53 protein-coding genes and 1 tRNA gene (1 of these 54 running past the window's edge) are annotated in these 54,947 nt (G+C 65.2%); 15 read left to right on the top strand and 39 right to left on the bottom strand.

Annotated features, from left to right (window positions below; translation table 11 throughout):
- Positions 1-417: 417 nt before the first annotated feature.
- From H5T73_02815 to H5T73_02805, 3 genes are all read right to left on the bottom strand, one after another.
- Positions 418-783, bottom strand: coding sequence for a hypothetical protein (locus H5T73_02815; protein MBC7246700.1), 366 nt, complete (start codon positions 781-783; stop codon positions 418-420).
- A 39-nt stretch (positions 784-822) separates the two neighbouring features.
- Positions 823-1,614 (bottom strand): ATPase, encoded by a 792-nt coding sequence (locus H5T73_02810; GenBank protein MBC7246699.1) that lies wholly within the window; start codon positions 1,612-1,614, stop codon positions 823-825.
- A gap of 317 nt (positions 1,615-1,931) precedes the next feature.
- Positions 1,932-2,105 (bottom strand): hypothetical protein, encoded by a 174-nt coding sequence (locus tag H5T73_02805; GenBank protein MBC7246698.1) that lies wholly within the window; start codon positions 2,103-2,105, stop codon positions 1,932-1,934.
- A gap of 396 nt (positions 2,106-2,501) precedes the next feature.
- Here H5T73_02805 and H5T73_02800 point away from each other — a divergent pair, with 396 nt between their 5' ends.
- Entirely contained in the window at positions 2,502-3,971 is a 1,470-nt protein-coding gene (locus H5T73_02800; GenBank protein ID MBC7246697.1) for a CoA-binding protein, read from the top strand.
- A gap of 51 nt (positions 3,972-4,022) precedes the next feature.
- On the opposite strand, the gene H5T73_02795 is transcribed toward H5T73_02800, so the two are convergent.
- From H5T73_02795 to H5T73_02780, 4 genes are all read right to left on the bottom strand, one after another.
- A complete protein-coding gene (locus H5T73_02795; protein ID MBC7246696.1) occupies positions 4,023-4,220 on the bottom strand; it encodes a hypothetical protein in 198 nt (65 codons plus the stop codon).
- A gap of 78 nt (positions 4,221-4,298) precedes the next feature.
- On the bottom strand, positions 4,299-4,673 hold the full coding sequence (locus tag H5T73_02790; protein MBC7246695.1) for a response regulator: 375 nt from the start codon (positions 4,671-4,673) through the stop codon (positions 4,299-4,301).
- A 115-nt stretch (positions 4,674-4,788) separates the two neighbouring features.
- A complete protein-coding gene (locus H5T73_02785; GenBank protein MBC7246694.1) occupies positions 4,789-5,658 on the bottom strand; it encodes a radical SAM protein in 870 nt (289 codons plus the stop codon).
- 78 nt (positions 5,659-5,736) lie between these two features.
- Positions 5,737-6,474 (bottom strand): GNAT family N-acetyltransferase, encoded by a 738-nt coding sequence (locus H5T73_02780; protein MBC7246693.1) that lies wholly within the window; start codon positions 6,472-6,474, stop codon positions 5,737-5,739.
- Between the two features lie 200 nt (positions 6,475-6,674).
- Between H5T73_02780 and H5T73_02775 the strand changes: the two genes are divergently transcribed.
- The 3 genes from H5T73_02775 (at position 6,675) to aroF (ending at position 9,089) form a co-directional block, all read left to right on the top strand.
- Entirely contained in the window at positions 6,675-7,496 is an 822-nt protein-coding gene (locus H5T73_02775) for a hypothetical protein (GenBank protein MBC7246692.1), read from the top strand.
- Positions 7,497-7,562: 66 nt separating this feature from the next.
- Positions 7,563-7,976: a CBS domain-containing protein gene (locus H5T73_02770; GenBank protein MBC7246691.1), complete on the top strand. Its 414-nt coding sequence runs from the start codon at positions 7,563-7,565 to the stop codon at positions 7,974-7,976.
- Between the two features lie 99 nt (positions 7,977-8,075).
- Positions 8,076-9,089: a 3-deoxy-7-phosphoheptulonate synthase gene (aroF, locus tag H5T73_02765; protein ID MBC7246690.1), complete on the top strand. Its 1,014-nt coding sequence runs from the start codon at positions 8,076-8,078 to the stop codon at positions 9,087-9,089.
- 33 nt (positions 9,090-9,122) lie between these two features.
- Here the strand turns inward: aroF and H5T73_02760 are convergent, their stop codons facing one another.
- Complete coding sequence (locus H5T73_02760) at positions 9,123-9,800, bottom strand: hypothetical protein (protein MBC7246689.1); 678 nt, start codon at positions 9,798-9,800, stop codon at positions 9,123-9,125.
- 225 nt (positions 9,801-10,025) lie between these two features.
- Between H5T73_02760 and H5T73_02755 the strand changes: the two genes are divergently transcribed.
- Entirely contained in the window at positions 10,026-10,643 is a 618-nt protein-coding gene (locus tag H5T73_02755) for a 1-acyl-sn-glycerol-3-phosphate acyltransferase (GenBank protein ID MBC7246688.1), read from the top strand.
- A 48-nt stretch (positions 10,644-10,691) separates the two neighbouring features.
- Here the strand turns inward: H5T73_02755 and H5T73_02750 are convergent, their stop codons facing one another.
- The 4 genes from H5T73_02750 to H5T73_02735 form a co-directional block, all read right to left on the bottom strand.
- Entirely contained in the window at positions 10,692-12,428 is a 1,737-nt protein-coding gene (locus H5T73_02750) for a thiamine pyrophosphate-binding protein (protein ID MBC7246687.1), read from the bottom strand.
- A gap of 102 nt (positions 12,429-12,530) precedes the next feature.
- Positions 12,531-13,139, bottom strand: coding sequence for a flavodoxin family protein (locus H5T73_02745; GenBank protein ID MBC7246686.1), 609 nt, complete (start codon positions 13,137-13,139; stop codon positions 12,531-12,533).
- Between the two features lie 180 nt (positions 13,140-13,319).
- Positions 13,320-14,018, bottom strand: a complete 699-nt coding sequence (locus tag H5T73_02740; protein ID MBC7246685.1) for a GAF domain-containing protein — start codon at positions 14,016-14,018, stop codon at positions 13,320-13,322.
- 4 nt (positions 14,019-14,022) lie between these two features.
- Positions 14,023-14,820: a CoA activase gene (locus tag H5T73_02735; GenBank protein MBC7246684.1), complete on the bottom strand. Its 798-nt coding sequence runs from the start codon at positions 14,818-14,820 to the stop codon at positions 14,023-14,025.
- A 449-nt stretch (positions 14,821-15,269) separates the two neighbouring features.
- Here H5T73_02735 and H5T73_02730 point away from each other — a divergent pair, with 449 nt between their 5' ends.
- The 4 genes from H5T73_02730 to H5T73_02715 all read left to right on the top strand — a co-directional run bounded on the left by H5T73_02730 (position 15,270) and on the right by H5T73_02715 (position 19,323).
- Positions 15,270-15,932, top strand: a complete 663-nt coding sequence (locus H5T73_02730) for a thymidylate synthase (protein MBC7246683.1) — start codon at positions 15,270-15,272, stop codon at positions 15,930-15,932.
- A gap of 337 nt (positions 15,933-16,269) precedes the next feature.
- Positions 16,270-17,619 (top strand): aminotransferase class I/II-fold pyridoxal phosphate-dependent enzyme, encoded by a 1,350-nt coding sequence (locus tag H5T73_02725; GenBank protein ID MBC7246682.1) that lies wholly within the window; start codon positions 16,270-16,272, stop codon positions 17,617-17,619.
- Positions 17,600-18,910: a homocitrate synthase gene (locus H5T73_02720; GenBank protein ID MBC7246681.1), complete on the top strand. Its 1,311-nt coding sequence runs from the start codon at positions 17,600-17,602 to the stop codon at positions 18,908-18,910. The genes H5T73_02725 and H5T73_02720 overlap by 20 nt, the downstream gene beginning before the upstream one ends.
- 8 nt (positions 18,911-18,918) lie before the next feature.
- On the top strand, positions 18,919-19,323 hold the full coding sequence (locus tag H5T73_02715) for a hypothetical protein (GenBank protein MBC7246680.1): 405 nt from the start codon (positions 18,919-18,921) through the stop codon (positions 19,321-19,323).
- A gap of 195 nt (positions 19,324-19,518) precedes the next feature.
- On the opposite strand, the gene H5T73_02710 is transcribed toward H5T73_02715, so the two are convergent.
- Positions 19,519-21,972: a penicillin acylase family protein gene (locus H5T73_02710; GenBank protein MBC7246679.1), complete on the bottom strand. Its 2,454-nt coding sequence runs from the start codon at positions 21,970-21,972 to the stop codon at positions 19,519-19,521.
- A gap of 126 nt (positions 21,973-22,098) precedes the next feature.
- Between H5T73_02710 and H5T73_02705 the strand changes: the two genes are divergently transcribed.
- Complete coding sequence (locus H5T73_02705; protein ID MBC7246678.1) at positions 22,099-22,488, top strand: hypothetical protein; 390 nt, start codon at positions 22,099-22,101, stop codon at positions 22,486-22,488.
- 144 nt (positions 22,489-22,632) lie between these two features.
- Here H5T73_02705 and H5T73_02700 read toward each other — a convergent pair whose 3' ends face one another.
- The 10 genes from H5T73_02700 to H5T73_02655 all read right to left on the bottom strand — a co-directional run bounded on the left by H5T73_02700 (position 22,633) and on the right by H5T73_02655 (position 33,263).
- The gene (locus tag H5T73_02700; protein ID MBC7246677.1) at positions 22,633-23,886 is read right to left on the bottom strand and encodes an acyl-CoA dehydrogenase family protein; all 1,254 of its coding nucleotides are present in this window, start codon (positions 23,884-23,886) and stop codon (positions 22,633-22,635) included.
- 12 nt (positions 23,887-23,898) lie between these two features.
- A complete protein-coding gene (locus H5T73_02695; GenBank protein ID MBC7246676.1) occupies positions 23,899-25,008 on the bottom strand; it encodes an acyl-CoA dehydrogenase family protein in 1,110 nt (369 codons plus the stop codon).
- A 177-nt stretch (positions 25,009-25,185) separates the two neighbouring features.
- A complete protein-coding gene (locus H5T73_02690; protein MBC7246675.1) occupies positions 25,186-25,848 on the bottom strand; it encodes a TetR/AcrR family transcriptional regulator in 663 nt (220 codons plus the stop codon).
- A 362-nt stretch (positions 25,849-26,210) separates the two neighbouring features.
- A complete protein-coding gene (locus tag H5T73_02685) occupies positions 26,211-26,957 on the bottom strand; it encodes an HAD-IB family hydrolase (protein MBC7246674.1) in 747 nt (248 codons plus the stop codon).
- Positions 26,958-27,040: 83 nt separating this feature from the next.
- Positions 27,041-27,826, bottom strand: coding sequence for an enoyl-CoA hydratase/isomerase family protein (locus tag H5T73_02680; protein MBC7246673.1), 786 nt, complete (start codon positions 27,824-27,826; stop codon positions 27,041-27,043).
- Positions 27,827-27,987: 161 nt separating this feature from the next.
- Positions 27,988-28,632, bottom strand: a complete 645-nt coding sequence (locus H5T73_02675) for a hypothetical protein (protein MBC7246672.1) — start codon at positions 28,630-28,632, stop codon at positions 27,988-27,990.
- 129 nt (positions 28,633-28,761) lie between these two features.
- On the bottom strand, positions 28,762-29,286 hold the full coding sequence (locus tag H5T73_02670; protein MBC7246671.1) for an O-acetyl-ADP-ribose deacetylase: 525 nt from the start codon (positions 29,284-29,286) through the stop codon (positions 28,762-28,764).
- A 224-nt stretch (positions 29,287-29,510) separates the two neighbouring features.
- The gene (locus H5T73_02665) at positions 29,511-31,463 is read right to left on the bottom strand and encodes an FAD-dependent oxidoreductase (protein MBC7246670.1); all 1,953 of its coding nucleotides are present in this window, start codon (positions 31,461-31,463) and stop codon (positions 29,511-29,513) included.
- Between the two features lie 52 nt (positions 31,464-31,515).
- Entirely contained in the window at positions 31,516-32,292 is a 777-nt protein-coding gene (locus H5T73_02660) for a glucose 1-dehydrogenase (GenBank protein ID MBC7246669.1), read from the bottom strand.
- Between the two features lie 122 nt (positions 32,293-32,414).
- Positions 32,415-33,263 carry an MBL fold metallo-hydrolase gene (locus H5T73_02655; GenBank protein MBC7246668.1) on the bottom strand — a complete coding sequence of 283 codons (849 nt, stop codon included), beginning with the start codon at positions 33,261-33,263 and terminating at the stop codon, positions 32,415-32,417.
- Between the two features lie 628 nt (positions 33,264-33,891).
- On the opposite strand from H5T73_02655, the gene H5T73_02650 reads away from it, so the two are divergent.
- Complete coding sequence (locus tag H5T73_02650; protein ID MBC7246667.1) at positions 33,892-36,276, top strand: DUF2207 domain-containing protein; 2,385 nt, start codon at positions 33,892-33,894, stop codon at positions 36,274-36,276.
- A gap of 225 nt (positions 36,277-36,501) precedes the next feature.
- Here H5T73_02650 and H5T73_02645 read toward each other — a convergent pair whose 3' ends face one another.
- On the bottom strand, positions 36,502-36,870 hold the full coding sequence (locus H5T73_02645; GenBank protein MBC7246666.1) for a hypothetical protein: 369 nt from the start codon (positions 36,868-36,870) through the stop codon (positions 36,502-36,504).
- Between the two features lie 170 nt (positions 36,871-37,040).
- Here H5T73_02645 and H5T73_02640 point away from each other — a divergent pair, with 170 nt between their 5' ends.
- From H5T73_02640 to H5T73_02630, 3 genes are all read left to right on the top strand, one after another.
- Positions 37,041-37,463 (top strand): arsenate reductase ArsC, encoded by a 423-nt coding sequence (locus H5T73_02640; GenBank protein MBC7246665.1) that lies wholly within the window; start codon positions 37,041-37,043, stop codon positions 37,461-37,463.
- Positions 37,464-37,754: 291 nt separating this feature from the next.
- Positions 37,755-39,308 (top strand): long-chain fatty acid--CoA ligase, encoded by a 1,554-nt coding sequence (locus H5T73_02635; protein MBC7246664.1) that lies wholly within the window; start codon positions 37,755-37,757, stop codon positions 39,306-39,308.
- Positions 39,309-39,513: 205 nt separating this feature from the next.
- Positions 39,514-40,347 carry a DegV family protein gene (locus H5T73_02630; GenBank protein MBC7246663.1) on the top strand — a complete coding sequence of 278 codons (834 nt, stop codon included), beginning with the start codon at positions 39,514-39,516 and terminating at the stop codon, positions 40,345-40,347.
- A 25-nt stretch (positions 40,348-40,372) separates the two neighbouring features.
- On the opposite strand, the gene H5T73_02625 is transcribed toward H5T73_02630, so the two are convergent.
- The 3 genes from H5T73_02625 to H5T73_02615 all read right to left on the bottom strand — a co-directional run bounded on the left by H5T73_02625 (position 40,373) and on the right by H5T73_02615 (position 43,915).
- Positions 40,373-41,788, bottom strand: a complete 1,416-nt coding sequence (locus tag H5T73_02625; protein MBC7246662.1) for an MFS transporter — start codon at positions 41,786-41,788, stop codon at positions 40,373-40,375.
- A gap of 67 nt (positions 41,789-41,855) precedes the next feature.
- On the bottom strand, positions 41,856-42,491 hold the full coding sequence (locus H5T73_02620; GenBank protein MBC7246661.1) for a glycerol-3-phosphate acyltransferase: 636 nt from the start codon (positions 42,489-42,491) through the stop codon (positions 41,856-41,858).
- Positions 42,492-42,640: 149 nt separating this feature from the next.
- Positions 42,641-43,915, bottom strand: coding sequence for an MFS transporter (locus H5T73_02615; protein ID MBC7246660.1), 1,275 nt, complete (start codon positions 43,913-43,915; stop codon positions 42,641-42,643).
- 113 nt (positions 43,916-44,028) lie between these two features.
- Between H5T73_02615 and H5T73_02610 the strand changes: the two genes are divergently transcribed.
- The gene (locus H5T73_02610; protein MBC7246659.1) at positions 44,029-44,916 is read left to right on the top strand and encodes an alpha/beta hydrolase; all 888 of its coding nucleotides are present in this window, start codon (positions 44,029-44,031) and stop codon (positions 44,914-44,916) included.
- A 42-nt stretch (positions 44,917-44,958) separates the two neighbouring features.
- Here the strand turns inward: H5T73_02610 and H5T73_02605 are convergent.
- The 12 genes from H5T73_02605 to H5T73_02550 form a co-directional block, all read right to left on the bottom strand.
- Positions 44,959-45,046 (bottom strand) — tRNA-Leu (locus H5T73_02605).
- Positions 45,047-45,073: 27 nt separating this feature from the next.
- Positions 45,074-45,418 (bottom strand): hypothetical protein, encoded by a 345-nt coding sequence (locus H5T73_02600; GenBank protein MBC7246658.1) that lies wholly within the window; start codon positions 45,416-45,418, stop codon positions 45,074-45,076.
- A gap of 82 nt (positions 45,419-45,500) precedes the next feature.
- Positions 45,501-46,700: a bifunctional phosphopantothenoylcysteine decarboxylase/phosphopantothenate--cysteine ligase CoaBC gene (gene coaBC / locus H5T73_02595; GenBank protein ID MBC7246657.1), complete on the bottom strand. Its 1,200-nt coding sequence runs from the start codon at positions 46,698-46,700 to the stop codon at positions 45,501-45,503.
- Positions 46,701-46,713: 13 nt separating this feature from the next.
- Positions 46,714-46,953 (bottom strand): DNA-directed RNA polymerase subunit omega, encoded by a 240-nt coding sequence (gene rpoZ, locus H5T73_02590; protein MBC7246656.1) that lies wholly within the window; start codon positions 46,951-46,953, stop codon positions 46,714-46,716.
- 43 nt (positions 46,954-46,996) lie between these two features.
- A complete protein-coding gene (gmk, locus tag H5T73_02585) occupies positions 46,997-47,563 on the bottom strand; it encodes a guanylate kinase (GenBank protein ID MBC7246655.1) in 567 nt (188 codons plus the stop codon).
- A 75-nt stretch (positions 47,564-47,638) separates the two neighbouring features.
- Positions 47,639-47,956 (bottom strand): hypothetical protein, encoded by a 318-nt coding sequence (locus tag H5T73_02580; protein MBC7246654.1) that lies wholly within the window; start codon positions 47,954-47,956, stop codon positions 47,639-47,641.
- A gap of 110 nt (positions 47,957-48,066) precedes the next feature.
- Entirely contained in the window at positions 48,067-48,639 is a 573-nt protein-coding gene (locus H5T73_02575) for an orotate phosphoribosyltransferase (GenBank protein MBC7246653.1), read from the bottom strand.
- A 115-nt stretch (positions 48,640-48,754) separates the two neighbouring features.
- Positions 48,755-49,471, bottom strand: a complete 717-nt coding sequence (pyrF, locus tag H5T73_02570) for an orotidine-5'-phosphate decarboxylase (GenBank protein MBC7246652.1) — start codon at positions 49,469-49,471, stop codon at positions 48,755-48,757.
- A 121-nt stretch (positions 49,472-49,592) separates the two neighbouring features.
- Positions 49,593-50,534, bottom strand: coding sequence for a dihydroorotate dehydrogenase (locus H5T73_02565; protein ID MBC7246651.1), 942 nt, complete (start codon positions 50,532-50,534; stop codon positions 49,593-49,595).
- Positions 50,507-51,307, bottom strand: coding sequence for a dihydroorotate dehydrogenase electron transfer subunit (locus tag H5T73_02560; GenBank protein ID MBC7246650.1), 801 nt, complete (start codon positions 51,305-51,307; stop codon positions 50,507-50,509). The genes H5T73_02565 and H5T73_02560 overlap by 28 nt, the downstream gene beginning before the upstream one ends.
- Entirely contained in the window at positions 51,304-54,363 is a 3,060-nt protein-coding gene (locus H5T73_02555) for an ATP-grasp domain-containing protein (GenBank protein MBC7246649.1), read from the bottom strand. Before H5T73_02555 ends, H5T73_02560 begins: the two co-directional genes overlap by 4 nt.
- Positions 54,356-54,947 carry the end of a dihydroorotase gene (locus tag H5T73_02550; GenBank protein ID MBC7246648.1) on the bottom strand. The gene runs 698 nt beyond the window's last position, so only the last 592 of its 1,290 coding nucleotides appear in the window; its start codon lies off the right edge, out of view; its stop codon occupies positions 54,356-54,358. The genes H5T73_02555 and H5T73_02550 overlap by 8 nt, the downstream gene beginning before the upstream one ends.

Below are 54,947 nucleotides of genomic sequence, written 5' to 3'. Positions count from 1 at the left end.
AGACGGTGGTTTCCGGATCCATTGATCCCGACGAAGAAGCAGAGCAAGACAGTACCTATTTCGAGTAGATTTTTTTATGAGTCAACGAATGGTCTTTCGTGTAGATTTTAATTTGACGCAACGGGGATTTTCCTTTGGTGGGGAAGTCTCGTATGATAGACAGCGGCAGACGTTCCAATTGAGCCTTTCATTTGGACACCTCCTTGCTCTGCTTCTTTTTTACACAAAGCAAGTATAGGGGGTGTCCACCATGTTTATGAACCTGGGCAGGCAGATTTCCGGGTCCAGGTTCGTGTTCCTCACGCCGTGACGGCGGGGCTCCGCAAACAGGAGCCCGGGATGCCTTGCGTGTGGCGGTATTCCCTCCCGTCCCTCGAAAAGCGCGTGCCTCCCCGTCGTGGCCGGATGACGCATCCTTCAGCGCCGCGCTTCCTTCTGCAGCACCTTGCTCACGATGATCAGCCGGCTGGCGCGGTCCCGCAAAGCCCGCTTGAACTCGACGACCATCCTCTCGAACTCGGGCTCGGGCCTGTAGGCGTAGATGGTTTCCGAACCCTCCCCCGTCCGCAACTCGCGCACCAGCACCCCCTTATCCGCCAGCCTCTCCAGGTAGGGCTCTATATCGGAACCCAGGCGGCCTATGCTCATGGCTATGCTGGTGGGAGAGCCGACGGTATAGGGGTTCTCGTGGAAGAAGAGTATGAGGTCCCAGCTTATGAAGGAATCTATGTATTCCTCCACGAAACTCCCGATCTGGGGATCGAGATTCTCGAAATCAAGCATGTGCCGTCACACCTCTCCCCGGGTACCGGTATATACCCCTCACTTGAAGAACTCCTCGGCCTTCCTCACGCGGCGCGTGACGTATGGATTGCCGCTGAGGATGCCCTCGCGCCCCTCGAAAGCGGACTCCACCCTGACGCCCGTGGGGGTTATGAGCATGCGCCTTATCCTCTTGTCGTGGTCGGAGGCCCGGTGCTTGAGAACGAAGAGGGCCCTGTCTATGCTCGAGCTTATCTCCACGTAGCGCAGTTGTATGATGGTGTCCACGATGTAGGAGAGGCCGGCCTCGGCCACGGACATGTTGCCGGTGATGTAGGCGTCCTCCTGGGTGACCATGGCCGTTATGTCGTAGCGCAGCAGCCCGTTGAGGAAGGTGTACATTATCTCCCTCAGCTCCACCGCGTCCTGCGTGATGCGCTCCAGTTGCGTCATGGAGTCCACGAACACGCGACGTGCCGAGATCTCCTCGATGGTGCGGTCGAAAATGCCGCCAGGTTGCTGTATCTCCCGCAGGAAAACCGCGGGCGTGGTGAAGATGGTGCGCAGCTTGCCTTGCCGCTCGAACTCGCGCAGGTCGAAACCGAGGGAGATGGCATCCCGGTACAGCTGGCGGGGGAATTCCTCGAAGGTGATGATCAGCCCCGGTTCATCGTACTCGCTTATACCCCTGGAGATGAACTCCATCCCCAGGCAGCTCTTCCCAGTCCCGGGAGCCCCCTTGACGACCGCAACGGAGTTGAAGAGCAAGCCCCCGCCGAGCATCTCGTCCAGCCCGGCTATGCCCGTGGGAACTCTCTGGGCATCCTTTCCGGGAATATCTTCCACGACCATGTCCCGCTCCCGCCCCCTTTCCGAACCCGTTCCGGTAGGAACATTTTACAACAGAAGCGACCGCGCCGTCCCCCTTTCCCGCCCTACAGCCGGCGGTCGCCTTTCCCTAGAACCCTCTCTTCCTCACCCCTTGACTTCGCCGCATTACCTATTCGCACTACCTTTTTTTGACGGGACACCTCCCGCTACCTTCAGGCGGTATGAAGGCCGCCCGAGAGAAAGCCCCCCGCAACGCCCTTGCTTTCCACGTGCACATAGGTGTCGGGGCGGCCCGATACCGCCCCGACCGGTTGAAGGACGAGATGCGATGAGGCAGCCTACTTCATGAAGCAATGATGGCAGAAGGAATCGTCGATGTCCTTCCCCATCTTGCTGCAATAAGCCTTGAAACCCCTCAGTTCGAAGGTCTCGCCGTCCCTCAGCTCGCGCAACACGTGCAGGTTGTCGCAGAAATAGAAATCGTCCAGGCTCAGCCCAGCATTTCTGCCCATACTCACCACCTCGTTACTATTGTTGAACAAAACTATATAATTTTCACATTGTCAACTTTAATATAAATGAAAAACAGAATTTGTCAAGACCTTTTTGTGTTTCCGGGAGATCGACAAAAATGCCGCCCTTTGCCCTCTACGGTCCCGGTTGCGGTGCCCGTGCGCTCATGCACGACCCCCCTTACCGCCCGTGGATCCTGCGACGCGGAGGCCATAAGTCGCGACGCCCTAAGGTGGCAAACATGATCGCCCCGCAATGGCCCGCAAGTCATGCGACGTGCAATGAAGCGACGGGCACGTCCCGTAGGTGGAACGTCATAGGACCGATGCGGCTTGTGGAGGTCCCGCCGCTCCCATATAATCTTTGCGATGCACGCAAGGAGGGAGGAGACGTACATGAACCTCGACAAGATCTTCAAGCCGCAATCGGTGGCCATGGTGGGGGCCTCCAACGTTCCCGCCAAGTGGGGATCCTTCCTGCTGGTGAACCTGCTCGCCGGCGGCTACCCCAGGGAAAGGATATTCCCCGTGAACCCGCGGGAGGAGACCATACACGGCCTGCCCGCCTACCGTTCCGTCCAGGACCTCCCCGTGACCCCCGACCTCGCCGTCGTCACCACACCCTCCCACACGGTGGGGGGTGTCCTGGAAGAATGCGCGCGCAAAGGGATAACCCACGTGGTGGTAATCTCCTCCAACTTTTCCGAGGTCGGCGAGGAAGGCGCCCGCCTGGAGCGAGAGCTGGTGGAGATCGGGAGGCGGCACGGACTGGCCGTCGTCGGGCCGAACACCATGGGCGTGGTGAACGCCGTCCATCGCCTTTACGCCGTCGGCGCCCCGCTCCAGCTGCGCCCCGGGAGCATCTCCTTCGTTTCCCAGAGCGGAAACGTGGGCGCCAACATGCTCGGCTGGGCCATGAACCAGGGCATCGGCTTCGCGAAATTCGTCGGCAGCGGCAACGAAGCCCTCCTCGGCGCCGGCGATTTCATCGCGTATTTCGGCGAGGACAGCGAGACCTCACTCATCCTCGCCTACCTGGAGGGCGTGGAGGACGGGCGCGGCCTCATGGAGGTGATCTCCCGAACCACCCGCAAGAAACCGGTCATCGTGCTCAAGTCCGGCCGCAGCGAGGAGGGCGGCAGGGCCGCCATGTCTCACACCGGCTCACTGGCGGGTTCCGACGAGATATACGACGCCGCCTTCAAGCAGGCGGGCGCCCTGCGCGTCGACACCTCCCAGGAGATGCTCGACCTCGCGAAGTCCTTCACCAGGCTGCCCCTCCCCAGGGGCGACCGGGTAGGCATAATCACCCTGGGAGGCGGCTGGGGAGTGCTCGCAACCGACGCCACGGCCATGGAGGGCCTGAGGCTGGCCGCACTCGACGACGACGTAATGGAGGTCTGTGACCGCCTCCTTCCCCCTTTCTGGAGCCACGGCAACCCGGTCGACCTGGTGGGCAACATCTACATGGAAACCCACCTTGCCATCATGGAGGCCATGGCCGCCTCCCCCGAGGTCGATGCGCTGGTGGTTCTGGGCTCGCTGGGCACGGGAACCATCATCGGCCTCAACGTCCTCGTCTCACAGAACCTGATAATGGAGATGAGCATGGACGCCATGAAGAGTTTCTTCATGGAGTTGAAGGAGCGCAACCTGCGCCTGCTCTCCCGCGCCAAAGAACTCATGGCGGCTTACCGCAAGCCCATCCTCTTCGTGGAGATGCAGTTCATAGGCGAGGAGAACCTGCGTGACCTCGAGGCGGGAGAGACGGTCATCTTCACCGCCCCCGAGAAGGCCGCCGCCATACTCGCCAGGATGCTGCGCTACCGTCGCCACCTGGAGAGGTTGGGGACCCTAAAAGAATAAGCCCCTTGCGGGGCTTGCATGCGGTCAAGAGGTCGCCGGTCTGCCGGGTTCTCAGATGCTCTCCACGAAGCGCGGCTTCAACCTCTCCAGGTTCCACACCGTGTATATACCCTCGGCCGGGCAGTTGGGAAGCGGCTCGTTCTCATCCTTGTGCTCGTACTCGAACCCGCACTTATCGCAATAGTACTTCCCCGCCGGGGCCTTTACTCCCGTCGTTAGTATCTCGCCGTGCTCCGTCATCTGGTTCACCTCCGTACCTTTTCCAGCGGTTAAAAAGCCCGCCGCTCCTCGCCTCGGGCCATCATCATTTTGTTCCCTTCCCCCGCTTTAGTCAACCCCGCCCATCACCCTGTTCACCGTCTCCAGCAGCTCGCCAATGGTGAAGGGCTTCACCAGGCAGGCCTCGACCTTTACCTCGCCCTCCTTCTCGATCTCCTCCACCGCCCTCTTCATGGCGGATATGATGATCACCGGCACGTCCGCCATCCCCTCGCGGCTCTTGATCTCCCTGTACACCTCGATTCCGTCCACGTGCGGCATCATGAGGTCCAAAAGGATGAGCTCAGGTTTCAGCGACTCCAGCTTGGGGACGATCTCGCGGCTCTCGGTAAAACCGGCCACGCGATAGCCGTGCTTCTGGAGGATGATGGACACGAGGTCGATCATGTCCGGGTCGTCCTCTATGTAGGCTATCGTCTTCATCTTTGTAAGCTCCGTTTGTCAGCGACGGCCTCACTTAATATATCGTGCGCGCCCGCGCCCCCCTTGAGAAAAAACGGTAAATACTTACAGCGTCCCATGCCCCCGTTTCCCCCGCTCAGAGGCCCCTCATGTACTCGGGTCGCAGCACCTGCGGCCTTCGCAGCCCTTCGTCGATCGCCTGCAGAAGCTTCTCGGTGTCCCTGGAAAGAATACCCTTTAATGGTAAGTAGTTGGAAGCGTGGTTGGTGCGGAAAACGCAGCCTTCCAGCCGGCAGCAACTTATGAACTCGCGCAGCTCGCGCAGGAGCCCCTCCTGGTCCGGGAGGACGAAATCGCCCCTTTCCTGCTCATCGTAGAGGGGCGTGCCCGGCACCACCATCAGGGTGAGGGCGCTCAGGTAATGCGGGTTCATCCTGCTCACGGCCTCGGCGCTGAGACGGGCATGGCGCAGGGAGCCCTCGCGTCCCGCGAGACCGAGCAGGACTATGACCGAGGTGAGCAGGCCGCATTCCCTGGCCTTCACCACCGCCTGCACCATCTCCTCGCAGCTGTCCTTCTTGCGAACCCGCCTCAAGACCTCGTCGTCTCCGCTTTCCAGGCCCAGGTAAACGATCCCCAGGCCCAGTCGCGCCAGGTGTGCCAGTTCCTCGCGCGTCTTCTCGTTAATGTCACTGCCGTTGGCGTAGATACCAACCCTTTCCAGTCCAGGAAACGCCTCCCTCAGACAGGAGAGTACGGCAGCGAGACGTTCCGTGGGAAGGCAGAGGGCGTTCCCGTCGGCCAGGAATACACGCCGCGTGTAAGGCATGAGGCGCCCGGCGACGGCGATGTCTTCCCTCACCTCCTCCAGCGGCCTCTGACGGAAGCGGGTTCCCTTGTAGGTAGGGCAGAAGGTGCAGGCATTGTGGGAACACCCGTAAGCCACCTGCAGAATATAGCTGTCCGCCTCGCTGGGCGGCCTGATGACCAGGCCCTTGTATCGCATCCCTCACCTTCAACCGACGACGGGAAATCCCCGCTTTCCAAAGAGTATACCACTTCTTGACCCGCAGTTTACCACGGGTCATATCTTCTCGCCCTTATCCGCGCCCGCACCCCCCTCGCCGAGCACCTCGCTGATGGTGCGTGGCCTGCCGTGGAACTCGGCCCAGCTCCCGTCACGGAAGAGCAGGCCCTCGAAGCGGCGGTAGAGTTCTTCGTCTACGCGGGGACCGACGCGCGCGGTGAAAAAGTTCGCCGCGTCGAGGCAGACGTTGGGCTCGTCCGTCTCGTAGTACATGAAACCCGCCTTTTCCAGGTAGCGCAGGAGCATGCGCCGGTAATCCTCCTTGCTCAGGCCGCTTCCCTCCAGGTCCCAGTGCCAGGTGTAACCGGTGCATATGACTATCTTGTCGTCGATGGCTGGGTCGCGCAGGCCGCACTCCATCATCTTGTCCGCGATCCCCATGCCCCTCCAGTCGCGGCTTACCTCGATTGCCATCGCCTCCACCAGCCCCAGGCCGGAGAGCTCACCCCATCTCTCAGCCTGGCTGGGCGGCGCGATGACCACGAAGCCCACGATAACGCCGTCGTCCGTGTAGGCGAGGATGATATTGCTGCCTTCCCTGGCGGCTATGCGTTCAAGGGCCTTCTTCTCCCGCGAGGATGGGTAATGGGGCGCGGCGAAGATGCCCATTCCTTCATCCAAGCGCAGCGAGGCTATGAACGAGGGCTGTGCCCTCGTCCTCACCCAGACCCTGCCGCGCGGCGTGTCCAGGTAGTCGTCCTCCCCGTTATGCGGCCCCACTCCATTACCTTTCACGGCACTCACGGCAACTGCACGACGCGTTCCCGCCCGCCCTCGTTATGCGCTTACCTCCCGCGTACTAGACGCATACCGCGGTGTTATTTTTCCTCCGATCGCGGGTATACGCTCCCGCTTACCCTATAATATACAGGGAACGAGGCTTGCAAACCCGCGCAAGGGAGCCGGAGGGTATGCAGAAGAGCGGCACGCGCGCAGTGGAGGAGGAGCTGGCGGCGCTGGCCGGAGACGCGCCCCGCAACAGCATCCACGCCATAAACCAGCTGGCATCCGAGACGAAGGAGCGGATCTACTCCCTGCTCATCCCGGAGCGGGTTTTCGGCATGTTCTCTATCGACCCCCTCACCTTCCGCAACCCCTCGGGGGAACGGGTGGTGAACGTCATCGCGCCGCGACAGGCGGGCTTCGCCATAATCGAGGTGCGCGAGCACCCAGATGACCGGGACTGCATCTTCTTCCTGGAGATCGCGGACACCGCCTTCTTCAAGGTGGAGATCACCTTCCTCATCGTGAACGACCCCCGTTCCCCGCGCTTCAACACGGACATAGACGACGCCGGAAGGCGGACCAAGTTCGGCACCGCCCGCCGCAACATCCCCGAGGAGATAAGGGCCATGCAGGCGGGCCTAGCCCCCGGCCAGGTGAGGCGGGGCCTCCACATGCTCAAGGATTTCCTCCCCCTCGTCCTGCGCTTCGTCTCCGCCATGGGCCACGATATGCTGGTGGCGGAGCCTCTCGCCTACCACGACGCCATCATCTTCGAGAAGTACGGCTTCAATTACATGCGCGGCAGGAAAAAGATGGAAGATATCGACCGGGGTTTCCGACCCGGGGGCGACCTGCTGCCGAGGCTGGACGGCAGCACCCCCTTCCGCATGCCGGGCATGGAGAAGACGGTGCGCGGCAGGAGCTGGGCCATCCACGACGGCATACTCGGCGAACCGTGGAAGGACGTGGAGATGTACCGCCACGTGAGGCAGGCGGCGTCCGTCTGCACCTTTCCCGGCTGGGTGTATTGAGGATGGGGGTTTATAATGGCGGTGAAGTCACCGTCCGCGTGATCTCACGCCCGGAAGGAGGAAGCGATGCTGGTAAGGGAGCGTATGAGCGTAGACCCCATCGTCCTCTCCCCCGATGACACCCTGCGCGAGACGAAGCGCCTCATGGAGGAGCACGGCCTGCGGCGCTTCCCCGTCGTGGAGGGAGGCAGGCTGGTGGGCATCGTGACCGACCGCGATGTGCGCCGCGCGGACATCAGCTCCGCGGTGGTGCACGAGAGGAGATACGTCGACTACATACTGGATCGCATACAGGTCAGGGGCATCATGACGCCCGACCCCGTCACCGTCTCCCCGCAGACCCCCCTGGAGGAAGCCGCCCGCCTCATACTCGAGAACAAGATCGGCGGGCTGCCGGTGGTTGACGGTGGGAAGCTGGTGGGCATCATCACCGAGACCGACCTCATCAAGACCCTCATGGAGTTGCTGCAGGCCGGCTGAGGAGGCCTACCCCGCCGCCGCAAAGGCGCGAAACCCGCGTTGACACTGCAGGAACGCGGTGGTAATTTTTTCTCCATACACCGGTGAGAGGGTGGTAGCATGATCGTCGTCATGTCCCAGGACGCGACCCGCGAGCAGATCGATGCGGTGTTGCGCAAGATCGAGGAGTTCGGCCTCAAGACCCATCCCATATACGGCGTGATGAAGACGGTCATCGGCGTCATCGGCGACGACAAGACCAAGGTCGTCGAGACCATGGCCGGATATCCAGGCGTGGAGCGCATCATCCCCATCCTCAAGCCGTACAAGTTCGCCTCGCGCGAGACGCATCCCCAGGACACGGTGATCGACGTCGCCGGCGTGCGCATAGGCGGGGACAGGGTGGTGGTGATGGCCGGACCCTGCGCGGTGGAGAGCAGGGAGCAGATCCTCAACACGGCGCGGCTGGTGAAGATGGCGGGGGGGTCGATACTGCGTGGCGGAGCCTTCAAGCCGCGCACCTCGCCCTACAGCTTCCAGGGCCTCGGCGAGGAAGGGCTGCGCTACCTGGCGGAGGCGCGCGAGGAAACGGGGCTGCCGGTGGTCACCGAGCTCACCGACCCGCGCATGATAGACGTCTTCTGCCAGTACACCGACATCATCCAGGTGGGCGCACGCAACATGCAGAACTTCGTCCTCCTCACCGAGATAGGTAGGAGCGGCCACCCCGTGCTGCTCAAGCGCGGCCCCAGCGCCAAGATCGAGGACCTGCTGCTGGCCGCCGAGTACATCATCAAGGAGGGCAACAGGAACATCATCCTCTGCGAGCGCGGTATCAGCACCTTCGAGACCTACACCCGCAACACCCTCGACCTCTCGGCGGTCGCGGCGCTGAAGAAGCTCTCCCACCTGCCGGTGGTGGTGGATCCCAGCCATTCCGTGGGGATCGCCTCCCTCATCCCCGCCATGTCCCTGGCCGCGGTGGCCGCGGGGGCAGACGGCCTGCTCGTCGAGATACACCCCAACCCCAACGCCGCCCTCTGCGACGGACCACAGTCCCTCGACTTCGAGTCCTTCAGTACGATGATGAACAGGATCCGCAAGGTGGCGAAGGCCATCGGGCGCGAGGCCTGACGGCGGGGCGCGTGAGCGGGGGCTAACCGCCCCTCAGGCGACGTAGAAGGCGAGGCCCGGAACCCCCGAGATGGACTGCACGAACTCCGCCTGCAGCTCCTCCTTGAGCGGAAGGCGCAACATGAACATGTTGACCTCCACCCGCTGGTCCCTCTCCTCCGTGCGCAGCGGATTGGGCACGGTCATGAAGGCATGCAGGCCGCCCGCCGCGGCGTAGAGCTCGTCGAGCAGGTTGCGGTCCTGGTCGCGGTAGATGCCGGCAAGAGAGAACTGCGTGGCGTACTCGAAGAACACCACGCGTGCTATGCCTATGACCTTCCCCTGGTAGGAAAACCCGTACACCTCGAGGGGCGATATGGACTGCGGGTGCCGGAAGGCGCCGCTCTCGACGACCTTGAAGCCGGGAACCGCCTCTTCCAGCCCCGTTATCACCTCTTTTCCGTCCCGCCCCTCTCCCGCCAGGCAGGTGAGCCCCTTGAAGACGACGCCTCCCGCAATGAGCACCCGGGATTGCGCGGGCATGGAGGCCAGGACGCCGCTCGTGATGAGCGCCGTCCCCGCCTCCCCCTCAAGGACGCGCTGCAGGGTGTCCATGTCCACCCCGAAGGCGTAGAGATTCGCCCTGCGCCAGCCCTCGCGCTCGTTGTCCGCCAGTATCCCCACTCCTGGCGTGTGGTTGAAGTAGTAGAAAAACGCCCTGTGTTTTACCAAGCGCCTGCCACCACCTTTATGTCGACGCCGCTATCTCCTCCGCTCTACCGCCACTCTTATCACACACTCCTTTCACACACTATATTCTTCTCGCTGCCCCCTGTGATACCTTTTACATGATAATACTTTTCGCGCTGCGGAGGCGACGGCTGCGAACCGCCAGCAGGGGCGTCAGGCGCACGCGTGGCGGAACACAGCGTCACGGGTCACGTCCCGGGGGAGGCGATGGCTATGATAAGGTTCCTGATCGGGTGGCCCATCTTCAGGGTGGTTGCGGCCTTCTACCATTACCGCTACTCCGGTTACGAGAACGTGCCGCGCAGGGGTCCCCTGCTGGTGGTGGCCAACCATAACAGCCGCAAGGACCCCGTGGCCATCAACCTGGCGCTGAAACGGCCCGTGCGCTTCATGGCCAAGAAGGAGGCTTTCGACCCGCGCAATGGCCTCTTCGAGTGCCTCATGGTGCGCATCTTCTTCGCCTACCCGGTGGACCGCGAGAGGCCCGGGCCGGAGGCCATACGACGCACCATGCACTACCTGGATAAGGGCGACTGCGTGGGCATCTTCCCGGAGGGCACGCGCCACGACGATGACAAGCTGCATCCCTTCACCCACGGCGCCGCCTACTTCGCCTGGAAGACCGGGGTCCCCGTCCTGCCCGTGGGCATCGAGGAGAAAAAGGGCGAGTACTATCACATAAACATCGGCAAGCCCTTCCGCGTCCCGCAGCTGCAGGGAAGGCCCCACAAGGTCCTTCCAGAGATCACCCGCCTCATACGGGAAAAGGTGCGGGAGTTGCTGCCCCCTGACTGGGAAGACCTGGAAGAGGAACCGGAGACCTGAGGGGCCGCCCCCGCAGGCGTCTCCCGCAAGCCTTTCCGCTTCCCGCCGTCATTCCCCGCAGTAGGGCTCAGGACAGCCCTGCAGCCAGAGGTTGATTATCGTCTCGAAGAGGACGGGGACGTCCAGGTTGGCCTCGCGGTCCACCACGGCGTCGATGACCGTGGGGCGGTCGGAAACGTCCGCCTCCTCCAGGGCGGGGCGTATGTCCTCGGGGTCCTCAACCCGTATCCCCCTCGCCCCCATGGCCTCCGCCAGGAGGTCGTAGCGCGTCTCGCCGAAATCGACGCCGCAGTAACGGCGGCCGAAGGCGGCGTGCTGCGCCCCCTTGATCATGCCCCAGGCCCCGTCGTTGGAGATGATGTCGACGATGGGCAGCCTGCAGCGCACCGCCGTTTCCAGGTCCTGGCAATGCATCATGAATGACCCGTCGCCGTGGATGATGTACACCGGGCGGTCGGGGTTGGCGAGCTTGGCCCCCATGGCGAACCCTATCCCCGTGCCCAGCTGTCCCGTCCCCTCCGCCCAGAGGTAGGAGCGGGGGCGGTAGACGCGGCCGGCGATATTCGTCCACAGGGCGGTGTTCCCTCCGTCCATGACCAGGATACCGTCCCTCCCCAGGAGCTCCACCGCCTCGGTGATAAGCCGCAGGGGATGTATGGGCTTGGACTCGGAGCGCGCCAGCTCCTCGTAACTCTGCAGGGCCTGCTCCTCCAGCTCGCGGTAGCCGGCGAGGAAATCCCTCTCCTCCACGGGCCCCGTTTCCTGCTTCACGCGCTCGATGATCTGGCGCAGCACCTTCTTGGCATCGCCTATGATGCCCAGGTCGAACTCGCGGTTGAGCCCTATGTTCGAGGGGTCTATGTCCACGTAGATGAACTTCTGCGACGCCGGGTCGCCCCACATGTTGGGCTGCCCCCAGAAATCGAGCTCCGACATGGTGCACCCCACGCTGAGCACCACGTCCGACGTGGACTCCGCCATGATGGCCCCCATGCCCTTGGGGAGCAGCACCAGGGGATGGTCCTCGGGCAGCGCACCTCTCCCCGAGACGCTGGTGGTCACCGGGATGTGCAGGTACTCGGCCAGCTCGCGCACCTCGTCCCAGGCCTTGGCGCGCATCACACCGCCGCCGCTGTGGATGAGGGGGCGTTCGGCGGAGAGCAGCATGCGCACCGCCTCCTCCACCGCCTCCGGGTCCCCGCAGGGGCGCACTTCGCTGCGATAGCGCTCCGGCGGCAGGAAGGCGCTCTCGTCCATCTCGCCGCTCTGGAAGAGGACATCCACGTTGATGTCCAGGTGCACGGGCCCCGGCCTGCCCGTGGTGGCCTCGCGGAAGGCCCACCTCACCAGGTCGGGTATGCGGTCCCAGCGGTTGACCAGCGCGTTCCACTTGGTGATGGGGCGAAAGAGGGCTATCTGGTCAAGCTGCTGCTGGGAGCCCTTGAAGGGGTAGGAGCGGTCGGAGTGTATCTGCGGGGTGATGACCACCATGGGGATGCTGTCGTTGTAGGCCACGTAGACCCCGGACACCAGGTTGGCCGCACCCGGACCGACCGTCCCCGTGCACACGCCCACCATGTCGGAGGTGCGGGAGACGGCGTCGGCCATGTGGGCGGCCACCGCCTCGTGACGCGTGGTGATGAAATCCATGCCGTTGGGCCTGCCCACGCGCGCGATGGCGTCGGTGAAGGTGCACAGCTGGCCTCCGGGGATCCCGAAGACCCACCTCACGCCCTCCTTGAGCAGCGCCCTTACCAGTACCTCTCCTCCGTTCATCAGGGCCATGTCACTCTCCCTCCTTCTCGGTTCCTTTTCCCCGTTTCCTCGACCCGGACTCCCCCGCTCCCGCTCGCATCTTCGCACCCCGCGGGGCGCCGTCCGCTCCCTTCAGCGCAAGGGCTTCCCCAGGTCCCGCAGGGATACCCCGAGGGCGCGCGCCGCCTCAAGCGCGCCCTCCCTTTCGCGTATGTCGCCGGCGCGGTCCACCCCGGAATAGGTAAGGGATTCCCAGTCCGCGACCTGGATGATATGGAAGAAATAGGTAATCGTCGGCCGCGTGCACGCGAAGGTCTCCGGCCTGTCGCGCCCGCAGCAGGATATAAAGAAGCCCCTCCTCAACGCGGCGAACCCCGGTTCCACCGGTTCGATCTTCAGCACGTAACGCGCGGACCAGAAGCGCTGGCAGCGATCGATGAGCGCCTTGGCCTGCGCGCAGATGTTCATGGAGAATATGGGCGCGGCCAGGGCGACGGCCCCGGCGCCGGTAAGATGAGGGTAGATGTCCTGCATCTCGTCCTTCTGCACGCATTCCCCGTCAAGGAAGCAGGCGTCGCAGGCGCGGCACGGCCTGATGTCCATGGAGGCCGTGCGGAACTCCACCACGCGCAGGCCGGCTTCCCTCGCGCCCTCCACCAGCTCCTCGAGCAGGAGCGAGGTGTTGCCCCCGCGCCTCGGGCTGGTGTAGAGGGCAAGGAGGTAGCGTTTCTCCTCATCCATGACCGGCTTCACTCCTCCACCGCATAACCTTTCCCGGACAGGCTGACCCCTCGATTGCGACCGCCGCGGCATGCACCGGGGCCTTACCCTCCCCGTGTCATACCACGGCCCACGCCGGGTTTACCCCGGTGCCCGGCCCGCTTTCCCCTCCGCCAGGTCGCCGCGGTTTACCCCGCGGTCTCAGGCCACCGGGCCCGACAGCCCCCGCATCTCGCGCAGTAACTTGTCGTGTTCCTGGCGGATGCGCTGGTATTCCCTCCTCTTGTCGTCCAGCAGCAGGTTGAGACGCTGCATCTCCTGCAGGGCCTCCCTTTCCTCGTGCTCGACCTCCCCCAGCCTCTTGCGCAGTACCTCGAGGCGTTTTCCGCGCTCGATGGCCGTTGCTATCTGCTTGATGAGGGTGTTCAGGAGGAAGAGGTCGACTTCGCCGAAGGCCTGGTTCCTCTTGGTGTTGAGGTTGAGGACCCCCAGGAGCTCGCCCTCGGAAATGATGGGCACGCTGAGGGCGTCGGATATCTTGCGGCGGCTCCGCAGGCGCGGGTCCATGAGGTCGTCCAGGAGGAGCATGCCTTCCCTCCTCTCCGCCACCAGCCCCGCGATGCCCTCGCCCACCTTGATGCGCGCCTTCCGCACCACCTCGCTGCGCAGGCCCTGCGCCGCCTTGATGACCAGGCTGTCGCTGCCAGGGGGGTCGATGAGCATGATGGAACCGGAGGTGGCCTCCATCACCTCTATGGCTCCGGACAGGATGTCCTGCAGCAGGCGGTCCATGTTCTCGAAGGTCATGATCTGCTCGTTGAGGCGCCAGATCATGTCCAGCTCCTTTATCTTCCTCAGGTACCTCTCCTCTCCCGCCGAACCGCTCGCCTCGTCCGCCATGCCCTCACACCTCCTTCCCGCCCTCCGCCAGCCGCCTGCCGGCGATGAGCGCGGCTCCCAGCGCCCCGATGAGCTGGGGGTCCATGCCCAGCGGCTTCATCCTCACCGCAAGCTTTCTCTCCAGTGCGAGGATGAGCCCGCGGTTCTTCGCGCACCCCCCCGACACCGAGACCTCCTCCTCCACGCCCACCTTGCGCACCAGCGACGCCAGCCTGGCCGCTATGGCCTCGTTGATGCCCGCCGCGATGTCCTCTATCTCCACCCCCTCGTTGAGGAGGGTGATGACCTCCGACTCGGCGAAGACGCTACACTGGCTGGTTATCTGCGCCGGGTTGCGGGAGAGCAGCGAGAGCTCGCTCAAGCGCTCGAGCGGGATCTCGAGCACCCTGGACATGGCCTCGAAGAACCTGCCGGTACCGGCGGCGCACTTGTCGTTCATGGCGAAATCCACCACCCTCCCCTGCGGGCTCAATCGGATGACCTTGCAATCCTGCCCGCCCACGTCGATGAGGGTGCGGTCCCCGGGGTTGAGGTGGAAGGCGCCCAGTCCGTGGCAGGTTATCTCGGAGACGTTCTCGTCCGCGAAGGGGATGCGCACGCGGCCGTATCCCGTGCCCACGATGTAGGCGATCTCCTCCCTCCGCGTGAGGCCGGCCTCCCGCAGGGCTATGTCCAACGCCTGCTCCGCCGTGATCTCCGGCCGCACGGCGCAGGGGATGACGGAGCAACCCAGCACCTCCCCGTCCCCCATGATCAGCGCCTTGCCCGTGGTGGAGCCGACGTCACACCCCGCCACGTAAATTCTCGCCGCCTCCATACGCGCTTCCGCCACCTCTCCTCCGCATCCTTCGGCCGCAGTTGACGACCGGGAAACGAGGCCGACCCGGACACACGTTAATTCTAACAGATGGGAGGTCCTGCATCCCTTCCGCCCTTTTTCCGTCGCGGTCCTTTCTTCCCTTTTCCGGCGCGACGCCTTTCCATCGCCCGCCCGCGGCGATGCGCACCCCGGATGCCTGGCGCATGGCGCCGTTGTCCTCGCTGCATGCTAAAGTAAGCGGGGGTGGAGCAGGACGTCGCGTGGCCGGCGAGGCGCGCCGTGCGCCGTCCTCGTGCGGCCATCATAACGGCCTCTATCGAGCGTTGCGCACGCCTCTCCGCCGCCGCTAACATCTGGTGAAGGGAGGTCGACGCGGCCTCCGCGGCGAAATGGATGCAGGACGCCATGTGGACCCTTAAAGGGAGGGTATTATGGACATCACCTTCATAGAGGCGAGGGATCTTCCGGACGCCTGGTTCCAGTGCGTCTACGGCATCTTCGAAAAAGGGCGCGAATACGTGATAGATAGGGGGAGCTTCAAGGGCAGCCGGCGCAAGGAATACGATTTCGTGGTGGTGAAGGTCAACTACCCGGAGACGAGGCCCCTCATACCGGACATCCCCCCCGGCATCGGTCTCCCCCCGCCCACGGACATGGATTACGTGCACGAGTATCTCGAGAAGCTCTGCTCCTCCGCCTCCCGCGCGGAAAACGAAGACTACACCTACGGCATGTACCTGGAGGACCAGATACAGGAGGTCATCCGCATGTACCGCGAGGAGGGCTTCGGCACCAACCAGGCCTGCATGGCGGTATGTGACCCCCAGTCAATCTACCTCGAGGACCCGCCGTGCCTGCGCCAGATAGACACCCGCATCTATCCGGAGGAGAGGAAGCTGCACTTCGTCGCCTACTTCCGCTCCTGGGACCTCTGGGCCGGTTTTCCCGCCAACCTCGCCGGCATACAACTGCTCAAGGAATATATGGCCGATGAAATCGGCGTGGATCCCGGCGAGACCATCGCCCTCTCCAAGGGGATGCATCTCTACGACTACGCCTGGGATATAGCCAAGATAAGGCTGGGCCGTTTTTGAACGCGGGGATTTCGGCTTGCGGCACACGGGAATCCCGGGCCATGGCGACTCCAGGCGATAACCCGTTCGCCGTGCCCGAAAAAAGGCCTGCAGTCGGTAAGCCGGCCCCCGCGATACGGGAATCCCGTCACGGTCGCCCGGGAATATCACGCGCTTTTCCGCCATGTAAACCGGGAGTTAATATTTGCCAATTCCCGTGAAATTCTCCCGCGATTTCTATATACTCCCGGCAACACTTCGTTTATAATGATGCAAAGCGGTAACCGCACACTAATAAACGCAGGACGCAGGCAGCGGAGTCCATGCTCGCGGCGTCGTCTGACTGGAGGTGAAACCCATCGATCCCCTTGCGGTCGAGCTGAACGAGATCATCCGCGACCATGCTCCCAATCTTTTCCAAACGCTTTCCGCGTTGGGAAGGGAGCTTTTCTTTCCGCGGGGGATCCTCACCCAGACGGCCGAGGCCAAGCAGAAGGCACACCGGTTCAACGCGACCATCGGCATCGCCACCGCGCGCGGAAGACCCCTCTACCTTCGCAGCCTGCGCAAGTACATAAAGCACCTCAAGCCGGAGGAGACCTTTCCCTACGCCCCCACAACGGGCATCATGGAGCTGCGGCAGCTCTGGAGGGAGCACCAGCGCATGACCAACCCGGGGCTGGAGGGAAAGAGCTCGTCCTTGCCCATCGTCACCAACGGCCTCACCCACGGCCTGAGCATCATGGCCGACATGTTCTGCGACGCCGGCGACCGCCTCTTGCTGCCGGAGATGATGTGGGGCAACTACCGCATGATCTTCGGTACCAGGCGCGGGGCGGAGCTGGTCACCTACCCCTTCTACGACGAGGCCGGGCGCTTTAACGTGAAGGGCTTCTACCGGAAGCTCCTCGATTCCTCGCGCACGGGTAAGGTGCTCGTGCTGCTCAACTTCCCCCACAACCCCACCGGCTATTCTCCCTACCCGGCTGAGGCCGCCTACATACGTGACGCCATCATCGAGGTGGCCGAGACGGGGGCGAACCTCGTGGTGGGCGTTGACGACGCCTACGCCGGCCTTCTCTACGAGAACGACCTCTACCCCGAGTCCCTCTTCTCCCTCCTGGCCGACTGCCATCCCCGCGTGCTGGCCATCAAGATCGACGGCCCCACCAAGGAGGACTACGTTTGGGGGTTCAGACTCGGGTTCATCACCTTCTCCCACGACGAGGGGGGCGACCGCCAGGCGGTCTACACCGCCCTGGAAAAGAAGGTGGGCGGCCTCATCCGGGGGACGATCTCCAAGAGCTCCACCCCCTCCCAGTCGCTCCTGGTCAAGGCCATAAGGGCGGTCGGTTACCATGACGAGAAGGCCGAGAACTACCAGCTCCTGCGCGACAGGTACGAGGAGGTCAAGCGGGTGCTCTCGCAGAGCCGCTTCGCGGACGCCTTCTCGCCCTACCCCTTCAATTCCGGCTATTTCCTCTGCCTCAGGGTGCACGGCGTCGACGCGGAAGAGCTGCGCCGGCGCCTGCTCGATTCGTACGGGGTGGGAGTCATCTCCACCGGCGAGACGGACCTGCGCATAGCCTATTCATGCCTCGAAAAGGAACAGATAAGCGACCTCTTTGATATACTTTATACGGCCGTTGAGGAGATGAGGAAAGAGAACGCATCGAGCGAGGAGACGAATGAAGGAGCCCGCATTTAATGCCGAGGGAAAGCCGTCCGGCGGGGACGGCGGCAAACGCATATACATAATCGACGTCACCAACCGCGACGGCGTGCAGACCTCCCGCCTGGGGCTGGCCAAGCTGCAGAAGACCATCATCAACCTCCTCCTGGACGAGATGGGCATATGGCAGAGCGAGTTCGGCTTCCCCACCACCAGGCACGAGACCAATTACCTGCAGGCCAACCTGGAACTCGCCGAGATGGGGGCCATACACCACACGCGCCTCTCCGGTTGGGTGCGGGCCATACCTGCGGACGTGGAGCTGGCCAGGGAACTGGTGCCCAAGCTCCGCCACATCAACATCTCCATCTCCGTCTCGGAGCAGATGATAAAGGGGAAGTGGAACGACCGCTACAGCTTCAAGGACATCGTGAGGCTGATGTGCAGCGCCCTCGACCGCGCCCACGAGCTGGGCTTCACCTCCATCGGGGTGAACGCCGAGGACGCCTCCCGCACCAGCGACGAACACCTGGTGGAGTTCACGCTGGCCGCCAGGGAACACGGGGCGGAGCGCCTGCGTTATTGCGATACCCTGGGATACAACGATCCCTTCACCATCTACGAGCGCATAAGGATGCTGGCGCGCGAGACGGGCATCGATATCGAGCTGCACTGCCACAACGACCTGGGGATGGCGGTGGCCTGCTCGGTAGCGGGAGCCAAGGGGGCCCTTGAGGGCGGGGTGAACGCCTATATAAACACCACCATCAACGGCATGGGAGAGAGGGCGGGGAACACCGACCTGGTCTCCACCATCCTGGCCATCAAGAAGTCCTCTCTCTTCGACGGCGAGGACATACTGGACGATTCCGTCAACCTCATGGCGGCATGGAAGACCGCCAAGTACGCTTCCTACGCCTTCGGGGTGCCCATACCTGTGAACCAGCCCGGCGTGGGCGAGAACGCCTTCGCCCACGAATCCGGCATTCACGCCGACGGCGCGTTGAAGAGCCGGCGCAATTACGAGCTGTACGACTACGAGGAACTGGGCCGCGGCGAGCCGGAAGTCATCGAGACGGGCCGCAACATCACCCTGGGGGAATACTCCGGCATCAAGGGTTTCCGCAACGTCTACGAGAAGCTGGAGGTGGAGTTCCAGTCCGAGGAAGAGGCAAGGGACATCCTCGAGCTGGTGCGCTACGCCAACGTCACCACCCAGAAGCCGCTGGTCGAGGACGAGCTCCTCTTCATCGCCCGCTACCCGGAGCTGGCGCGCAAGATACTCACCCTCGACCTCTCGCATATCAAGATAAAGGGCGCCGTATAGGAGGGGACATGGAAGAGGTTCCGGAGGAGATATTGCGCAAGCTGGCCAGGTACTACAACCTGTTCAAGCACGGCGAGGCCTCGGACAACATCCCCCCCTGGATCCGCAACATAAACAACATGAGCAAGACGGACCTTGAGTACGAGACCAGGGACGCCATACGCAGCTGCCGAGACCTGCGCAGGAAGATGAACGAGCTGGAATACGAGGGCGAGAGGCTCATCCCGGTGAAGAGCAAGCGGGAGAAGGTGATGGAGGAGGTGCGCCGGGAATGGACCTACATGAGCTATTACCTGTACACCCTCTTCCTGCACTCGGGGGTCAAGGTGAGCGAGGAGGAATTCGACGAGTTCCTGCGCGAGGAGACGGGTAGCCGCTCCTTCATCACCAATCTTTCCTCCCAGGCCCGGTGACCCCGTCCGATCCCCGCGACTCCCGGGTCCACCTTACCCGCTTCACAAGTCCCCCTCCCCACGACATCCGCCCCTTTCCGCGCCACGCGCGAACCGCCGGACCAGCCCTGCTAGGTCGCGTTTCCGGCCCCACCTCACGGTCATCATGGAAGGCCACCTGTTCGTATCCGGGAAGGACCGTGTCGGGGAGTCGGGTCATCGCCGCGGCCTCAGCTTCAGCGTGCTCGCCGTGTGCTCCGCGATCTCGCCCTCTTCCATGAGCATGGGGGCATACTCGCCCTTTCTCCACAGCGGCAGGAAGTTGCGCAGGTAGGGGCTGCGGGGATGCGCAGACTGTCCCAGGTCGATGCACCAGCATGATCCTCCCGCCGCGGAGAGGTCCGCGATCATGCGCAAGACGGGTCCCGCGCCCGCCCCGTCCCCGAAACCCTCGCGGTCGGCCAGGGGAGGCAAACCCCGCCCCGACCTCCAGGGCAGTTGCACGAACGGGTGATCGACGTGCGGAGAGCGGTCGACGCTATCCGCGACCCCGCCGCGCGGTAAGGACCGCCGGCACAGCCGCCCGCGCAGGACCCGCGGCACTGGCAGGTAATGCGGAAAGCGCAGGTGGTGCAGGCGCCCCCATTCCCACTCCCGCATGCGCCGTGAGCCGAAGCGCATCTCGAGGCGAACCAGCGCCTCCTCCAGGCACTGCACCACGAGCTCCTCGAAGCTGCCGGCGGTGGGGGGCAGCCACCAACCCTTCCTGTCTACCAGGATACCCTCAAGCGCGGCGTCCGCCGCGCGGCAGGTGGTCGCGTAATCGTATTGCAGCCGGTAACCGAGGCGGTGTCGCAGCAACCTTTCCGAGAGCACCCTGCGCGTGAGGTGACAGATGGATGGCGCCGCGCTTTCCTCCTGCGCCGTGCCGTCCCATACCTCGAGGAGGGGGAGTGCCTGGCGCACCGCCTCGCCGAGGTCGCCGATCATGCGGGCCGCGCGCAGTATCTCGCGGCGCATGAAGTCCCCTCCCGCGTCGTAGCGGTCCGCCTGAACGCGCACGAGGTCCTCCACCGCAAGGCCGCGCCCCTCTCCCAGGAGCTCCCAGATCCTGGCATTCCGTCGCCAAGCCCTCCTCGCCTCCTCGCTCCCGTAAGCTGCCTCCACTTCGCAGCGTCCCTCCGTCGCCACCACCGTGCCTCGCGGCGCACGGGGACAATACGGCATGTCCTCGTAGCGCAGGCAACCCCTCCAGCCGTATCCCCCTTCCCATCCCGGCAGGGGCAGGCTCCCGTCGTGTCCCTCGCGCTGCGGGATCAGTCCGGCGGCCTGGTACGCTACGCGCCCTTCCGCGTCTGCGTAGAGGAAGAAGGTCGCCGGGCCCGGGTAGGCGCGCAGCGCGCGGCGGAACCCCTCCCAGTCCCCGGCCATGTTCAGGTCCAGCAGGCTGCCCACGACGTCCCTGCCCTCCGCCGCGTGATCCACCCACTTGAGCGAGAGGCCCGCGTCGCCGTCCCTCGCTATGAGGGGGCCGCGGTCGGTGAGCTCCACGCGGGCCTCGTGGACGCGCGACGGGAACACACTTATCTCCTCTTCCCTACATTCCAGCTTCTTCCATATCCCCTCCGCGAGGAAGAGGCTCCCTCCGTCCCCGTCCAGCTTCTCCACGAAGACGTCGGCGGCAGCGCAGGACATGGACACGGCACCCCAAGCGATGCGGCGGTTTCTGCCCACATAAATGCCGGGCATCCCTGGAAGCGCGGCCCCCGCCGCATCGTACGACCCCTCGTCGCAGGCGAGGTGGATGAGGTAGAAGAAGGTGGGTTCCGCGTGCGGAAGGTGCAGGTCGTTGGCCAGGAGTGGCGTTCCCCGCTCCACGCGCGAGCCGCCCAGGGCGATGCCGTTGCATCCCGCGACCCGCGCCTGCAGGGCGGGCGTCCACCACGGCGGTTCCTCTCCTTCACCGCGCAGGAATTCCCGCTCGCACCCCTCCGGGGGCAAGGAGCCCTCGCGCCCGGTCTCCCGGGCGCCTTCCTCAGCCTCCCCCTCCCCACCGGGATACAGGGCAAGCGCCGCCTCGTGTCCAAGAAGGCGCGTGATGCGCCCTCTCACCAGCGCTTCCATCCAGGCGGCGTCGGCGTTCCAGGCGAAGAGGAGGTGGCAGAGGAGGGAGTCCTCCGCCGTCCACGGCCGCAAGAGCCGCGATGGCGATAACGCCGGGCCCGCGTGCCTCCCCTTGCCGAAACGCCCCAGGTACGCGTTCACCCCTTCCGCGTAGCAATGCAGGCAGTCGAGGGAGCGCCTCGGCAGGCCTGACGACATCCTGTGCGCCCTTTCCGCCAGCGCGAGGGCGCGCATGAAGACGTCGCTCCGCAGGGCCCTTTCCCCCGCGACCTCGGCAAGGGTGCCGCGCGCGGCCCTGCGCAACATCTCGAGCTGTGCCATGCGTTCCTGCGCCACCAGGTAACCCTGCGCCCTCACGAGGTCCGCGAGGCTCCGAGCGCGAACGTGCGGCACGCCCCAGCGATCGAAGCGTACCTCCACGTCGCCCTCCAGTCCCGGCACCACCGCCTCTCCCTCGTAAAGGGGCGCGGCGCGGCGCGACATGAAGAGGGCCGCCATGGCTACGCCCGCCAGACCCGGCAGAATCTTCCCTGCCGTCCCTCGCAAGAGACCCAGAACGACCTCCTTGCTCCTCTCAAACGGGTATGGGATGTCAACTCCCGCGGACCTTCCTCCGATATATATAACCGAATAATAATCGTTCGCAGCTGCCGACAAAAGGGGTGTCACGACTTGGACGAGCGTGAACTCGCCGAGAAGATCGCCATGCTCCTCCTGGAAAGAGGCCACCTCTACGACGAGGACATCGCCTGCGAGTTCGCCGTCGACGATTTCGAGATCATCAAGGCCAAGAACATCCTCTGCCGCTTCTACGGCATCGCGGTCGAGAAGTGGCACCGCGACGGCGAGGAGAGCCGCCAGGCCCTCTTCCTCACCCCCGATTTCGCCGGGGAGGACGCCGGCGAGCTCATCCACAGGGTGTTCCATGATCCCGCCTTCAAGACGCGCCGGCGCATCAAGGAGGAGGAGCGCAAGGCGGACATACGCGGTGAGGTGCGCGAGATCTTCGACCGCCTCAGGGAGGAGTGGGGCGAGCTTTTCGACCGCAGGGAGACCTGCTGAACGCGCATCCGACGTCCCACCCGAGCCTCGGCGCCACGCGCGATCGCACGCAGATGATAAAGGGTGTCGCCGGACACGTCGCCTTTCCCGTGCGCAAAAGGGAAACGGGAGGCCTTGCGGCCTCCCGCCCATTCTTCCCCGTGCCTACTTCAACTGCTCGCGCGTGAATCCCAGCACGCGCCTTGCGGTCACCAGCAGCTGTATCTGGCCCGTGCCCTCGAAGATGTCGTTGATCTTCGAGTCCCGCATCCACTTCTCGAGGAGGTACTCGCGGGAATAACCGATGGGCCCCATGATCTCCACCGCCTTCTGGGTGATGCGGGTCACCGCGAGGCCGGCTTTCGCCTTGGCCATGGAGGCCTGCAGGTCGTTGCGGAGGCCGTTGTCCAGCATCCAGACGGCCCTCCAGGTGAGCAGGCGCGCCGCCTTCAGATCCGCCTCCATCTGCATGATGTCCCTCTCCAGGGAGCTCATGCGGTGGGGGTTGATGCCGTAGCGCAGCTCAACCCCTTCCTCCTTCAGGGTCTGCTTGATGAAGTCGAGGGCCGCCCTGCCCACGCCGATGGCCATTGCGGCGACCAGCGGCCGCGTGGCGTCGAAGGTGGCCATCACCTTCTTGAACCCCTCCGTCTTCGTCTTGTCCACCACCTCGGGGCTTCCCAGGATGTTCTCCTTGGGGATGCGGCAGTCCATGAAGGAGATGGAGACGGTGTCCGAGCAGCGGATGCCCAGCTTGTCCTCGATCTTCGTTATCTGCATGCCGGGCGTCCCGTGTTCCACTATGAAGGGCTTGATGCCGGCGCGTCCCGCCTTGCGGTCCACGGTGGCCCACACCACCACGAAGCCCTCGGAGTCCTCCAGGGCGCTCTTCCCGGAGGTGACGAAGATCTTCTCCCCGTTGAGCACCCATTCGTCGCCGTCGAGCACCGCGGTGGTCTTGATGTTGGCGGTGTCGGACCCCGCCTCGGGCTCCGTGATGGCCATGGCGCCCCATACCGGCTTCTCGCCCGAGAAGCGCGCGAGGAATTTCTCCTTCTGCTCGGGGGTGCCGCTCGCCTGCACCGCGGCGCCACCCAGGCCGGGTCCCGGGAAGGCCAGGGCTATACCGGCATCCCCCCAGAAGATCTCCTCGATGGTCACCGCTCCCGCAAGGTTCGTCTCGCGGGGCTTCTTCTCCTTGGGCTCCTTCTCCTCCCCCTTGTCCTTCTTCTCGGTGCCGAAGGCGCCCGCCACGCCCCCTCCCATGAACTTCTGCACCATGTTGAGGAGGTCCCACGGTTTCTCGTGCTCGTTCTCGTCGTACTGGCGGGCGATGGGGCGCACGGCCGATTCGGCGAACATGTGGATCATGTTCTTGGTCGCCTTGATGCGCGGAGAGAGCTCGAAATCTATGGTCATCTTCCCACCTCCTTAAACCATGACCATTCCCTCGAAGGTGGCGAACCCGCGCGCGTTGCGGAACCACAGCTCCACGGGGTTGTCCCTCACGTAGCCGTGCCCGCCCATGATCTGCACCCCGCGGTCGCATACCATCATGGCCATGTCCGCCGCGTAGTTCTTGGCCAGGGCCGCTTCCTTCTCGAAGTCCATGTTCCTGTCGCAGCGCCAGGCGGCCTCCCACACAAGCAGGCGCGTCGCGTCGACCTCTATGGCCATCTCCGCGATCATGAAGGCGATGGCCTGCCGAGACCCGATGGGCTCGCCGAAGGCCACCCTCTGGGTGGCGTAATCGCGCGAGTGCTCCAGCGCCCTGCGGCTCATGCCCACCGCGAGCGCCGCCAGGGCCAGGCGCGAGCGCGAGAGCAGGCGCAGGAAATCGCATCCCTTCTCCCCGCCCAGGCGGGCGGACACGGGCACGCGGCAGTCCTTTAACGTCACGGGATAGGTGGCCAGGGCCTTGATGCCCATGTTCTTCTCCCTCTCGCCTATCTCCACGCCCTTGGCGCCGGTGGGTATGATGAAGGCGTCCACGCCGGAAAAGCCCATGCCCGGCGAGGTGGCGGCGAACACGAGCATGCTGTCGGATTCCCTGGCCAGGGATGCCAGGCACTTCCTGCCGTTGATGACGTATTCCTCGCCGTCCTGCTCCGCCACGGCCCGCAGCGAGGATGGGCAGAAGTTGTAGTAGGGCTCCACGAGGGCGCAGGACGCGGCCTTGTAACCCTCGCCGCAGAAGGCGGGGAGGATCTCCTTCTTCTGCTCCTCGGTCCCCTGGTCGAGCACGGAGATGGCCATCACCGAGGGGGCCATGAGATGCATGGCTATGGAAAGGTCACCCCATCCGAGCTCCTCGAGGGCGATGACCCCGGTCAGCGCGGAAAGCTCCTCGCCGAACCCCTCGTATTCCTCTGGGATGCATCCCCCCAGGAGGCCGAGCTCCCATCCCTTTGCGATGACTTCCTCCGGCACCTCCCCCTTCTCGTCGCTTTCCCGCATGGCGGGCTCCATGAGGTCCGCCGCGAAGGAGGCGACGGTCTCCTGGACAAGTTTCTGTTCGTCGTCCAGCTCAAACGAAACCATAAGCTTCACCCCTTAATGCTACCGCTTCTTACTGCCTTTCCCGCTCGCGCGGAGCGTTGCCGTCTCCGCACCAGTCCCCGAGAGGATCCGGACCGGGCAAAAACCGCATGGTCTACTCTTCCTGTGCTGCGTCCACCTCCTCCCTTCTCCGTGCAGATCTCCGCCAGGGGCCTCGTCTCAGCTTCCGCCGAGCGCGCTTCTCAACGCCCGTTTCACGTCGCCCTCGTCGGGTATGAGGGCACGGATATGGTATTCGACCATGTCATCGGTGAGCCTTTCCACATCCTCGTTGCCAGCCAGGAGCTGTTCCATCACGAGATAGACGGTGGAACCCATGATGATCGAGGTCACCACCTCAATGTCGCAAGCTCGCATCATGCCGCGGTCGTACATGATCTGGAACTCCTCCTTGAGCATCTCCCGCGCCAGCCTGGAGAGTTCCTCCACGCGGTCCGAGAAGTCCTCGTCCTTTCCCAATGCCTCCCTGTAGACTATGTGGGTGAGGTCGGGGTTCTCGGCCGCGTAGCGCAGCACGCGCAGCATGTTCTCCCTCCAGGTCCCGAGGATCCTTGAGGGCTCCCGGAACGCGTCGATGAGTCTCCGGTGGTTCTCCTGCAGTATCCTCGTGTAATCCTCGAAGTACGACTCGATGAGCTCGCGGAAGATGTCACGCTTGGACTCAAAGTACAGGTAGAAGGTGCCGCGCCCTATCGATGCCTCCTGCACGATATCCGAGACGGAGGTGAGACGGTATCCTTTCCTGGAGAACACCTTGCTGGCGCTGCGCAGTATATGTTCTCTCCTCTCGGGAGCCGGCATCCTCTTTTTTGGTACTGACATGTCATTACATTATAGGACTACGCTTCCGTAAGTCAATCGCGTGTACCGGTCCACCGCGGCAACCCCGCGGCCCTGTCGCCGGCACCACGCGGTTCGAGATATATCTCGCCCGATCGTTCAGCCGCGTATGAAACAGCTATCCTTAGTTCCTGGCCCGAAAACGCGTTTATGGACATGCCTCTCTGAGTTGGCGCGCTTTCACGTCCCAACAGGAGGGCAGGTGATCGCGAGCACCCACCGCCCATCACGCATGCCACGTCCTCCCGCTATAGGTAATATTTACCAACCGGTAGAAAGCGCATCCCGTCTCCCGCCGGAAAAGGGCTCGTCCCCCCGCGCGCATGCCGCCGCCGCATCCGGCCTCACTCCCCCGAGGATACAGCTCCGCGTGAGGGATCGAAGGAAAGGCGCTCGGCGCGGCTGGGCTGCGTGTACCCCGCCCTCGTGCGCCATTGCCGGACGGGCCACCCTCTCTCCTCGGCCAGGCGGCGCAGTCCGCGCTGCGGGTTCACGGCCACGGGGTGGCCGACGGCCTCGAGCAGGGGCAGGTCGGCCAGGCTGTCGGAGTAGAACCAGCAATCCGCCAGGTCAACCCCACGCGCCGCCGCGTAAGCGCGCGCCAACTGCTCCTTGCCTTCGCCGTACGGCAGGGGGCGCTCCAGCTCATCGGTGAGGTAGCCGTCGCGCACCGGGGCCACGGCGGCTATCTTGTCGTCCGCCCCCAGCTGCACGCGCACCTTCTCGGAGACATACTCTCCCGCCGCGGTGGCGATGACCGTGAGGTGCCCCCGTGCCCTGTGCTCGCCTATGCACTCCTCGCCCTCCCGGAAGAGGCGGGGCATGATGCAGGCCTCGTAGGCCTCGTCGAGCATGCGTATGAGCTCGTCGATGGGATACTTGCCGCATTCCCGGAATGTCCAGCGATAGACCTCCTCGCGCGGCAGGCGGTTGAGACGGTAGAGCGCGGTGAACTTCAGGGCCTTCCACACCGCCTCCCATCCCAGGAGGCCCTTCCTTACCATGTACTTGACCACCAGGTTCCCGTTAGCTCCGTCAAGCAGGGTGTGGTCCAGGTCGAAGAAGGCGATATGTCTTCCAGCATCGGCCATTGCCGTTCCTCCTCCCGTCGCCGCCGCCGTGCCGCCCGGCTACCGTTGATGCCCCTGGCGGCCACGGACACGCCACGTGCATGCTACTTTCCCTTGAAGCGCGGTTCCCTCTTCTGGAGGAAGGAGGTGACCCCCTCCATGACGTCCTCGGTGCTCACCGCTATCCCCTGGTAGGTGGCCTCGAGGTCCATGCATGTGCCCAGGTCGTTCTCGAAGGAGCGGTTGAGCATGCGTTTCATCATGCCTATGGCCCGCGTGGGCCCCGCGGCCAGGCGCCTCGCCAGCTCCATGGCCTCCTCCATGAGACGCTGCGGCGGCACCACCCTGTTCACGAGGCCCAGCTCGTAAGCCCGGTGGGCGTCCACCGGCTCGCCGAAGAACATCATCTCCTTGGCCCTCGCCAGCCCCACCAGGCGGGGCAGGAAAAAGGTTCCCCCGGCGTCGGCCACCAGCCCACGGCGCACGAACACCTGTATGAAGCGGGCCTCTTCGGACGCCACGAGCAGGTCGCAGGCCAGCGCGAAGCTGCATCCCGCTCCCGCCGCGTCTCCGTTGATGGCTCCCACCACCGGCTTCTCCATCTCCACCATGTTCCTCACCAGTCGCGCGTATATTCCGGCGGAAAGGCGCATGCCGGCGGGGGTATGTCCGTCGCTGCGCGAGCCTCCTCCCGCCAGGTCGGCCCCGGCGCAGAACGCCCTGCCCGCGCCGGTGATCACCACCGCCCTCGCCGTGTCGTCCTGTTCCAGCTCCTCGAACCTGCGCGCCATGGCCTGCAGCATGCCCAGGGTGAAGGCGTTGAGTACCTCGGGGCGGTTGAGGGTTATTACCTCCACCGCGCCCTCGCGCCGGAAGATCACCTCCTCCATGCTTCCCTCCTCTTCGTGGGGGCCGCGCGCACAGGCACGGGCCCTACCTGCTTCAACCGCCTCGCGCGCCGCCCCTCGGTGCGGCCGCGGCCTCAACCCGTCGCCCCTTCCTCGTCCCGCCGCTCCCCCCTCCGCCCCCATCCCGCGTGCGCGATGATCCCTCACGGGAGTAACCCGAGAAGTTCACGCCCCGCCATCTCCCGCACGCAATCCCGGATCTCCAGCGCCGTGCGCCGCATGAACTCCACCGATTGTCCCAGGGGGTCGTCTATGGTGAAGCTGTGGTCGTAGAGGTAAAAATAGTGCAGGAAGAAGAGGCGCAGCTTCTCGTTGAGGTTCCCCTCCCCCGGCCCCTTTTCCAGCCCCTCCACGTGCCGTATCCATCCCTTCAGTTCCCTCAGGCGTGTCTCGGGATCACGCGATGAGAGCCGCCTTCCCTTCTCCTTTCCCTGTATGACGAATTCCTTGAGCGTGAAGACCCTGTCCACCGCGTCCTGGTACATGGTCAGAAGGCGCTGGCTGTTGTGCATGGCCATGGTGAGGATGAGGTCGGACCCCTCCACGTCGGCGCCGGTAAGGAGGCGGGCGCGATGTCCCGACACGTCGAGGTCGAAGCCGCGCATCACCTCCACCACCTCCGGGGGCGCCTTCTCTCCCTCACGCGCGTCCGTGCCGGCGGACACCGCCTCAACCAGGCCGTCCCTCGCACGGCCCTGCAGGGCCTGCCGCAGGAAGGCCTCGGCCATAACGCTGCGGCACACGTTTCCCGTGCAGACGAAGAGGATCCTCACCGCCGCCTCCCGCACGGCAAGCGTCCGCGCCTTCCTCTCCCGCCGCTCGCGCCCGCGCGCGAAGGGCCATCCGCTGCGCCCAAGCGCAGTGAAGGACATTTGCCTGCCGGCCCGCCACCTGACATGTACCTCAAGACCCGCCACCTACTCCTGCCCGAAGAGGTCCCTCGCCGCTTCCAGGTATACCTCCAGGTCGCCGTCGCTGAAGCAGACGAAATAGACCACGCGCAGGGACGGGTTCGCCTCCAGGACCTCCTTGACCGTGCGCAGGGCAATGGGAGCCGCACGCCTGATGGGGAATCCGTAGGCCCCGGTGGAGATGGACGGGAAGGCCACCGTGGCGAGGCCGTTCTCCACCGCAAGCGAGAGGCTGTTGCGGTAGCAGGAGGCCAGGAGGTCGTCCTCGCCGCTCTTCCCCCCGTGCCAGACCGGCCCCACGGTGTGGATGACGTGGCGCGCGGGAAGCCGGTATCCGCGGGTGATCTTGGCCTCCCCCGTCTCGCAGCCGCCCAGGGTGCGGCATTCCTCCAGCAGCTGGGGTCCGGCCGCCCGGTGTATGGCCCCGTCCACGCCTCCTCCTCCCAGCAGGGTCTTGTTGGCCGCGTTCACGATGGCGTCCACGTCGAAGGCGGTTATGTCTCCCTTGGTGATGATCACCCTGCCGTCCATGAACTCCTGCAAGCTCCTCACCCCCTTCTCCAGATCGCCGTCCTTCCTCCGCTCCCCGCCGAACCACTACCGCCTAACCACTACCGTATTCTAACATCGGCCCTCGCCCCTCCTCCGCGCGAGCCGTCTTGCCGCGACTTTCCCGTGACTCGGGAGACGATGCGCTTTGACGAGGGCCGGGGCGCGGTCTCCTCTCACCGGCGCAAGCCCGTCGCCCGCCACCATCACTCACCCGACCCTTCAACCCCGAAGAGGAGCTCGCGGGCGGCCTCGTTTCCCTCGTGCACTGCCTCCAGGATGCGGCGCGGCGCAACCGCGTCCCCGGCTTCCAGCACGCGCAGACCCAGGCCCGCCGCCGCCTCCAGGGGCTCCCTCTCGGGTACCGCCCCCGCCGCCCATACCACGCTGTCCGCCGGCAGCTCCCCCTTTTCGCCCCTCTGCATTACCGCCACGCCTCGAGGCCCGACCTCGCACACGCGCGCCCCCAGGATGAGCCTGCCCTTCTTCCTCAACAAGCGGTGCAGGAAATAACCGTGCGAGGTCAAGGGAGAGAGGGGAGGGCTTTCCGCCTCCTCCACGACGGTGACGATATGCCCTTTTTCCAGCAGGAGATGCGCCGTCTCCATGCCCACCGGGCCGGCCCCCACGATCACCACCCTCTCGCCCACCTCGCGGTCCCCCAGGAGGACCTCCCGTGCCTCCGCATTGATATCCAGCTCGCAGCCGGGCACCTGCGGTATAAGGGGGCGGGAACCGCAGGCTCCCACCACTCCCTTCCAGCCCCTCTCCTCCAGGACGCGCCGCCAGTCGGCGCAGCGTGTGCGCATCTCCACCCCCAGCGCCGCGAGGCGGCCGCACGCCCATTCCACCCAGGATGCCAGGCTCTCCTTGTGCGGGGGACGGGAAGCCGCCCTCAACTGGCCTCCCGGTTCGGGCTCCTTCTCCACCACCAGGACCTCCGCGCCGGCTTCTCCCATGGTCAGCGCCGCCTGCAGTCCCGCGGGGCCCGCCCCGAGCACGAGGAAGGGACCACGGCGGGCCGGCCGCTCCTCCCCCCGCCACTCGTTGCCGCAATCGGGATTGATGGAACACGTCACCGGCTTGAGCTCAAAGGAAAGGCGTTCTATGCACCCCTGGTTGCACGATATGCAGAAGCGAATGTCCCGGAACCTCCCCTCCGCCGCCTTGGCGAGGAAATGCGGGTCGGCGAGGTGCTGCCGTCCGAAGGCGACCAGGTCCGCCTTTCCTTCCCTTATCACCTCGTCCGCCATGCGCGGGTCGTGCAGCTTGCCCACCACTATGACGGGCACGCCCGCCTCCTCCTTCACCCTGGCGGCGTTCGCCACGTTGATCCCGGCGGGGAAGTGCATGCCGGGAGAGGTCGGGTTGCCGGGTGAATCGTACACCCCACGCGATACGTGAAATGCATCCACCCCCTCCGCCTCCAGCAGGGGGAGCAGGGGGAGGATGTAATCAAGATCGTACCCTCCCCTCACGTCCTCGCAGGAAGAGAAGCGGAAGATCACCGGGAAATCCCTCCCCGCGGCGAGCTTTATCTCCCTGACGACCTCGCGCGCGAAGCGGAAGCGCCCCTCGTCGTCCCCGCCGTATTCATCCTCCCTCCGGTTGGAGTAGGGGGAGATGAACTGGTTTACGAGGTAACCGTGGGCGCCGTGCACCTCGACGGCGTCGAAGCCGGCCTCGCGCGCCCTCACGGCGGCCGCGGCGTAGCATCCCAGGAGTTCCGCTATCTCCTCGCGCGAGAGCTCGCGCGGCACCTGGCCAGTGGCCCTGCTCGCAAGCGGCGAGGGGGCGACGGGCTGGCACCCGATGACCTGGGGGAAGGTCTCCCGCCCCGCGTGGTGGAGCTGTGCCGCGACCGCCGCGCCCGCCTCCTTCACCGTCGACGCCAGGCGCGCCAGGCCGGTAAGGAAGGAGTCGTCGTATATGCCCAGCTCGTACGGGAAGGCCCTGCCCGTGGGGTGTACCGCCAGGACCTCGCTTATCACCAGGCCCACGCCCCCTTCCGCGCGCCTCCCCAGGTAGGCCAGCAGCCGTGGCGTGACCTCGCCCTCGCGCGAGCCGTACGCGGTGCCCATGGCGGGCATCACCGCACGGTTGCGCAACTTGATCCCCCCCAGGCGCACGGGATCCCAGAGGCCTGCGCCGGTCGTCAAGCGCCTACACCTTCCCTCCGTCGTCCCGGGATGGGCGACCCCTTCCGCGCGCTCACGGGGCAACGTCCCTGCCGCCGTCCACGAGGAAGATCTGGCCCGTGACGTACGACGAGGCGTCCGACGCGAGGTAGATGGCCAACCCCACCATCTCCTCCGGCTCCGCAATCCTCCCCAGCGGTATGGAGGTGAGGGCCGCGTTCAGGATGGCCTCGTTGCCCCACAGCGCCTGGCTGAAATGCGTGCGCACCAGGCCGGGCGCTATGGCGTTCACCCTTACCCCGCGCGAGCCCCATTCCTGCGCGAAGACCTTGGTGAGCATGTTGACCGCCGCCTTGGATACGGAATAGACGCCCAGCATGGGCGTCGGGCAGAACCCGGCTTCCGACGATATGTTGATGACCGATCCCGCCCCCTTCTCGCACATCACCTTCCCCACCTTCTGGGTGAGGAAGAAGACCCCCTTCACGTTCACGTCCATGATCTTGTTCCAGGCGGCCTCCTCTATCTCCGCCGTGCCGCAGAAGACGGGGTTGGTGGCGGCGTTGTTGACCAGGATGTCTATCGTGCCATATTTTTCCAAGGCCCCCTGCACCAGCCTCTCTATGCCCTCCATGTCGCCCATGTGGGTGGGTATGACGTAGGCCTCTCCTCCCCTCTCCTCTATGGACTTTCTCACTTCCTCCAGGGCCTCCGCCTTGCGGCTGGCGAGCACCACCCTGGCGCCCATCTCGGCGAAGCCCTCCGCTATGGCCTTCCCTATCCCCCGGCTGCCGCCGGTGATTATGGCCACCTTGTCCTGCAGGGAGAATCTCTCCTTGTACAACTCCATCGACCTCCTTCGCTGTCAAGCCTCGGCGCGCGCGACCCACGGCTCACACGTTCACGGCAATAGTATACTATCCCGCTACTCGCGTGCCCTTTCCCGCCTTTTCCGCCCCGGGATCCCAGCGCTCAGGCGAGCAAGGATTCGTTGATGACAAGGCACGTGCCGGTCTGGTTGAAGACGAAACGCTCCCCGAAGGCCGCGGCCAGCTCGCGCGCCGCCGTCTGCCCGGTGCAGTGGGAGAAGGCCAGCCTGGCCGGGTCCATTTTCCGCAGTTCATCGATGGTCCGCAACAGCTGCTCCCTTCCCAGGAAGGCCAGGTGCGACCCGCCCACCACGGCCAGTATGCGCTCCACCCCGGTGAGCTCTCGCGCGTAAAGGCACGTGTTCATGGCCCCCGCGTGGGCACACCCCAGCACCACCACCAGGCCCTCCCCGGTGTCCACCACCATCGCCTGGTCGTCCAGGAAGGGGTCCACCTCGAGAACCCCGTCAACCTCGCGCTTCAGGTTGGGATCGCCCGGCTCGAAGTCCGTGCGGCGAGGGATGGCGCCCGTGACCCAGACCCCCTCGGCCAGCTCCGCCACTCCCTCGTTCTCCTCGAAGGACGCTCCGGATGCGGCGAGGAAATCCCTGCGCCACGGCATGCCGATGTAACGCCTCACGTCCCCCAACTGGTAATACTTGGCATGAAATGCTGAAGGGTGGCAGATCACCCTGCAGGGACCCGTGGCCTGCAGCATGCGCGGCAGCCCCGCCGTGTGGTCATAATGCCCGTGGGAGAGGACGATGGCCTCCACGCCACGCAGATCGAGGCCCATGCGCGCCGCGTTGATCGTGGCCACCTCGCCCTGCCCGCAGTCCAGCAGGTACCTCCTGCCCTCCACCTCCAGGAGCAGCGACAGCCCGTGTTCCGCCAGGAAAACCGGCGGCGCCGCGGTGTTGTCGCTGAGAACCCAGATCTTCACCTCGCGCATGGCTTACCCTCCTTTTCCTCGCAAGCGCCACCCGTCCACGCGGGCGAGACCCGTCCCCGCCCTGCGCCGCGGGTCCCAGCACATCATACCATTATAAGCATATGCCGGGTTCCGGGGACCGCGTGCGGGAACCCGCATGGCCACTCCGCCTTTCGCCCGAACCATCCCTTGAGCGCTGCGAGCGCGCCGCGGTTCGGGGCATGAGCTTTCCTCGGGGCAAGAGCCAGTGTTTACCGTTTTGCCGCTACCGCCGTTCAACTCCCGCGTGCGTTCCACCCCTGCGGGACATGCGTTCAAGGTCAGGCGAGCACGCGGCCGGGTAGCCGGAAGGCCTTTCGGGCCGCCCGCGCCTTTCCGGACAGCGCTTTCACGGAAACCCGCCAACCGGAACCGGTGGTGCCGTATCGTCCCGGCAGGCGTTTTACGTCTTTCGAGTGGTTGGGAGGGCACCCCATCATCCTGGCAAAGCAAGTTGCTCCGACAGGAGGAAGGGAGCGATCTCCCGGTTGTCCGAACGGGGTGACATGGCTCTGCGTCCGGCCTCTTAAGCTGGAAGATCAGAGCTGGTTAAGGAAGCTCTCCATGTGGTTAAATGACCTAAACGGAAGCGAGTTCGCGACAAGGTGCCATGATGAAAGGTTCTGCCACGGCTGCGATGCGCGCGGGTGTTCCGCGTCGCGTTCTCCTCGCCCTGATCGTCATAACCCTCGCCGTGTGCGCGTTTCCCGCGGCCGCCACGGCGCAGCCTTCCTATTCCTACCAGGCCTTTCACTCGCGCTTCACCGTGAACTCCGACGGCACCTTGCTGGTCCGCCACCTCGTCACCTACAACTTCACGGACCCCTCGGGCTGGGTGGGCATCACCGTGCCCTCCAGTTACGGGTACGTGGAGGAAGGCAGGCTCCTGGACGCGAACGGGGAACCGTTGCCGCAAGGTACCTGGGAGAGCGAGCGCGGGGAAGAGTACTTCACCCTCTGGTTCCACTGCGCGGACGCCGAGCCCGTCACCACCGTCGTCTACGAGTACACCGTGATCGGGGCCCTGAAGGTCTCGGGGGACAGCGTGGAGCTGAGCTGGACGGGAACTCCCACCGGTCGTACCTCGCCCATAGAGGAGAGCTCGCTCACCGTGGAGCTCCCCGCACCCGTCGACCCCGCCGTCTTTCGTTTCGAGGTGAAAACGGAAAGGTACGCCGGGAAGGTGGAGAAGCGCCTGGTGGGGGACAGGCAGGCCGTCGCCGAGCTGCACTCGCTGGGAAGCGAGGCCGACTACGAGTTCCGCTGTTCGTGGCCGGTTTCCATCATGGACCTCGCGGGAAGGGGCTTCCTGCAGCCGGGCGAGGAGGTCCCGGCGGAAGGCATGAAGGAATGGGAGTTCGAGCGCTTCGACGTGGACATCACCGTCGAACCCGACGCCTCCTTCACCGTGCGCGAGACCCAGGTGATCAACTTCCGGGGCGACTTCTCCTTCCTCAACCGGGACCTGAGCGACGCCGGCGCCAGCTTCGAGGAGGGGAGGACCTACGGAAAGGTGCGCATCCGCGACATAGCCGTCTACGACCTGCATGGCGATCCCTATGACGAGGGCCTGTGGTCCGTGGAAAAGCTTTCCAGCGGAAAGCGGGTGCACATAGACTTCCAGGCGAGCGACGAGACGATGGGCTGGGTCATCGAGTACCGCATGACGGGCGCCCTCATCTTCGCCCCGGACCACGCGCGCCTCTACTGGGACGCCGTCTCCTCCGACCGCCCCGTGAACATCAAGTCCTCGCGCATCACCGTCTCCCTCCCCCCGGGCACCGACATGTCGGCGGTGCGCACGAAATACTACTTCGACCTCATCTCGCCCCCCTCCCGCCACGAGAGCGGGCGCGAGGGGGACCTGCTCTGGTGGTCCGTCGAGGACGTCGACCCCTACAGCACCTTCACCATCGACGTGGCCTTTCCCCGCGAGGCGGTGAGGGTGCCCTGGCAGTACGGCCGCGCCTGCGGGGCCGCCGCCATATCCGCCTCGGGCGCCTTCATCGCCCTCGTCCTCGCCCTCATGCTCCTGCTCTGGTGGCGCAAGGGCCGCGACATCGGCCGCCGCGGCATGCGCGTGGTGCGCTACGACCCGCCGCAGGGTCTCACGCCGGCCATGACGGACATGCTGGTGCGCGAGAGCACGCGCGTCCCCGCCATCACCGCCACCATCGTCGACCTCGCGCGCCGCGGCTTCCTCGCCCTGCGCGAGGAGGAGAGGCGCGGGGTGATAAGGCGCAGGGTGTTCGGCTTCCGCCGCCTCCAGGCCGACACCTCCTCCCTGCTGCCCTACGAGCGCAAGCTGCTGGATTCCCTCTTCATCGCCGGCGACGACGTCACCGAGGACGACCTGGCGAACGCGTTCCATATCCACGTCAAGCCCATCCTCGACGGGGTGCGCAAGGAAGTCCTCAAGAACGGGCTCTTCGACAGGGACCCGGCCAGGATACGCGCCGCTTACCTGGCCGGGGGCTTCGTCATGTGCGCCATCTCCGCCGCCTTCCTGTTGCTGCTACCCCGCTGGTTCGACCTGGGATGGTTCAGCGTCGCGGCGGCGGCCCCGCTGCCGGCGGGCATCCTGGTCGCCGCCGTGGGATGGTTCATGCCCCGCCGCACGCGCAAGGGTTCCGAGGCCTACGAGCATGCCATGGGGTTCAAGGAATACCTGGTCACGGCGGAAAGGGAGGAGCTCGAGAGCATGACCCCCGAAAACTTCGAGCGCAACCTTCCCTACGCCATGGTGCTGGGCGTCAGCGAGGCGTGGTTGAGCAAGTTCCGCGACATATACAGGACGCCCCCCTCATGGTACGAGGGCGGGGGAACGGCGCTCGGCTTCGCAGCGTTCGCATCCTCCCTGCGCTCCATGGAGGGCAGCCTTGGGCGCACCCTGACCTCCACCCCTGGGTCGTCCGGGTCTTCCGGCTCGGGGGGAGGCTTCGGCGGCGGTTTCTCCGGGGGCGGCTTCGGGGGAGGCGGTTCCTCGGCAGGCTGATACGCGCTCTCATGCGAGCCACCATGCCCTTCTTCACGTACGCCCGGCTCCGCCCGCCTCCCAGGTCATCGGGCATTCACCTTGCGGTCCGGGCGCGGACCGGAACACATGGGGAGCGCGCTGTCCCCGGGAACCGAGCGCGCGAAAAAACGGGCTCACGCCCTCGCGGGTAGCGGGGCTACGGGATCGTCCAGGCCGCCGATACGCGGCGCGCCGAAACGCGTCTCAGTGCTCGTGGTCGTGGGGGTGCTCGTGCAGGTGCTCGTGCACGTGGGTGTGCTCGTGGTCGTGTTCCGCGTCCTTCTCTCCCGGGTGCTCGTGGTCATGGGGATGGGTATGGGGATGACTGTGCGCGTGGGCGTGCTCGTGGCTGTGGGCGTGCGCGTGCGCCGCCTCCGCCTGCTCCCTCACCGCCTTTTCCACCGCGTCGTCCAGTTTCCGCGCGGCGCGCTCCAGGCCCTCCCGGGCGGCGGCGATGTCCGACGACATCTCCTCCCAGCCCAGGTGGGAGGCCAGTGCTTCCAGCTGGGAAAGGGTCACCGACTCCGCCTCCAGCCGCCCGCGCGCCTGGCGCAGCGAGATCTTCATGATCAAGGGCGAACGGTCCTCGTGTGCGCTCATGAGCGTATTATATAACCACCGCGGGCGCGCCGCCACGGTCGGGGAACACGCCGACTTCGGCCGTCAGCCCCGGGCAGGGCGCGGGGACGTTTAAGGATCCCCGTGCAGGGCAAGAATACGTATGTCAAGGCCCGGAACTGCGGATGAGGGAACGGCGCTTTATGCCCAAGATACTATTCGTATGCAGCGAAAACGCGGCGCGCAGCCAGATGGCGGAGGCCTTTTTCAACCACGTGGCCACGACATGGAGTGCGGAGAGCGCCGGCACCGCTCCCGGCAAGGGGGTCAATCCGCTGGCCGTTGAGGCCATGTCGGAGATGGGCCTGGACATCTCGCACGCGCAACCCAAGCCCCTCGACCTCGACCGCCTGGACGAGTTCGCGCGCATCATATCCTTCGGATGCATCGTCAAGAGCGTCTTCCCCGCCCGCGAACGCCTGGAGGAATGGCCCCTCCCCGACCCGGGCAAGGGAGACCTGGAGACCATGCGCACGGTCAGGGACGAGATTCGCAGGAGGGTGGGGGAACTCGTGCGAGAGCTGGAGGGGAGAACGGATACATCATAGTCCGGGAAAGGGGGCGCGGCAGGACAATCCATGAGCCGGCATGCGTCGGCGGGAACGTCCGGCATCACGGAATCGGCGGAGAGGTTCCTCTTCCGGGAAGCGATTCTTTCCGTTAAAGGTCACTATGCACTGATGCCTTGAAGGCTCGCGCACCGGCGGCATGGTCGCCAGGTGCGCCTTGATCCGGGCGAAAGGCCCGCAACCATCCAGCTCGCAAGGATGCGATCGCCTGGAGGGTCGCAGACGCCAGCCGCAGAGGAATGTCGGGCGACAGCAAAGGGAGGGAGAAGGATGAACGGTGATAACGGTAAGCGTTGGGGGAGGATGAACGTCGGCGAGTGGCCGGTACGCTGGGCGGCGCGTTACCCGGACGAGCCCGCCATCAGGTACGGCGACCTCACCCTCACCAAGGCGGAGTTCAACCGCAGGATAAACCGCCTGTCCCACGCCTTCCAGGAAATGGGAGTGAAGAAGGGGACCCGCTTCGCGGCCCTCATGGCAAACAGCCACGTTTTCCTGGAGGTGCTCATGGCCCTCAGCAAGCTGGGAGGGATCATGGTCCCCCTCAATTTCCGCCTCGCCGTCCCGGAGCTGGAATACATCCTCGGGGATTCCGAGCCCATAGGGTTGATCTACTCTCCCGAGTTCGCGGAAGCGGCTCAGGCGCTCAAGGGCAAGGTGGCCGGGATGTCGCACTTCGTGCGCGAGCTGGAGGGAGGGGAAGAATCCGATCCCCTCTACGAGGACCTCATCGCGGGGAAGCCGGAGGAGGAACCGGTTCCCGACGCGGAGGTCACGCTGGACGACGTGCAGTTCATAATGTACACCTCGGGCACCACGGGGAAGCCCAAGGGAGCGGCCATCCTCCACGGCAACACGCAGTGGAACGCCATCAACTCCATCAACATGTACGCCTTCGATTCCGGCGACGTGAGCATCGCCTGCGCTCCCCTCTTCCACATCGGCGGGCTGGCCGTATCCGCCTTCCCCTCCCTCTACGTGGGGGCCACCGTGGTCGTCCAACGCTTTTACAACCCGGTGGAGACCCTCCAACTCATCGAGAAGGAGAGGGTGACCTTCATGTTCGGCATCCCCGTGATGTTCCTGCTCATGACCCAGGTGCCGGAGTTCGAGACAACCGATTATTCCAGCGTGCGCTTCTTCATAGCCGGGGGAGCCCCCTGCCCCCGTTCCCTCATAGAGACCTGGCTCAAGCACGGCATAACCTTCAACCAGGGATACGGGATGACGGAGACGGCGACGGCCATCACCGCCCTGCGCACCGAGGATGCCCTGCGCAAGCTGGGGTCCTGCGGCAAGCCCGTCTTCCACACCGACATCCGCGTGGTGGACGCGGAGGGCAATGACCTCCCCCGCGGGGAGATGGGCGAGGTATGGGTCAAGGGGCCCAACGTCATCCGCGAATACTGGAGGTTGCCGGAGGCCACCGCGGAGTCCATAACCGACGGCTGGCTGCACACCGGGGACATGGGTTACATCGACGACGAGGGTTACCTCTACCTCGTCGACCGCAAGAAGGACATGTACATAAGCGGCGGTGAGAACGTCTATCCCGCCGAGGTGGAGGACGTCCTCATGTCCTTTGAGAAGATAGCCGACGCCGGGGTCATCGGCATCCCCGACGAGAAATGGGGTGAAGTGGGGATGGCGGTGGTGGTCCCCAAACCCGGCGTTGAACTGAGCGAGGAGGAGGTCATCCAGTTCTGCAGGGGGAAACTTGCCAAGTACAAGATCCCCAAGAAGGTGGTATTCGCTGAATCCCTTCCCCGCACCGCCACCGGGAAGATCCTGAAGAAGGAGCTCAAGTCGCAGTTCGGGGCCTGAGTCATCGACCTTGCTGTCCTTGTTCTGGCATAGTCGCGTTTTTCGCCATAAACGAGGAAGAAGAACCTATACGCACGCATCACGTCCAAGACGTAGTACGACCCCTGTGCCTGCCGCCGGTGTCGCAACATGCTTTCGTCTGGTATCTTATGGACATCCGTTTGAGGTACCGTTCACGCGACAACGACGGGGTCATCTGATGGGAGTGGCCGTAGTAACGGACAGCCAGACCTGCATACCGGCGCAACTTGCGGCGGAGCTGGGCGTCACCGTCCTCCCTTACTCCCTTCAGCTGGATGACCGGGTATACCGGGACGGCATCGACATCACTCCGAAGGAGTTCTACGAGCTGCTCCCCACCCTTTCGCAACCCGCCACCACCTCCGCCATCCCGCCGGGCGCATTCATGGAATCGTATACCGACCTCGCGCAGGAGCACGACGCCATCCTCGTCATCACCATCGCGAGCACCATGAGCGCCACCTACGCCAATGCCCGCCTTGCCGCTGATTCCTTCACGGAGGTCCCCGTGGAGGTGATCGATTCCGGCACCGCGGCCATGGCCCAGGGCCTGGTGGTGCTGGAGGTGGCGGATGCCGCCTCCCGCGGTTCTCCACTTCGCGATTGCCGGGAGCTGGCCCTTGCCCTATCGCAGAAGGCGGAGCTCTTCGCCTACATATCCACCTTCGAATACCTGAAGAAGAGCGGCAGGGTGAACGCGGTCACCGCCTTCGCCGGGGAAGCCCTTTCCATAAAGCCCGTGTTCCGCTTCAAGGACGGGAGCGCGATGCTCGTCTCCAGGAAACGGTCTCCCGCCGCCGCGCAGCGCCTCATCTCCGCCCATGCGGCCGCCTGCGGGCGGGAGAGGGGTCCCCTGCGAGTGGCCGTATTTCACGCCAACGACAGGGATAACGCTGAGAGACTGTCCTCGCTCATCGCCGCAAAGGTGGCCCTGAGAGGCGAGATGTTGCTCACCGAGTTCACGCCGGTGATGGGTTGTCATACAGGGCCCGGCGTGGTCGGCGTCGCCTTTCTTTAGCGGCCGTTGCGCGCGTCCGCCCGCCCTACCCGGCGTTTGTCGTCCCCTCCGTTTCGACTTCGCCCGTGGCCTCCTCCCTTTCCTCCACCCTCTCCCGCAGGGGCAGGAAAGCCACCGAGCCTATAAGCACGCCGGCAGCGAACATGGCGATGGTCACGCCCCATACGTGCAGCCTGTAGAAGCCCAGGTGGAGGTGGAAATCGTCGACGGCACCGGCCAGCGCGGCCGCTATCGCCGCCCCGACGAGCAGGAATATGCGCGAAACGGCGTGGAAGACCGCAAAGGCCTTGCCGCGGTTCTCGTCCTCGACCATCTCCTGGACCATGGTGATGCCGGTGAGGAAAATGGCCGAGAAGGCGGCTCCGAACACCAGGGCTGCCAGGTAAGCCATGAACATCACCGTGATCAGCGACATCCAGATGAGGGTGCCGCCTGCGCATAACAGTCCCACCTTGAAGATGAACCACTTGGCCCGCACGCGGGAGATGAACTGCAGCCCCACGATGCCCGCGAGCATTCCCAGGCCGAAAAGGGCCATGAGGAAGCCGAACTGGGTGTCGTTCCCCCCCAGCACATCGTGCACGTAGACCACGCCCACGGCAAAGAGGGCTCCCCCTCCCAGGGTACCCGTGGCCAGCGCCGCGGTAAGGGTACGCATGAAGCGGTTACGGAAGGCGAAGGAGAAGGAGGAGCCGATCCCCACGTGCCGCTGTCGTTCCTCTCCCCCTTCCACTCCCCTCGCGAGGCTGAGCGGCCTGCCGATGCGGGCTACCATGAGCGCAGAGAAGAAGAAGGTGAGCGCGTCGGCGATGAAGGAGAAGAGGTAAGGGTGGTCCGAGAAGAAGGCCGCCCCCTCCAGCCAGCCGAAAAGGGGCGATGTCCCCACCACCAGTAAGGCGAAGACGGCCGCGGCCAGTGGTATGGAACCGTAGGCGCTTCCCATGGTCATGGAGTTCGCCATGGTCAGGAGGTTGCCGCCCTCCACCAGGTTGGGCAGGCTGGCGTCCCTGGCCGCCAGGTAGAGGACGGAGAGGAACTCCATCAAGAAGATGAGCACGTAAAGGTAGGCCAGTGAATCCAGCACGGCAACCCAGAGGATGAGAAAACCGCGCAGAATATCGCAGTATATGAGTATCTTCTTGCGGTCCCAGCGGTCGCTTATCCAGGTGGCGACGGCCCCCGAGAAGGCGGAGGGGACGACGCGCAGCACCAGCAGCCCGGCCACCGCCGCCGCTGACCTGCTGCGGTTCCAGACCAGGGCCAACAGCGCGAAGGTCGCCAGCCAGTCGCCGATGGAGGACACGGACTGCCCCACCCAGAGGCGGCGGAAATCGCCGTTTCTCCACAGGGCCTTCAGGTCCGCGAGCACTCCGCTCGCGAGCTCCGCCGCCTGGCGCTCCCCCTCCACCGTCTCCTCCCGTCCCGCTGCCACTACCTGCATTCCCTTTCCGAGCCTCGCCGGGTCCGCCGCGCCTACCCCCTTGGAGCCGCAGTGCCCCGGCCGCCGCCTACCTCTCCGCCTCCCTGTCGTAAACCAGCCTGCTCCACAGTACCGCCAGGGGGTCCTCCCCCACCTTCTTCTTCCCCAGGCCCGGACTTCCCTGCAGGCGCCGCGCCACGGTGATGAGCAACACTACCAGCGCATACGACACCAGCGCGGGAGCCCTTCCCAGGCGCCAGGACACCACGGGTACGAGCATGACGCCCACGAGGTTCAACTCCGCCGTATGGTGCGTGAACACTCCCAGCGCCAGGAAGGCCACCAGCATGGCGCCCTCGTAAGGGAGAAGGATGAGGGTGCCTGTCAGGGCCATGGCCATGCCCCTCCCTCCCTGAAAACGCAGGTAGAAAGGCCAGTTGTGGCCGGCGATGGCCGCCAGCCCCGCGGCCGCCTGCCAGGCGAGCGAAAACCCCGTGGCCCGCAGCAGCAGGATCGCCGCCGCTTCCTCCGCGCAGTCGGCGAAAAAGGCGACGGCGGCAGGCCCCTTGCCCGCATGCAATGCAAGGTTGGACGCGCCCAGGTTTCCGCTGCCCACCCTGCGCAGGTCCATACCCAGACGCCGCCTGGCCACGATGTGCGAGAGGTTGACGCTTCCCAGGAGATACGAGGCCAGGACCCACACCATGCCGAGCAGGCTACGCAATATTCCGCCACCCCCGCGCCGTAAATCGACCTGAGCAGAACCTCCGTTATGATAGCACAGGGCTGATGCGCATGACGGCGCAAGTGCCCCCGGCGAACGGTCGTTCACGCTCTCCACGCCTCACATGGCATGGATTCCCATGCGGACCTTCACGCCGGCCCTCCCTTCTCACCGGCATCATCCACCCGCCCCGAAAAGACCCCGCGCAGCAGGGACGGGAAGGCCGTCACCGCCAGGCCGGCCGCCGTGCACACACTCCCACCCGCCACGAGCGTCACGGGAATGGAGGTCGCGTCCGCGAGATAGGCCAGGAACATGCCCCCCAGTGGATAGATGCCCTGGAAGACGAGGATGTACAGGCTCATGATGCGCCCGCGCATCTCCCTTTCCACCCTCGCCTGCAGCACGGTATTGATGACGGCGCTCAGCATGAGCGAGGAAGCCCCGATGCAGAACGCCAGGAGCAGGCAGATCCAGAGATCCCTGCAGAATGCGGTCGCCGTCAGGCTCAAACCGAAGATGAGAGCGGTGGCCTTTATGAGCGTTTTCTCCGGCAGCAGCCGGCGCAGGGCGCTCACCAGCGGCGCGCCGGCCACCGCCCCCACCCCGATGAGGCTCAGCATCGCACCGTAACCCCCCGAACCCCTTCCCAGGACCTCCCTCGACATGCCGGGCAGAAGCACCAGGAAGGATAGCCCGAAGAAGGAGAAGACGGCCAGAAGAGCGAGGAGGTTGCGTGACCAGCTTTCCCCGAAGGCCGTGCGCACCCCCTCAACGATATGCCTGCCCGTGCGCCCGGAAACCGCCGCTGCCGGCGTCCTTGTGCGCATCGCGAGCAGGGCCAGGATTACGGCGAGGAAGCTGGCGGCGTTTATGTGGAAGGCCGCTTCCGCCCCCCAGGCGTTGAGGATGAGCGCGCCCAGCAGGGGTCCCACCGAGCGCGCCAGGTTGAACTGCGCCGCGTCCAGGGCGATCCCGTTGAGCATGTGCTCGCGTGGCACCAGGTCGGGGATGAGGGCCCGCCAGGCGGGGAAATTGAAAACGAAGGCCATGCCCATGACGGCGGTGAGGGGGACGATCACCGCCATGGAGGTGGTCCCCAGCCGCAGGCTTAGGGCCAGCGCGAAGGCTCCCAGCATCATAACAGCCTGGGTGACCAGTATGAGCCGCCGCCGGTCGAGCCTGTCCGCCAGCGAACCGGACCATAGCACGAGGAGCAGGACAGGCAGGAACGAGGCCATGTTCACCGCCCCGACCCAGGAGTTCGAACCCGTCGTCTCCCTCACGAACCAGAGCAGCGCGGTGTTGTGTATCCAGGTCCCCACGTTGGATACGAAGGCTCCCGTCCACAGGATCCGGAAATCACGGTAGCGGAACGAGGAAAAGGTCCCCCTGGCGGTAACGCTCACCTCCATCGTCTCCATGCCATCTTTATAAACCCCCGGCCTGTCGCGCACAACACGGTCGGGACGGCGCGCCGGGGCCTCCATGCGTTACAATTGCGACAAGGCATGATTCGCGAAAGGGGGTAGTCGACATGGAGATCGCGCCCGGATGGGAACATCATTACGCCCACGTGAACAACATACGGCTCCATTACGTCAGCGCGGGTGAGGGGCCGCTGGTGGTCCTGCTCCACGGCTTCCCGGAGTTCTGGTACTCCTGGCGCCACCAGATCCCCGTGCTGGCGGAGCGCTTCCGCGTGGTGGCCCCCGACATGAGGGGGTACAACCAGTCGGAAAAGCCGGTGGGGGTGCACCGGTACCGGGTAAGGGCGCTCATGGAGGACGTCGCCGGCCTCATCCGCCACCTGGGCGAGGAGAGTGCCGTCCTGGTGGCCCACGACTGGGGAGGGGGTGTGGCCTGGCCCTTCGCCGCCCACTATCACCACATGGTCGAACGCCTGATCATCCTCAACTGCCCGCCTCCCGAAGTGCTCATCGACCACCTCATGAAGAACCCCGCGCAGAGGCGGCGCTCCTATTACATGTTCCTCTTCCAGGTCCCCTTCCTACCGGAACTCCTCATGCGCCGCCGCGACTACCTGATGGTGAAGAGATTGTTCCGTGGATGGCTGCTCGACAAGAGCGCCCTCACGCCCCACGACATCGACATGTTCAAGGAGGCCGCCGCAAAGCCGGGGGCGCTCACGGGGGGCATCAACTACTACCGTGCGGCCTTCCGGCAGTTCCTGCGCTCCCCGCGGGGACAGTCGCAAAACGCCCCCAAGGTCAAGTGCCCCACCCTGGTCATCTGGGCGGAGGAAGACCGGGCGCTCGGGAAGGAGCTGACCTACGACTTCCATACCGCCGTGGAGGGACCGTTAGAGATAAGGTACATACCGGGGTGCAGCCACTGGGTGCAGCAGGAGAGGCCGCAGGAGGTCAACTCGCTCATCATGGATTTCCTCTCCGATCACGCGTAGACGCGGCATGTTAAAACCCCGGCCTCGGCCGGGGTTTCATCCTGGTGTCGGAGGGGGGACTTGAACCCCCATGAGGAAGCTCCTCACTAGGCCCTCAACCTAGCGCGTCTACCGATTCCGCCACTCCGACGCAATCTCAGGCCCGCCGCGCGGGGGGTCACTTCTCCTCGGGCTCCTCGCCCTCCTTCAGCCTGCGGTTCCGAAAACCAGTATATATTCTCTTTCGCCGGCGGTCTATTATCTTCGACGCGTAGAATATGTCCTTGGAAACGCGACCGTACTTGCCGATGACCTCCACCTTGTCCCCGTCCTCCAGGGGAGGCGGGAAGCGGAACCCGCGGTAGAACCAGACCTTGACGCTGTGCCCCTCCTCCTCGACCAGGTCGAAATTGATGTCGAAGGTGAGGGTCTTCGACCTGTGGTTGGCCTTCTTGGGCAGAAGTGTGGGCAAAGGGTACGTGGAGACGTTGAGGATGATGCCCCTCTTTACCAGCTTTGCCACTTCTCGCTCCTCCAACGCCAGCGCGACCCTCATAAGGATGGCTAGATTTTTATCGTCACGGGAAAGCCACTCCTTGAGAAGGCTACTCCCTTTGCGCCCGCAGCAGCTCGGCAACCTCCTTCATGATCAGGGCGGCCAGCTCGGTCTTGGGCATGAGGTCAAGGGCCCTCTCTTCGCCGTCGCGGAAAAGGAGCACCGCCATGTTGCGGTCCTCGTCAAAACCCGAACCCGGCAGCGAGACGTCGTTCGCGACCAATATGTCCACGTGCTTCTCGCGCAGCTTACGCCGCGCGTGCTCGAGCAGGTCTCCCGTTTCCGCCGCGAAGCCCACCAGCACCTGCCCCGCACTCCTGCTCTCGCTCAGCTCCCCCAGGATATCGGGGGTACGCACCAGCTCCAGCGTAAGGGAATTCTTTCCTCCGCGCTTGATCTTTTCCCCGCTGCGTTCCCGGGGCGTGAAATCGGCCACCGCCGCCGCCATGACAACCGCGTGGCACGCCGCCGCCCGGGACATCACCGCGTCCCTCATGTCCGCCGCCGTCTCCACCCTCACCACTTCAACGCCGACGGGGGGTTCCAGGTACGTGGGGCCGCTCACCAGCACCACCTCCGCCCCCATGCGCTTCGCCGCCGCGGCCAGGGCGTATCCCATCTTGCCGCTGGACCGGTTGCCGATGAAGCGCACCGGGTCCAGGGGCTCACGCGTGCCGCCCGCGGTCACCAGCACGCGCCTTCCCGCCAGGTCTCCCGCAAGCGCGAAGACCTCCATGGCGGCCTCCACTATGCGCGCGGGCTCGGCCATCCTCCCCTCCCCCTCCTCCCCGCAGGCCAGGTCGCCGCTCTCCGGCCCCACCACGCGCACCCCTCTCTCCCTCAGCTTCCTCAGGTTCTCCTGCGTGGCCGGGTGGCGGTACATGGCGGTGTTCATGGCGGGAGCCACGAGCACCGGTGCACGCGTCGCCAGGAGCGTGGTGGAGAGGAGGTCGTCCGCGATACCGTGAGCCATCTTGGCCAGCAGGTTGGCGGTGGCGGGGGCCACTATGACCAGGTCCGCGTTCCTGGCCAGGTAGATATGCTCGATGGGTTTGCCCTCGGCATCGAAGAGGCTGACCGCGACGGGGTTTCCGCTCACCGCCCGGAAGGTCTCCGGCCCCACCAGCCGCGTGGCATGCTCGGTCATGATCACCCTCACGTCGCAGCCCCGCAGCACCAGCTGGCGCACCGCATCCACCGCCTTGTAGGCGGCTATCCCTCCGGTGACACCGAAAACTATGCGGTTCATGGGAAGACCCGCTCTACTTTACCCCGTCCTCCGGCATCTCGAATTCGAGCTTCTCCTCGGCTATCTCCTCCAGGGCCAGGGAAAGGGCCTTGTTGGAAGCGGACCTAACCTGCGGGCCCGCCTCGCTTCCCAGGCCTTCCCCCAGGTGGCGGAAGTAATTATTGATCTGGCGCGCCCTCTTTGCCGCCGCGATGGTCAGACCGAACCTTGAATTGTTCATCACCTGCAGCAGATCGTCGATCTTCGTCTTCATCAACACCTGTCCAGAACCTCCGTTTCCTTTATTAACCATCCCTTCAGGACCGGCTTTCCTTCTCATATATAGCACAGAGCTCGTCCACCGCGCGAGACAGCTCGTCATTCGTGATCACGTAGTCGAAGTTCCCCGCCTCCCGGTTCTCCCGTCGGGCGTTTCTCATCCTCTCCGCGATCTCCTCCTCGCTCTCAGTCCCCCTTTCCCGCAACCTCCTCTCCAGCTCCCGGAGGGTGGGGGTGCGCACGAAAACGGCCACGGCTTCCGGCATCTTCTCCCTCACCTGCCTGGCGCCCTGCACGTCTATCTCCAGCAGCACGTCGTATCCTTCCCGCATCTTATCCAACACCCGCGTGCGGGGAGTGCCGTAGCGCTTTCCGTGCACCTCGGCCCATTCCAGGAATTCCCCCGCATCCGCTCTGCGCGCGAACTCTTCCTCTTCCAGGAAAAAATAGTCCACTCCTTCCCTTTCTCCCGGACGGGGCCGGCGCGTGGTGGCGGAAACGGAGAGCCACGTCCGCGGGTAACGGCGAAGGAGCTCCGCTATCAAGGTACCTTTCCCCGCACCGGAAGGCCCGGCCACGACGAAAAGGCGCCCACGCCGCATCATGTCTCCCGTGTTTTCAGACCGCAGTGCGACTCTCGCGGTTCCCTGTTCGAGGAAAGTCGTTGCTCGAGGTTATCCTCAGGAGAACTTGTCCTTCAGGGCGCTGATCTGCTTGGGTCCCAACCCCTTGACGCGCCGCGTCTCGCTGATGCCGATCTCCTCCATGATCTTCGCCGCGCGCAGCTTCCCCACGCCAGGCAGCGACTCGATTACCGATTTGACGGTCATCTTGCCGTATATCTCATCGTCGACTCGTTTCAGCACGTCGCTTACCTTGAGTTTTCCCGCCTTCAGCTTCTTCTTTATCTCAGCTCTCTCCTTGCGGACCTTGGCCGCCTTTTCCAGAGCCAACTTGCGCTGTTCGGGCGTCAGTTCCGGAAGCTTCTGCTTGGCCATTTCATCCCTCCTCCGTTCGAAACCCTAACCTCAATGGTCCATACAAGTATAAACCGCCTTTTACCTGCAAACAAGCCATCGAGCCAGGCGCTCGCGGCGTGCCGCCCCTTTCACTCCAGCCTCCTGCTGCCAGGTATTTCCAACTGCAACCCCCGGGCGCACAGGGGGCACTCCGCCGCCTCCCACACCGGGGCATCCAGCCTCAGGAGCACCTTCTTGGGCACGCCGAAATCGCGGTCGTCTCCGCGCTCTATGATCGCCTCCAGGCCCACCACCTCGCCCCCCTGCTCCCGCACCAGCTCCATGATCTCCAGCACAGAGCCTCCGGTCGTTATGACGTCCTCCACTATGATCGCCCTCTCCCCCTCGTGCACCTGCTGACCGCGGCGCAGGGTCAGGCGCCCCTCCTGCCTCTCGGCGAAAACCATGCGCTTGCGCAGGGCCAGCGCCACCATGTACCCGATGATGATGCCTCCCATGGCGGGACTTATCACCAGCTCCGGCCGGAGCTCCTCCGCCTCGCCCGCCATCTCCCTCGCCAGGCTCTCCGCAAGGTTCGGGAACTGCAGGACCTTCGCGCACTGCACGTAGGTATCGCTGTGCAGCCCCGAGGAGAGGAGGAAATGCCCCTTCTGCACGGCGCCCTCTCGCTCCAGTATCTCCAGCACCTCCCACTGGTTCATCGCCCGCTCCTCCCTTCCTTCCGCTCGCGTGCGGCGTCATGCGTCCCGCAGGCCGCCCCGACATGTTCTATATGCCCGGCTGCGGCCCCCTCATAAACCTCCCTCCCCATCGTCGTCACGTCCCTGCGGCGCGCCGCAGCGACCTCATGGCCTCCCTCGGGTCGGCATGCGAGGTGACCGACCTCCCCACCACCAGGTAATCCGCTCCGGCCTCCATGGCTTCCCGCGGCGTCGCCGTGCGCGCCTGGTCATGTTTCTCCGCTCCCGGCAACCTGATGCCCGGGGCCACGAGGAGGGGCTCACCGCCTAGCGCCTCGCGCAACGCCCGCAACTCGAGGGGTGAGCACACGAAGCCGTCCAGGCCGCACTCCCATCCCAGGGTGGCCATGCGCAGGACCGTTTCCTCCATGCCTCCCGCCCAGCCCGCCTCGCGCAGCCCCGCCTCATCCAGGCTGGTGAGCACCGTCACCCCGAGGACAAGCGGTTTTCCCGTTCCTCTTTTCCGCGCCGCCTTCCGCGCGGCCTCCACGGCCCCTTCCAGCATCTTCCTGCCGCCGCACACGTGCACGGTGAACATGTCCACCTCGAGTTCGGCAAGCGCGGCCGCCGCACCCCGCACCGTGTTGGGGATGTCGTGCAGCTTCAGGTCGGCGAAGACGCGGTAACCGGCTCCTTTCATCGCGACAAGTATCTCCGGCCCGCAGCGCGTGTAGGCCTCCAGGCCTACCTTCACCGTCGCCACCTCGCCCCGCATGATGCGCGCCAGGCTCAGCAGCCGCTCCCTGTCTCCGGTATCCAGGGCCAGTATGAAGGGGTCTTCAACCCTTGCCATCCTTGCACCTTCCTGCAAATCGACGTCTCCGCCGGGTCCCCGCTCACAAGCGGCGAAACCATGCCCTCCCCACGCGACGCGGCGGCGGAAAGACCCTGCGCTCCGCGCCTTCCCCCCGGCGTCACGGCATGTCCCGCCCGCGATGCACGAGGTCCACCATGTCGCCCACCCTGCGGTATCCCTTCCTGAGCATGAAAGACGCCAGTCCCTCCACCACGCCCAGGGCGGCCGCCGGGTCCCTGAAGTTGAGGGTGCCGACGGCAACCGCGTCCGCCCCTACCATGAGCATCTCGGCCGCGTCCATCCAGCTCCAGATACCGCCCATGCCTATGATGGGCACGTCGACCGCCTGAGCCACCTCCCACACCATGCGCACGGCCACCGGGTGCACGGCGGGCCCTGACAGTCCCCCGGTGACGTTCCCCAGGCGCGGGCGCGCCGTCTCCACGTCGACGGCCATGGCCGGGATGGTGTTGATGAGGCTTATGCCGTCAGCCCCCGCCCGCACCATGGCCCCGGCGAACCCCGCGATATCGCCCGTGTTCGGCGATAGCTTCACGTACACGGGTATCTCGGACACCTCCTTAACCTCGCTCACCAGGCGCGCCGCCTCGCCCTTTTCGGCCGAGAAGTGCAATCCTCCCTTTTTCACGTTGGGGCAGGATATGTTCAGTTCCAGGGCGGAGGCCAACCCGGAGCGGGACACCTCGCGCGACACCTCCACGTACTCCTCCCGCGTGAAGCCCGCCACGTTCACCCACACCGGCACCTGCATGGCGTTCAGCCAGGGGAGGTCCTCGGCGAGGAACCTCTCCAGCCCCTTGTTCTCAAGCCCGATGGCGTTGAGCATGCCCGAGGGCGTCTCCCAGACGCGTGGCGGCGGGTTCCCCGCGCAGGGAGCGAGGGTCACCGCCTTGGTCATCACCCCGCCCAGCTCCTTCACGTCCATCCACGCAGCCATCTCCCTGCCGTTCCCGAAGGTGCCCGAGCACACCAGCACGGGGTTCCGCAGGGTGATCCCGCCCAGTTCCACCCTCAGGTCAACGCCGCCATGCGCTCCCAATCCAGCTCATCTCCCCCGAACACGGGCCCGTCGCTGCACGCGGCCAGGTAAGAGCCCGGCGGCCGTGCGGCCGGAACGGCACAGCCACGGCATACCCCCAGCCCGCAGGCCATCCTCTCCTCCACGCTCACCTGCAGGCGCGCCAGCCCCCCCTCCTGCGCGTCCGCCACCCTGGCGGCCAGCGCTACGAGCATGGCCCGCGGCCCGCAGGCGTATACCGTCGCCTCGAGCCAGTCATGCATCCCACATGCGAGATCAACCGCGGAGCGCGCCGGCCCCGCTCCTCCGTCCATGCATGCGATGCGCAGATCGAACTCCCGCGCGAGGATGCCGGGAAGCCCCGCGAATTCCTCCGCACTTTCCATCCCCCAGGCCACCAGGAAGGGCTTTCCCGCCCGCCGCAGGCGCCTCGCAAGGAAATGGAGCGGCGCTATCCCCACGCCTCCTGCCACCAGTAGGCTCATTTCCTGCTTCGCCGTGTAGAAGCCCCTCCCCAGGGGCCCCAGCAGGTCCAGGCGTTCCCCTTCCGCCCTGCCCCGCAACCACGACGAGCCGGCTCCCGCCTCCCTCACCAGGATGGAGGCCGTTCCCTCCCCGCGGTCGAAGACACTGAAGGGCCTCCTCAGTATGCGCCCGCGGTCCCCGCACAATACGTGCACGAACTGTCCGGGCTGCGGATCGAAATCCCCGGGGACAGCGAACACCAGCTCGCTGGCGCAACCGTAATCCCTTCTCTCCAGAACGGTTGCAATGTATCGCGCCGGCAGGCTCACTTCCCTCCCGCCCCCTCCGCCAGGCAGGTTCCCGGAAGGAGCGTACCGCACATGTCCATGTCCCACCCCGCTGCACCGCAGACACGCAGCCCACGCACCAGGGCCATGGCGACCTCCATGTCGGTAATGCAGGGGATGCCATGGCGCGCGGCGTCCTCCCTGATATAGAACCCGTCGCTCTTGGGCTTCCTCCCGCGCGGCACGTTTATCACCAGCTGTATCTCGCCGTTGCGCATGAGGTCCAGCGCGTTGGGCCGTCCCTCCTGCAGCTTGTTGACCACCTTGACCGGCATACCCGCCGCCTTCAGGGTCCGTGCCGTCCCCCTCGTCGCGGCCAGGCGGTAGCCCGCCTCGCGGAGCTCGCGTGCCAGGAGGACCACGCGCCTCTTCTCGCGGTCGGCGACGCTCAGGAAGACCCTTCCACCGGGTCGCGGCAGTATCCCCTGCGCCACGTGCAACTTCGCCAGCGCCAGCGAGATATTCTTCGCCATAACCACGCGGGAGCCCGTGGAACGTTCCCCCGCCTCGGGAATGATATCCTCTGCTGCGATGATGCCCAGCGGCGTTTCCGGGCATCTCCAGGCGCATGCATCCTCGCGCGCAGGCAGTCGCGCCTCCCCCTTTCCGAGCAATGCCTCCATCCCCATCTCCGGCAGCGGCAGACCGGACGCGCGCGCGAGGAAGGGCGTCTCGCGCGATGCGCCCGGCGTGATATCCAGGAGGAGAGCGTCGCCGTCTGCAATCAGCATGCGCATGGAGAGGTTGCCCCTCCAGGGAAGGCGCGAGATCACCTCGCGCGCGAGTCTTTCCGCCGCTTCCGCCTGGTGCGAGGTCAGGTGAAGGGGCGGAAAGACGGCAAGGCCTTCACTGGAAGCCGTCCCCTTATCTTCCAGCTTTTCCCATATCAGTAGGGCCCGCGCCTCCCCGTGCGCGGCCACCGCCTCCACCAGCACCTCCTGCGCCTCCTCGCTGAGCTGCCGCAGGAGAACGCGGTCATCGCCGCACCGCGAGAGGAATCCCTCCCCCTCCTCCTCGCTGAAGATGATGCGGCGGCGCGCCGGTCCGCCGGGCGGCGCCGCGTCCGCGAGCACCGGGAACGCGCACCTTTTCAGAAAAGCGCGCGCCTCACCGCGGCCCGCGGCGAAGGGCACCGTCCTCACCCCCCGGTGCGCCCACTGTGCGAGGCCCGTGTCTTCGGGAGCGGCGACCTCCTGCTCGAGGAGGGCGACCCCCTCGCCTCCCTCCCGGACGGCCACGCCGCAGCGCAGGCCTTCCTCTCCCGCGAACTGGCAGCAGAGGGCGTCCGCTGCCGCCCCTCTCACGGCCTCCACGACCCCTCCAGGCGAAAGGGGCCCCAGGAAAACCGCGTCCACCGCCTCCACCGCCAGCAGCGCGAAGGAGGCATCACAAGCATAGAGAGAAGCCGCTATCCCGTTCCTTGCCGCCGTCAGCGCCGCCCGCAGGGCGGCGAAGTTTCTTTCGTGTCCTCCCCCGGGAACGCCGTTGTCCCCACCCAGGACCATGATCCCCCTTTTCCCCTCGCCGGGAGCGCCCGCCGGCCTGCGGACCAGGCACAGGGGATAACCGCGCGATGGGGGGCTGCCGGAAAGAGCTTCCATGCGACTTTCTACCTGAGCTCCGCCTACCGTGCCGGGTCCGGTGTCGCCGCACCCTTCTACCGTACCTTCGTAACGGCCTCCCGTAACCCCGCCTGCTGCCGGTGCTTCCTCCGGGACGTCAGGCGCACCCGCACGGGGCGGCAGAAAACCGCCGCCCGCCACCGTGCCGCCAGACCTCCGCCGGTACGCGGCAGGTCGATGCAAAAGCGCCGACAGGAGCCCTTCCGTGCTCCGCAACCATCCTTCCCCCCATCCCTTGCCACGCCCCTCCAGGACGAGATAGCGGAGCGCCGCGGCGGCGGCTTCCTCCGTCGTCTTCCCCGCGAGGATGGTCCTGCCGACCGCCCGGCAACGCAGATGTATACACCCTTCCCCCTCTTCCTCGGCGTAGAAGAAGCGGGGCAGGGAGACGATGACCCCTCTCGGCCCCTGCGGCGATGCGAGCGACCCTGCCGCGTGCCCTCCGCCGAGCAACAGGTCGAGATGCGTCCTCAACAGGTCCCTCCCCAGAGCCACCTCGACGAGGGGCGTTGTGCGCCAGGGGCGCGGATTGACGTCCAGGACATATAGGTCCTCCCACCCGGCCGATACCGCGATCTTCACCTCCGCGACCCCTACCAGACCGAGGGCATCCGCCGCCTCACGCGCCGCCTCGTGCAGCGCGTAGACCCCCTCGTCAGCGGTCGCGGGCGGCACGACCAGCACGGCGTCCTCCTCGTGCAGGGGAAGGGGCTCGAGCTGCTCGCAAGTGCCGGCGACCCGGCACTCACCGTCCGCGTCGCGCAGAAGTACCACCACGTATTTACGGTACCCCGCAAGGGACTCCTCCACGAGCGCCTCGCCGGCGGGGCTCTCCCTGAGGGCCTCTTCCAGCACGGCCGGCAGTTCCTCGCCGTTGTAGGCGATACCGGCTCCCCATCCTCCACAGGAGAAATGGGGTCTCACAACAAGAGGAAAGGACAGCTCCGCCGCCGCCCTCTGCCCCTCGTGCACGCTGTCCACGGAGCGAAAGGCGGGGTTCGAGAAACCCCTCTCTTCCAGCGTCTCGCGCAGCAGCCCCCGGTCTCCGCAGAGCCAGAGGACACGGTCATCAACATCGGGCACGGAGATGCCGAGCCTTTCCGGCGCCCCCTCCGCCGCCAACGCCTTGAAAAGCTCCCATCCCCTTCTCCCCGCCATGCCCAGCCACACGGATGCGGCCCCCGCTTTCTCCGCCGCCTGCAAGACAACCTCCGGAAGGGGCGGCTCCACGTAGATACCCTCCACCTCCTCCCAGGCATCCATGAGGGTAGCCGGGTTATCCTCGAGCACCACCACGCGGTAGCCCCTTTCGTGCAGGTAGCGGCATAACCTCGCCGCCATGTACTGCACGCACGTGCCCTCCTGCAGGGTGACGGGCCCGGGGCCCACCACCAGCGCCACACGATCCCTAACCACCGGCGCCACCCCCCATATCGGGAACGGCATACGCCACCTTGCCGTTCTTCAGCGTCAACACCACCCTGCCCTTAACCCTGCGGCCGTGGAAGGGGCAGTTCCTCCCCTTGGACACGAAGACCGTCGCGTCCAGGACCCACTCCCGCTCCGTATCGATGAGCACCAGGTCGGCACGGCTCCCCACCTCTATCCCTCCCCCGTATTCCGGCGCGTGCAGGCCCATGACCTCCGCCGGCCCCCGGGTGAGGAGTTCCAGCAACCTCATGAGCGGCAGCTCGCCGCTCTCTACCAGCTCGGTGTGGAGCACGGGGAAGGCGCTCTCCATCCCCACCACACCGAAGGGAGCGTACTCGAATTCGCGTTCCTTCTCCTGCGGGGCATGGGGAGCGTGGTCGCTCGCAACAGCGTCCACCGTTCCATCCAGCAGGGCGCGGCGCAGCTCCTTCACGTCTTCAGGGGTGCGCAGGGGTGGGTTCACCTTGAACACGGTATCGTAATCCCTTATGTCCATCTCGCTGAGCACCAGGTGATGCGGGGTCACCTCCGCAGTCACCCTCACTCCGCGCGCCTTGGCATCCCTTACC

It is taken from the genome of Actinomycetota bacterium (assembly GCA_014360655.1).
Taxonomy (GTDB): Bacteria; Actinomycetota; Geothermincolia; order Geothermincolales; family RBG-13-55-18; genus JACIXC01.
This window is presented reverse-complemented; position numbering and strand designations above follow the sequence as displayed.

What these genes read in the sequence shown, in the direction of transcription:
- H5T73_02815 (MBC7246700.1), bottom strand. Translation starts at nt 783, where the DNA reads ATGCTTGATTTCGAGAATCTCGATCCCCAGATCGGGAGTTTCGTGGAG.
- H5T73_02810 (MBC7246699.1), bottom strand. Translation starts at nt 1,614, where the DNA reads ATGGTCGTGGAAGATATTCCCGGAAAGGATGCCCAGAGAGTTCCCACG.
- H5T73_02805 (MBC7246698.1), bottom strand. Translation starts at nt 2,105, where the DNA reads ATGGGCAGAAATGCTGGGCTGAGCCTGGACGATTTCTATTTCTGCGAC.
- H5T73_02800 (MBC7246697.1), top strand. Translation starts at nt 2,502, where the DNA reads ATGAACCTCGACAAGATCTTCAAGCCGCAATCGGTGGCCATGGTGGGG.
- H5T73_02790 (MBC7246695.1), bottom strand. Translation starts at nt 4,673, where the DNA reads ATGAAGACGATAGCCTACATAGAGGACGACCCGGACATGATCGACCTC.
- H5T73_02785 (MBC7246694.1), bottom strand. Translation starts at nt 5,658, where the DNA reads ATGCGATACAAGGGCCTGGTCATCAGGCCGCCCAGCGAGGCGGACAGC.
- H5T73_02770 (MBC7246691.1), top strand. Translation starts at nt 7,563, where the DNA reads ATGCTGGTAAGGGAGCGTATGAGCGTAGACCCCATCGTCCTCTCCCCC.
- aroF (MBC7246690.1), top strand. Translation starts at nt 8,076, where the DNA reads ATGATCGTCGTCATGTCCCAGGACGCGACCCGCGAGCAGATCGATGCG.
- H5T73_02755 (MBC7246688.1), top strand. Translation starts at nt 10,026, where the DNA reads ATGGCTATGATAAGGTTCCTGATCGGGTGGCCCATCTTCAGGGTGGTT.
- H5T73_02750 (MBC7246687.1), bottom strand. Translation starts at nt 12,428, where the DNA reads ATGGCCCTGATGAACGGAGGAGAGGTACTGGTAAGGGCGCTGCTCAAG.
- H5T73_02745 (MBC7246686.1), bottom strand. Translation starts at nt 13,139, where the DNA reads ATGGATGAGGAGAAACGCTACCTCCTTGCCCTCTACACCAGCCCGAGG.
- H5T73_02740 (MBC7246685.1), bottom strand. Translation starts at nt 14,018, where the DNA reads ATGGCGGACGAGGCGAGCGGTTCGGCGGGAGAGGAGAGGTACCTGAGG.
- H5T73_02730 (MBC7246683.1), top strand. Translation starts at nt 15,270, where the DNA reads ATGGACATCACCTTCATAGAGGCGAGGGATCTTCCGGACGCCTGGTTC.
- H5T73_02720 (MBC7246681.1), top strand. Translation starts at nt 17,600, where the DNA reads ATGAAGGAGCCCGCATTTAATGCCGAGGGAAAGCCGTCCGGCGGGGAC.
- H5T73_02715 (MBC7246680.1), top strand. Translation starts at nt 18,919, where the DNA reads ATGGAAGAGGTTCCGGAGGAGATATTGCGCAAGCTGGCCAGGTACTAC.
- H5T73_02700 (MBC7246677.1), bottom strand. Translation starts at nt 23,886, where the DNA reads ATGACCATAGATTTCGAGCTCTCTCCGCGCATCAAGGCGACCAAGAAC.
- H5T73_02695 (MBC7246676.1), bottom strand. Translation starts at nt 25,008, where the DNA reads ATGGTTTCGTTTGAGCTGGACGACGAACAGAAACTTGTCCAGGAGACC.
- H5T73_02690 (MBC7246675.1), bottom strand. Translation starts at nt 25,848, where the DNA reads ATGTCAGTACCAAAAAAGAGGATGCCGGCTCCCGAGAGGAGAGAACAT.
- H5T73_02685 (MBC7246674.1), bottom strand. Translation starts at nt 26,957, where the DNA reads ATGGCCGATGCTGGAAGACATATCGCCTTCTTCGACCTGGACCACACC.
- H5T73_02680 (MBC7246673.1), bottom strand. Translation starts at nt 27,826, where the DNA reads ATGGAGGAGGTGATCTTCCGGCGCGAGGGCGCGGTGGAGGTAATAACC.
- H5T73_02670 (MBC7246671.1), bottom strand. Translation starts at nt 29,286, where the DNA reads ATGGACGGCAGGGTGATCATCACCAAGGGAGACATAACCGCCTTCGAC.
- H5T73_02660 (MBC7246669.1), bottom strand. Translation starts at nt 32,292, where the DNA reads ATGGAGTTGTACAAGGAGAGATTCTCCCTGCAGGACAAGGTGGCCATA.
- H5T73_02655 (MBC7246668.1), bottom strand. Translation starts at nt 33,263, where the DNA reads ATGCGCGAGGTGAAGATCTGGGTTCTCAGCGACAACACCGCGGCGCCG.
- H5T73_02650 (MBC7246667.1), top strand. Translation starts at nt 33,892, where the DNA reads ATGATGAAAGGTTCTGCCACGGCTGCGATGCGCGCGGGTGTTCCGCGT.
- H5T73_02640 (MBC7246665.1), top strand. Translation starts at nt 37,041, where the DNA reads ATGAGGGAACGGCGCTTTATGCCCAAGATACTATTCGTATGCAGCGAA.
- H5T73_02635 (MBC7246664.1), top strand. Translation starts at nt 37,755, where the DNA reads ATGAACGGTGATAACGGTAAGCGTTGGGGGAGGATGAACGTCGGCGAG.
- H5T73_02625 (MBC7246662.1), bottom strand. Translation starts at nt 41,788, where the DNA reads ATGCAGGTAGTGGCAGCGGGACGGGAGGAGACGGTGGAGGGGGAGCGC.
- H5T73_02615 (MBC7246660.1), bottom strand. Translation starts at nt 43,915, where the DNA reads ATGGAGACGATGGAGGTGAGCGTTACCGCCAGGGGGACCTTTTCCTCG.
- H5T73_02610 (MBC7246659.1), top strand. Translation starts at nt 44,029, where the DNA reads ATGGAGATCGCGCCCGGATGGGAACATCATTACGCCCACGTGAACAAC.
- coaBC (MBC7246657.1), bottom strand. Translation starts at nt 46,700, where the DNA reads ATGAACCGCATAGTTTTCGGTGTCACCGGAGGGATAGCCGCCTACAAG.
- rpoZ (MBC7246656.1), bottom strand. Translation starts at nt 46,953, where the DNA reads ATGAAGACGAAGATCGACGATCTGCTGCAGGTGATGAACAATTCAAGG.
- gmk (MBC7246655.1), bottom strand. Translation starts at nt 47,563, where the DNA reads ATGATGCGGCGTGGGCGCCTTTTCGTCGTGGCCGGGCCTTCCGGTGCG.
- H5T73_02580 (MBC7246654.1), bottom strand. Translation starts at nt 47,956, where the DNA reads ATGGCCAAGCAGAAGCTTCCGGAACTGACGCCCGAACAGCGCAAGTTG.
- H5T73_02575 (MBC7246653.1), bottom strand. Translation starts at nt 48,639, where the DNA reads ATGAACCAGTGGGAGGTGCTGGAGATACTGGAGCGAGAGGGCGCCGTG.
- pyrF (MBC7246652.1), bottom strand. Translation starts at nt 49,471, where the DNA reads ATGGCAAGGGTTGAAGACCCCTTCATACTGGCCCTGGATACCGGAGAC.